General features: G+C 36.1%; 37 protein-coding genes. 7 read left to right on the forward strand and 30 right to left on the reverse strand.

Going from position 1 to position 49,654, the window contains the following annotated elements; all coding sequences use genetic code 11:
- Positions 1-153 precede the first annotated feature (153 nt).
- On the forward strand, positions 154-756 hold the full coding sequence (locus BLP68_RS11740) for a TetR/AcrR family transcriptional regulator (RefSeq protein ID WP_091543721.1): 603 nt from the start codon (positions 154-156) through the stop codon (positions 754-756).
- 159 nt (positions 757-915) lie between these two features.
- On the opposite strand, the gene BLP68_RS11745 is transcribed toward BLP68_RS11740, so the two are convergent.
- The 8 genes from BLP68_RS11745 to BLP68_RS11780 form a co-directional block, all read right to left on the reverse strand.
- Positions 916-1,341 (reverse strand): ATP-binding cassette domain-containing protein, encoded by a 426-nt coding sequence (locus tag BLP68_RS11745; RefSeq protein WP_330389153.1) that lies wholly within the window; start codon positions 1,339-1,341, stop codon positions 916-918.
- 278 nt (positions 1,342-1,619) lie between these two features.
- Positions 1,620-1,907, reverse strand: coding sequence for a hypothetical protein (locus BLP68_RS11750; protein WP_091543727.1), 288 nt, complete (start codon positions 1,905-1,907; stop codon positions 1,620-1,622).
- A 13-nt stretch (positions 1,908-1,920) separates the two neighbouring features.
- Positions 1,921-3,507 carry an oleate hydratase gene (locus tag BLP68_RS11755; protein WP_091543731.1) on the reverse strand — a complete coding sequence of 529 codons (1,587 nt, stop codon included), beginning with the start codon at positions 3,505-3,507 and terminating at the stop codon, positions 1,921-1,923.
- A 191-nt stretch (positions 3,508-3,698) separates the two neighbouring features.
- The gene (locus BLP68_RS11760; RefSeq protein ID WP_091543733.1) at positions 3,699-4,253 is read right to left on the reverse strand and encodes a TetR/AcrR family transcriptional regulator; all 555 of its coding nucleotides are present in this window, start codon (positions 4,251-4,253) and stop codon (positions 3,699-3,701) included.
- A gap of 515 nt (positions 4,254-4,768) precedes the next feature.
- Positions 4,769-5,329, reverse strand: a complete 561-nt coding sequence (locus BLP68_RS11765; RefSeq protein WP_091543736.1) for a hypothetical protein — start codon at positions 5,327-5,329, stop codon at positions 4,769-4,771.
- Between the two features lie 64 nt (positions 5,330-5,393).
- The gene (locus BLP68_RS11770; RefSeq protein WP_091543739.1) at positions 5,394-6,524 is read right to left on the reverse strand and encodes an Ig-like domain-containing protein; all 1,131 of its coding nucleotides are present in this window, start codon (positions 6,522-6,524) and stop codon (positions 5,394-5,396) included.
- 162 nt (positions 6,525-6,686) lie between these two features.
- On the reverse strand, positions 6,687-7,181 hold the full coding sequence (locus tag BLP68_RS11775) for a hypothetical protein (protein ID WP_091543742.1): 495 nt from the start codon (positions 7,179-7,181) through the stop codon (positions 6,687-6,689).
- A 456-nt stretch (positions 7,182-7,637) separates the two neighbouring features.
- Positions 7,638-8,564 carry a helix-turn-helix transcriptional regulator gene (locus tag BLP68_RS11780; RefSeq protein ID WP_091543746.1) on the reverse strand — a complete coding sequence of 309 codons (927 nt, stop codon included), beginning with the start codon at positions 8,562-8,564 and terminating at the stop codon, positions 7,638-7,640.
- A gap of 227 nt (positions 8,565-8,791) precedes the next feature.
- On the opposite strand from BLP68_RS11780, the gene uvrA reads away from it, so the two are divergent.
- Complete coding sequence (gene uvrA, locus BLP68_RS11785) at positions 8,792-12,232, forward strand: excinuclease ABC subunit UvrA (protein ID WP_091543819.1); 3,441 nt, start codon at positions 8,792-8,794, stop codon at positions 12,230-12,232.
- 59 nt (positions 12,233-12,291) lie between these two features.
- Positions 12,292-13,458 (forward strand): MFS transporter, encoded by a 1,167-nt coding sequence (locus BLP68_RS11790; protein WP_278278225.1) that lies wholly within the window; start codon positions 12,292-12,294, stop codon positions 13,456-13,458.
- Between the two features lie 150 nt (positions 13,459-13,608).
- Here the strand turns inward: BLP68_RS11790 and BLP68_RS11795 are convergent, their stop codons facing one another.
- From BLP68_RS11795 to BLP68_RS11815, 5 genes are all read right to left on the reverse strand, one after another.
- Entirely contained in the window at positions 13,609-14,652 is a 1,044-nt protein-coding gene (locus BLP68_RS11795) for a BtrH N-terminal domain-containing protein (protein WP_091543751.1), read from the reverse strand.
- Positions 14,653-14,834: 182 nt separating this feature from the next.
- Complete coding sequence (locus BLP68_RS11800) at positions 14,835-15,737, reverse strand: helix-turn-helix transcriptional regulator (RefSeq protein WP_091543754.1); 903 nt, start codon at positions 15,735-15,737, stop codon at positions 14,835-14,837.
- A 32-nt stretch (positions 15,738-15,769) separates the two neighbouring features.
- Positions 15,770-16,606, reverse strand: a complete 837-nt coding sequence (locus tag BLP68_RS11805; RefSeq protein WP_091543758.1) for a MerR family transcriptional regulator — start codon at positions 16,604-16,606, stop codon at positions 15,770-15,772.
- 300 nt (positions 16,607-16,906) lie between these two features.
- Positions 16,907-18,052, reverse strand: a complete 1,146-nt coding sequence (locus BLP68_RS11810; protein WP_176758992.1) for a Ger(x)C family spore germination protein — start codon at positions 18,050-18,052, stop codon at positions 16,907-16,909.
- A 16-nt stretch (positions 18,053-18,068) separates the two neighbouring features.
- Positions 18,069-19,625, reverse strand: a complete 1,557-nt coding sequence (locus BLP68_RS11815; RefSeq protein WP_091543762.1) for a spore germination protein — start codon at positions 19,623-19,625, stop codon at positions 18,069-18,071.
- 246 nt (positions 19,626-19,871) lie between these two features.
- On the opposite strand from BLP68_RS11815, the gene BLP68_RS11820 reads away from it, so the two are divergent.
- Positions 19,872-20,966 carry a GerAB/ArcD/ProY family transporter gene (locus BLP68_RS11820; protein WP_091543765.1) on the forward strand — a complete coding sequence of 365 codons (1,095 nt, stop codon included), beginning with the start codon at positions 19,872-19,874 and terminating at the stop codon, positions 20,964-20,966.
- Positions 20,967-21,497: 531 nt separating this feature from the next.
- Here BLP68_RS11820 and BLP68_RS11830 read toward each other — a convergent pair.
- From BLP68_RS11830 to BLP68_RS11855, 6 genes are all read right to left on the reverse strand, one after another.
- Positions 21,498-21,857: a bacterial Ig-like domain-containing protein gene (locus BLP68_RS11830; protein WP_091543768.1), complete on the reverse strand. Its 360-nt coding sequence runs from the start codon at positions 21,855-21,857 to the stop codon at positions 21,498-21,500.
- Between the two features lie 170 nt (positions 21,858-22,027).
- Entirely contained in the window at positions 22,028-22,810 is a 783-nt protein-coding gene (locus BLP68_RS11835; protein WP_091543771.1) for a MurR/RpiR family transcriptional regulator, read from the reverse strand.
- Between the two features lie 239 nt (positions 22,811-23,049).
- Complete coding sequence (nagA, locus tag BLP68_RS11840) at positions 23,050-24,240, reverse strand: N-acetylglucosamine-6-phosphate deacetylase (protein ID WP_091543773.1); 1,191 nt, start codon at positions 24,238-24,240, stop codon at positions 23,050-23,052.
- 13 nt (positions 24,241-24,253) lie between these two features.
- Positions 24,254-25,582, reverse strand: a complete 1,329-nt coding sequence (locus BLP68_RS11845) for a family 4 glycosyl hydrolase (protein ID WP_091543775.1) — start codon at positions 25,580-25,582, stop codon at positions 24,254-24,256.
- 203 nt (positions 25,583-25,785) lie between these two features.
- A complete protein-coding gene (locus BLP68_RS11850) occupies positions 25,786-27,372 on the reverse strand; it encodes a PTS transporter subunit EIIC (protein WP_091543778.1) in 1,587 nt (528 codons plus the stop codon).
- 226 nt (positions 27,373-27,598) lie between these two features.
- A complete protein-coding gene (locus BLP68_RS11855) occupies positions 27,599-28,087 on the reverse strand; it encodes a PTS sugar transporter subunit IIA (RefSeq protein ID WP_091543781.1) in 489 nt (162 codons plus the stop codon).
- A gap of 207 nt (positions 28,088-28,294) precedes the next feature.
- Between BLP68_RS11855 and nagB the strand changes: the two genes are divergently transcribed.
- A complete protein-coding gene (gene nagB / locus BLP68_RS11860) occupies positions 28,295-29,080 on the forward strand; it encodes a glucosamine-6-phosphate deaminase (protein WP_091543783.1) in 786 nt (261 codons plus the stop codon).
- A gap of 180 nt (positions 29,081-29,260) precedes the next feature.
- Here the strand turns inward: nagB and BLP68_RS11865 are convergent, their stop codons facing one another.
- The 10 genes from BLP68_RS11865 to BLP68_RS11910 all read right to left on the reverse strand — a co-directional run bounded on the left by BLP68_RS11865 (position 29,261) and on the right by BLP68_RS11910 (position 46,078).
- Positions 29,261-30,115: an alpha/beta hydrolase family protein gene (locus tag BLP68_RS11865; RefSeq protein ID WP_091543784.1), complete on the reverse strand. Its 855-nt coding sequence runs from the start codon at positions 30,113-30,115 to the stop codon at positions 29,261-29,263.
- A 16-nt stretch (positions 30,116-30,131) separates the two neighbouring features.
- On the reverse strand, positions 30,132-30,710 hold the full coding sequence (locus tag BLP68_RS11870) for a TetR/AcrR family transcriptional regulator (RefSeq protein ID WP_176758994.1): 579 nt from the start codon (positions 30,708-30,710) through the stop codon (positions 30,132-30,134).
- Positions 30,711-31,262: 552 nt separating this feature from the next.
- Positions 31,263-34,079, reverse strand: coding sequence for a stalk domain-containing protein (locus BLP68_RS22275; RefSeq protein ID WP_091543789.1), 2,817 nt, complete (start codon positions 34,077-34,079; stop codon positions 31,263-31,265).
- 338 nt (positions 34,080-34,417) lie between these two features.
- On the reverse strand, positions 34,418-35,302 hold the full coding sequence (locus BLP68_RS11880) for a zf-HC2 domain-containing protein (RefSeq protein ID WP_091543791.1): 885 nt from the start codon (positions 35,300-35,302) through the stop codon (positions 34,418-34,420).
- The gene (locus BLP68_RS11885) at positions 35,302-35,784 is read right to left on the reverse strand and encodes an RNA polymerase sigma factor (RefSeq protein WP_091543794.1); all 483 of its coding nucleotides are present in this window, start codon (positions 35,782-35,784) and stop codon (positions 35,302-35,304) included. Before BLP68_RS11885 ends, BLP68_RS11880 begins: the two co-directional genes overlap by 1 nt.
- 239 nt (positions 35,785-36,023) lie before the next feature.
- On the reverse strand, positions 36,024-39,125 hold the full coding sequence (locus tag BLP68_RS11890) for a leucine-rich repeat protein (protein WP_091543797.1): 3,102 nt from the start codon (positions 39,123-39,125) through the stop codon (positions 36,024-36,026).
- 278 nt (positions 39,126-39,403) lie between these two features.
- A complete protein-coding gene (megL, locus tag BLP68_RS11895; RefSeq protein WP_091543799.1) occupies positions 39,404-40,600 on the reverse strand; it encodes a methionine gamma-lyase in 1,197 nt (398 codons plus the stop codon).
- 30 nt (positions 40,601-40,630) lie between these two features.
- Complete coding sequence (locus BLP68_RS11900) at positions 40,631-42,181, reverse strand: sigma-54 interaction domain-containing protein (protein WP_091543802.1); 1,551 nt, start codon at positions 42,179-42,181, stop codon at positions 40,631-40,633.
- A gap of 226 nt (positions 42,182-42,407) precedes the next feature.
- The gene (locus BLP68_RS11905) at positions 42,408-45,065 is read right to left on the reverse strand and encodes a translation factor GTPase family protein (protein ID WP_091543805.1); all 2,658 of its coding nucleotides are present in this window, start codon (positions 45,063-45,065) and stop codon (positions 42,408-42,410) included.
- A 464-nt stretch (positions 45,066-45,529) separates the two neighbouring features.
- Positions 45,530-46,078 carry a manganese efflux pump MntP gene (locus BLP68_RS11910; RefSeq protein ID WP_091543806.1) on the reverse strand — a complete coding sequence of 183 codons (549 nt, stop codon included), beginning with the start codon at positions 46,076-46,078 and terminating at the stop codon, positions 45,530-45,532.
- Positions 46,079-46,465: 387 nt separating this feature from the next.
- Between BLP68_RS11910 and BLP68_RS11915 the strand changes: the two genes are divergently transcribed.
- A complete protein-coding gene (locus tag BLP68_RS11915; RefSeq protein ID WP_176758995.1) occupies positions 46,466-47,419 on the forward strand; it encodes a DUF3829 domain-containing protein in 954 nt (317 codons plus the stop codon).
- A gap of 308 nt (positions 47,420-47,727) precedes the next feature.
- Here BLP68_RS11915 and BLP68_RS11920 read toward each other — a convergent pair whose 3' ends face one another.
- On the reverse strand, positions 47,728-48,597 hold the full coding sequence (locus BLP68_RS11920) for an ATP-grasp domain-containing protein (RefSeq protein WP_091543811.1): 870 nt from the start codon (positions 48,595-48,597) through the stop codon (positions 47,728-47,730).
- 835 nt (positions 48,598-49,432) lie between these two features.
- Here BLP68_RS11920 and BLP68_RS11925 point away from each other — a divergent pair.
- Positions 49,433-49,654, forward strand: a 222-nt coding sequence (locus BLP68_RS11925; protein WP_143003094.1) for a transposase, incomplete at its 3' end; no start/stop codon positions are given.

The raw sequence follows: 49,654 nt of genomic DNA on the forward strand, positions 1-49,654 counted from the left end.
TTTCCAATTTTTTTTTTCAATTTTACAACAGAATTTTTCCTTCTACCCTTTAAAGAGCCTCTGTATCCAACCTGTAAACGTTGCCAAAAACTTATTTGTATGATATTATTTTTAAGTAGTTAATTTTTCCATTTAGAGGAGTATATAAAAAATATGGATATTATTGATATTAAACAAAAACCTAGTGTAAAGGAAAAAATCATTGATGCAGCCTGGAAATTGTTTTTAGAACAGGGCTATAAGGATACTACGGTTAATCAGATTATTGAAACTTCCAAAACATCTCGAGGTGCTTTTTATCATCATTTTCACGGAAAAGAAGAAATACTTTTCTACATTGCCTATTATTTTGACGCTGACTATGTAAATTGGTTAAGTTCAATTAAACCTAACTTAAAAGCATTGGATAAATTATTAGAGTTTAATTTATTTGTTATGAAAAATCTAGAAGACTCTCCCTATAGGCCACTTTTAGCCACCTTATATGGTATGCAGGTTATAACAACTGGCAAACGTCATATAATGAATCCAGAAAGAGAATATTATAAGATTGTTTCATCTATCATGAAGGAAGGTATAGAAAATGGAGAGATTACAAGTCATCTTTCATATTTAGAGTTAACAGAATGGTATTCAATTATAGAGCGGGGACTTACATATGATTGGTGTCTAAGTCAAGGGCGCTATTCACTTGTTCAATATGGACAGCGAATGATTAAGTCTTTTATATATAGCATTAGTAATAAAGATCTATAGTGTGGTTTTAAATAAAATAGGGTAAGCAGGATGTGTTTTCCAAGAAAATTATATGGGGTGGGATTGCCATTTGCGGCCATCCCACTCCTTTTTAAAAATTATTCAGATATTGCTCCCTATGGTACAGAAAAAATATACTCGAAAAAATACCACAGATAGTCAGATGCAGAGTGCAGACTGATTATCTACAATTTCTTGATTATACTTAATAAAGAAGGCAAAAAGCTTCTTTTCCCCCTCATCATCAATGGGATAATTATCTGAAATAGTACCTTTTTCAATATGCAGAGCATGACTACAGCTTTCAAGAATTAATTCAAGATCATGTGAAATAATAAATTGTGTTTTACCCATCCCTTGAAGCTTCTTTAAATTATGGGCTACTCCCTTCATATGACGCAGATCTAACCCACTGGTGGGTTCATCGAGTATGATAATCTCCCGCTCAGATGCAATAGCACTTCCTATTGCCACCCTCTGCTTCTGACCACCTGATAAGGACATGGGGTGGAACTCCTTCATTTCCAATAAATTAAGGCTATCTAAAATCCCTTCAGCTTTAACAATATCTGGAACATTTGATATTGATTTTCAAAATCATGTGATAATAACAGGATACTCCATTTCCTTATCCTTCTTCTACGCAAAACAGTATAAGTTTTATGCCAAAAGGGATTTGTAATTAATATAAGTTGAAAGCACAAAAAAAGTGATGATGTATCAACACTTTCTCTGACCTAAGCTCATTCTTGACTTGCTTTGCAATGGATTTATGTAATAATAGGCTTCTTTGTTCTTTTTCTATCTTTTAATATAGAAAAACGGCGGAGTCAAAGAATAAACTCACACCGTTTTTGTAATGATTAAGCTTTTTTTCCAATGATTTTAATTTCACCAAATTGAGAATCAATATAACCTTCCAATGTATCACCATTTACCGTACACTTTGCGGTAAATGGAATCTTCTTAACGAGCTTCTTTAGTTCGCTGGTGAACTCAATGCTATTTCCTTTTACTACCCCTGTAAATTCTTTTTCATTTCCTAAAATCTTTAATATGCCACTAAGCTTTTCCCCTTCAGTATTAAGAAATATAGTTCCCTTTTCCGGCCCTATAGGTGTGAGCAATGTAATATTATAGCTTCCCTTCATGATATTTCCTCCTTTATCTATAGCTTGTATTCAGTGCTTTAATCAAGGTGCGTATATCATAGCGATGGGGTGTAACAGGACAGATCTTTTTATCCAATCCCATCAGGGTATACACAGCAATACGAGCTGCACGAACGGAAAATTCCTCCGTAAATACCATATCTTCAGGTATTTCAACGTATTGGCTAATCAAGGCAAAGTTAGTGGATCCTTCTGGTACAACCTCTGGTCTGTCTGTCATGGCCCTTGGCTGGAACTGAGAAATTATATATGGCATCATGCAAGGAATGACATTAATAACGTCCTTCATAATTTCATCAATATCCTCATCAAAATGAAGTTGATGCAGCAGCTCAATGAGAATTTCCTCTCCAGTGCAATCACGCATAGGTTTCTTCACATAATCACCAACCTTGTTTGTATGTAAACCGTAGCCCCAGAATATAGTCTCATCGGCAGTTTGTGCCTTGAAGTGGGGCTGTGCTGCTACAACCATGGACATAAGCCAGCTTGAATCCTTAAAAGTCATCAGTGCACCACTACCAGGAACATTACGTGAATATTTCTCAATCATCTTTAGTAGTTTGTTACCCTTCATGGTTACGGTAAAAGATTCCCAATTGGTTTCATCCACATTACCAAAGAAAGGTTTAGGGTCACCGAGTCCCTCTTTCTTCATGGCGATATTAGCCCACAGGTCTCCAGAAATCGGATTCTGTGGTTTAAAGGGTGCTGGAGTATGTAAGTCACCTAATGTTGCACAGTCGGTCATGCAGCCGTTGGTGACTATGCAAAGATCTCCTTCCCGAAGCTGTATGATACCGTCGCCTTTTCCATCCTTATAATGAATAGCGGTAACTGTAATATCGTTACTTTCCTCAAAGTCAAGATCAGTAACCGTGCACTTGATAGTAAAGTCAACGCCGTGATTATCTAGATAAGCTTTCAGCGGCAAAATTACTGATTCATATTGGTTATATGGTGTTCTGGTGACTCCTTCCAATGTGTGAATACGAGAGTATTCAAATATCATCCGGAACATATATCGTTGAAATTCAAACAAACTAGACCATTTTTGAAAAGCAAAGGTAGTTTGCCACATATACCAGAAGTTTGTCTCAAAAAAGTGAGGACTGAACCAATCTGATATTTTTAGGTAATCTAACTTCTCTTCTGGTGTCAAAAGTAGTTTTCCCATTGCAATCTGGTCTTCCTTATCAAATCCCATACTCATAACATCCAGAACTTCACCGTCTTTATTGATAAGACGTGCATTAGCATGGGTGGGATGTGCATGGTCAAATGCAAGGATTTCATCAGTTACGCTCATACCCTCATGTTCTATGGAAGGTATTGAAGCGAAAAGCTCCCAGAAGTTTTCGTATGTTTCTTCATTGAGCATCCTGCCTCCTCGGCATACGAATCCCTTCTCTGGGGTACCAATTCCGTCATTAGATCCTCCCAAGATATTCATTCCTTCCAGAATGTGAATGTTTTCACCTTTGAAGTGGCAGTCCCGAATAAGGTAAGCGGCTCCTGCTAATGAGGCTAGACCTCCGCCAACAAAATAAACCTGTTTGCTTCCATAATCCTTTTTCATGGTTATTACCTCCAATAGAATATTATTTTACAAGCTTTTCTTGTAACTCTATTGTAAGCAACTCTTACGATACGCGCTATAGACACAGGCAGCTCATTGTTTAAAATTCCAACACTTTATCTTTATTGTAAGGTTTTTTGACAGTTCAATTTGTTTGTAAAAAAAACAATCTAAATCAATAACACAATACTTTATTTCTGATAATTGAGCAGAGACTTATGAATATCGCCTGTAACAAGCTTACTTAGCTTATCCATAATATCCTCAGGACGCTCTTTCATACCTGTATTAATCCATTCCAGCATTAATCCTACAAATGCATACTTATAAAAATTAGCAATAAACTCCTTGTCTTCTTCAGACACACACATCCCTTTAGCCTTTTCATTTATTACATCGATCATCAGCTTATATACCACTCTGTACAAATATTTTTCTACTTGCTCGCGATCCATTGAATAGTATGCATTTAATACCAGTTTTTTATTTTCTTCTACATATTGAAAAGCCTGTAAAAATCCTTGTTGCCAAGTGTTATAGGTTTTATTGTTGGAGATAGCTTTCGTAGCTTCGGTTAATATTGTCCATTCTAGTAATGTATAAATATCTTGAAAATGATAATAAAAAGTCTGTCGGTTTAACTGGCAATCTTTCACAATATCCTTCACGGTAATTTTTTGTAGAGTTGTTTTTCTCAAGCGCTTTTTTAGGGATGCTGCCAATGCCTCTTTTGTTATTTGTGTCATTGTCACTCACCTCCAGTTTTGATAAGAAAATCATAGTAGTCCTTACCGGTTGGTATGAATTTTAAATTGTTAAACGATACCCATATTATGTAAAGCAATAAGATAATATTATTATTGTTTCTATACAATAATTATTTTTGTTTTGTCTTCAGTCTATTCTTCTATGATTATATTCTATAGCGTTAATGTGAATTCACTGTGAACTATTATAGTCTTTTTAGTAACCAAAGGTTTTACGCTTGCAAAAGAGTGGCAGCCGACAACGGGGCATTGAAAGCAGTATTCACGTTGTCCACCCTTGGATCCACTTTTATGAAGAACTCAATTGGAATTGTTGATTTGATTAGCCTTATAAGTTGATGCTGCAAAGAATACAATTTATATCACTAAAATAAATATAGCCTCCTTTTTTTAAAGAGGCTATCAGTAATTATTTGAGGAAATTGCATAATTATCTTTGCTTGTTTCTTTAACATAATATATTGAATTCTAAGCATTTTCCAAATATTTTATTTTTAGTTAGTAAATGCTATATTGAACATGACATTACATTTCAAATCGCTATCGTCAGTCTCCATAATAATTGCCATTATCTTATATTTGTCTTTTGTGCCAGTTAAAATATAATTGTTATTATCTTTTTCATCGCTAAAATTGCGGGCATCCTGCATTAGCTCTTTGTAAAACTCATAAACTTCATCTACACTTTTATTACAGATGAACATAATCCCAAGTGAGTTGTTGCTGCTGTTTTCCTTCACATTGATAATGTTTGCTCCATCTATAATAGGTAATATGTTATGTGGGTATGAATCAGGAAGGCTTAATCCAACTCCTATTGAACCTAGGCTACCGGTCATTTCTCCTCCACTTATGTTTGATATCTGTTTTTCTGAATCTTCAATAGAACTGACGCTATTTTCTTCCTGCTCTTTATCTTCTATTGATTCCACCTGGTCAACAGCCTCTTCTACTTTATCTGCATTTTTTCCGCAGCCTGGCACAAAGGCCATAATGAGCAAAATAGTCATCAATAGTATTATCAGTTTCTTTATGGATATTATCCTCACTTTCATGTCTAGCTCCTCCCTATATATTAAAATTGGATTTTAGTAAAATTTTACTTCAAAATATTTAACTCTAGTTGCCGCCACTGATCTGGATTTTGAATAGTGTCTTCTTATAAATTCTTCCCTTGAAGGCCTTATCTGTTTTTAGATCCAGAAGATGGAGCTCTATCCATCCGTGTGGGTTCACCTTCATTTTATAAGCAGCATCCTGTATATCTGCCATTTGACCCCCTGCTCCTACACTCATACCGTCTTGAGACTTCATTGATACATTAAAGTAGCCAGCTCCCTCTATGGGAGTATAGCCATAGGCCATTCCAAACAATGATAAAACAGGTTTGGGAGTAAGTTCAGCCAACATGACATTCAATCCGTCAAAGTAATCAAAATCCTTCTGATTATATGCAATAATGTTGGGTGAAAAGCTGTTACTTTTAAAACTTCCTCCTATCTCGTTATAAAAGCTGATTATAGAATTGGAAGAACTGTTTACTTTAGCCATCGTTTCTCCAGTATTAACAATTACTTCAAGTTCGAGATTCCCATTGTATTTACCTCTTGAATACTGTGGCCATTCTCTCTTCTCCCCATAGGCAGTAATCTTGTAAATCATTTCTATTGGTGCTAAGGTAGTTTCAATATTAACCTTTACCGTGTCCTTGATATCCATAACCCAGAGATACTCTTGTTGAATTTTGTATTGCTCCACTGGTATATCCAGTTCATGATCATATTCAACTGGAATAGCCTCTTCAGATACTATATCTTGATTTTCCTGATGTTCATTGGGATTAAAATCATTAGGTTTGAGTGGATTTTGTCCAGTATCTTTTCCATATAGAAGAGTAGGTCCATCCTGCACAACAAAAATACGGCAAGTGGCCTTTTGTTTTTTGTCCTTTATTAGTACTGCCTCAATTACCGCTTCTCCTTCAGATATACCTTTAACTGTACCATCTTGAGATACTGCTACGACCCCAGTATTGGTGCTTCTCCATTCAATTTCGTTACCCTCAGCCTTTATGGATGACTGAAAAAATGCAAGCTTCACACTCTTTCCAAGGGTCAATTCCATTGCTGCTGGATAAAGCTGATTGGATGGATTTGATACCTTCACCGTTGTCTGACTACATCCACTAAGTGTCAGCAGTAATAGCATTATAGAAATCACCAGGCTGATGAAATGAAATTGTTTTTTCATACTTACACCTCCTCGTCACATATTCCATCTCAAATGTTATAATAAAAAATATATATCCTTTTAAATGACAGGGCAGAGAAAGGGTATTCCTCTGCCCAAAGCTATTGCTGCACCAAGCCCTATTGCTAAACCCATTTTATGAAGCTAGTAAATAATAAGGCATCATTGTGTGATCTCGAAGATAATAAACCCTTCTTTGCTTATTGGATTATAATTGTAATTGACACCCGTTCCATTTTCTCTGCTTCCAGAAAACATAAGAATGTCGTCAGTATTAAGATAGGTACCGCCTTTAAAGCCCATTTCTACCAATATATCAAAATATGCCCTTCCGTCGTCTTCATCTAAGTCTTTAAAGGTTACAGTACAGCTTTTGTTCTCATCATTTTTCATTATGAAATCAAACCTTGCCTTTGGAACTGGTAGATCGCCCATTGCCTCCACTGGCCATTCTAGCTCATCGCCGACTTCCATTTCGGTATCTCCCGTTTCCAGTTTCAGTCCGTCTTTTTTTATATCAATCTTGCCTCCTGTTGCACTCCCTATAATCTCTTCTACGACCTTCTCTGATATTTTTTCATCAACCTTTTGACATCCCGCAAGGGATAACACCATGATAAAAACCAACAAAATTGCTTGTAATTTTCTATATTTCATAACCCAATTACTCCCTTTCTATTCTATTTACCCACACCTCATATTTCTCATGAATTCACCAAATCAAATCCCTCTGGTTAAACTAATGTAATTATTCCTTAGGATGATTAGAGGGGAACACCAGTGGGATTAGGACATCACAGAAATAATGTTCTATTTTTTTTAAGCATAGTTATTTTAACATTTTATAAGGTTAATTTTTATTAAATAAATCTCATCTTTTTTATAAATTATTATCATCCTTTTTGCTTTACCAAAGCCATCTTGTAATTTTACCCAAAATCCTTAATATAGCTATGTATAGAAAGGTCCTATATTTAGTAGTTATAACATCTTTTGCCATGGCACTTTATTGTCAAAAAGTATACCCCCAAAAATAAAAAAAGCTCTCAAGTATTACTCGAAAGCCTTTGTTTAAATGGTGATTCTGACATATTTAAATAAATAGTGGGAGTTTCACAAAGATTCTAAAGCATCTCCTGATTTATTTGAAATGCTTCTTTCGGAAGATAAGTTAATCACAGTCAGTCTTTTATAGTTTAAGGGTGCCACTCCACATCTTTGCTTAAAAACTGCTGAAAAATGTGCTTGGTTTATAAAGCCACAGAGGCTTGCTATTTCAGATAGAGAATGATTATTTTTCAATAATAAATCCTTCGCCCTCTTTATTCGAATATCTATTAAGTACTGGTAGGGTGTAACTCCCATTTGGCATTTGAAGATTCTTTGAAAATGACTGGGACTAATATAAAAAATGCTACAGATTTCATTAAGTGTGATATTACAATTGTGAAAATCATGCATATATTCAATAATTTTATTTATTAATGCAGCTTCATCACCTGTTTTCTTAAACAGTTGTGCCGATTTTACCTGCATATCCCTAAGCAACTGGTAAGTTATTTGGATCCCCAGACTGTAAAGCATCATGGGGTGGCTACTGCCATAATTTAAAAGTTCATACTTGTACCTTTCAATAGCATCTATGAGATGCCAGCTATATCGTTTCATTTTTCCATTATGTTTTACGTGTTCTTTGTCAGTAACCTCCAACAAGATTTGTTCAAAGAGATCCTTTTTAACCAAAAGAGTTGTAAAATTTCCTGCAGGGGGTTTTTCAACCTGTGGAACCATAATCTCTGTACCAGGCTCAATAAACAGGAAGCTTCCCTTCTTGCTGGCATATTCCTTTTTTCCTACCCTCACGTCAGGCGCATCTTCATGAAACAATGCAATATGGTATTCTTCAGGTACCACCTTTACATTAAATAAATATTTTTCAGGTTGAAAAAGGCCTATTCTGTCGCTGATAAAAGACTGTGTCCTTGATAGTTCATCTTTGGGAATGTTATTTAAAAAGCTCTCAAAATGATATCTGTTCAATCTTTTATCTCCTCCAGTTTGCTTGAATTTGAGGAATTAGTTTCCAATATATATTATATTATCTATTATATATTAGGGAAATTTAAACTCAAGAAAAAATTTATCTAAAATCCCCAAACTATCAGTCTATAGGAACGTAGATTTAAAGTCTCTTAAATCTATAAAACACCCTTGACTCTGACACCGTGTGAGGGTTTAGTATGGTTCCGAAGGGAGGAATGAATAAAATGATAAATCAAGATTTCTATATCAAACAAAGCATTATCACTGATCCTGGACAGTACACCAAGGAGTATGATACTCTACCTGACAGTCCAAAAGAGCTATTACACATTGTTCAGGGTTTGGTAATCCACGCTGATCAAGGCGACCTGTACGGCGTTGCTTTCAGCCAAAGACAAACGGATGAAGAATTACTGCGAACAGTGCCTCAAATGCTGGAAAAAATATTCCAGATTGACAAAAGTTCATTGACAGTAATGAGGTCGCCAAAGCAGCGGTTGGTAGGAATGTGCCGAGATTATTCACTGTTGCTCATATCTTTTTTGAGGCACAAAGGTATTCCGGCCAGGCTCCGAGTTGGATTTGCAGACTATTTTGACAGTGCCTTGATGTATGAAGATCATTGGCTAGTTGAGTATTACAATGTTGAACAAAATCGCTGGGTTCGCATGGACGCCCAACTGGATGATGCTCAGAAAAAGCACTTTGGCATTTCCTTTGATACAGAAGATATGCAGGGCAGTGAAGGCTATTTACTTGCGGGGCAGGCATGGACTAAAAGCAGACAGGGCGAACGGCATCAGGATGATTTCGGCTACAATAAGAATTGGAAAGGGTGGCATTCTGTAAAAGGGAACCTTCTTCATGATTTCAACAGCCTTCAAGGCTTGGAATTACTGCCTTGGGATTTATGGACGGAATTAAGCACAAAAAAATTTAATGAATTAAACAAGGATGAAAAGGCCCTCTTGGATGAAATTGCCGACCTTACAACCAGCCCCAATACAACTGTTAATGAACTGCAGAATCTGTCTGTTCGTTTGCCAGGCCAATATATGGAGGCAATCAAATCAAAGCTGGTGGTGCTGGATATAGTTGAGAATACAAGGACAATCGACCCTAACGATCTGGAGCCTAAATTCCAAATAACCGATACAAAAATAGACCCAAAGGCCATTTTCCCAAATGTGGGAAATGACAACGGCCAACAACTTATTTTGAAAGGTGGCCGGCAGAATAACCTGAAAAATGTTGACGTTACCATTCCTAAATCCAAATTGACAGTCATAACCGGTGTCAGCGGCAGCGGTAAATCTTCACTGGCCTTTGATACCATCTATGCTGAAGGAAAAAGACGATACCTTGATAATATGTCGAATGCAGCCAAAATGCAGGATCAGGTTGAAAAGCCGGATTTTGATTCCCTACAAGGACTAACCCCTACAATTGCAATTGAGCAGAAAAAAGGGAGCCAGAATCCCCGATCTACCGTTGGCACTCTAACAGGCATCCTTGACTATTTAAGAATGTTGTACGTAGCAATAGGTACACCCCATTGCCCATATTGCGGTAAACAGGTTGTAAAGGATAGCAAAAGCAAGAACAGATGTATAGATTGTGACATTTTGTTTCAAGCCCTCACATCCTCCACCTTTAATGCAAATGCACACGTTGGCGCTTGCCATTCCTGTAACGGTCTTGGCTATTTATATGAAGTTAATCCCGATGCAATTGTCATGAATGGGGATTTGTCTGTTTTGGATGGTGCCACCTATTGGTGGGGAAAATTGCGGGGTAAGAAGCCAACAGGCAATTGGATGGTGGGAGAACTATATGCAATAGCTGCAGATATGAAAGTAGAATTAAATCAGCCCTGGAAGCTGCTTCCAACCAGGTTTAAGGAAGCTGTTATTCATGGCACTGGAGACAGAATCTACAACTATACCTATAATTCAAACGGCAGAGATACGGTTATTTCACGGCCCGCTTCAGGCGCAGTCGCACATATCCATCGGCTTTTCAGGGAAGCAAAATCTGCCGATAACCCGTACAAGCAGTACATGAAGGAAATTCCGTGTCCTACCTGCAATCAAGAGTTATTATGCCCTGAAGCAAGGTATACAACCATTATGGGCTATCGACTACCGGAGTTGACCCATATGTCTGTAAGTCAACTGTGGAATTGGATTGGCTGCTTACAAAAGAAATTGCCAGTATCTAAAAAGGAAGTAGCTGCGGACATACTGCCGGAAATAGAAATGCGAACCGCCAATCTTATTCAGGTGGGCTTATCCTACCTTACCCTCAACCGTACAGCACCGACTTTATCCGGCGGGGAGCTTCAAAGGGTACGCCTTTCCAGTCAATTGGGAAGCGACTTGGTGGGGCTAACCTATATCCTGGACGAGCCTTCTATTGGTCTGCATCCGAGGGATCACCACTTGATGATTGACACCATGAAAAACCTCCGTGACAAAGGCAATACCGTTATCGTTGTTGAGCATGACAAGGATACAATGCTGGCAGCAGACTACATTATCGACGTTGGTCCCGGTGCTGGTGTAAAGGGCGGCGAAATCATAGCTGCAGGAAGTGTTGATGACATCATCAATCATCCCATTTCAGCAACAGGCAGATATTTGAAAGGTATCGAAAGGGGCGTGCTTTCCACCTGTCCACAGCCAATCAAATGGCTATCCTTGATGGGCTGCACAGGCAATAACTTGAAAAATATTGATGCACGTTTCCCTTTGCATTCCATGTGCTGTATTACTGGTATGAGTGGTTCCGGAAAAAGCACTTTGGTCTTTAATACGCTGGTTCCTGCTCTGAATGAAGCAATCAACGGAAAAAGGTTTATCAACAAGACCTATAAAGGATTGGAAGGATATGACGATATTAATGACTTTGTTCAGATGGATCAGACCCCTATCGGCAAATCATCTCGGTCTATTCCTGCAACCTATATCGGTGTTTTTGATGCAATCCGTATATTGTTCACACGGCAAGGGGATGCACAGCGGCTTGGCTATGGAGAGAGCCATTTCAGCTTTAACTCCAAAGACGGGCAATGCTCTGTCTGTGAGGGATTGGGGCAGATCAAGGTTGCGCTGCAATATATGGCAGATCATTGGTCCACCTGTCCTGAATGCAAGGGCAGCAGGTACAAAGAGCAGATATTAGATGTGACCTATCATGGCAAAACCATTGCTGACGTGCTTAAAATGGATGTGTCCACGGCGACGGCGTTCTTTGCTGGTGTGAAAGATATTGAAGTCAAGCTGTCCATTCTGGAGGAAGTCGGTCTATCCTACATCAAATTGGGCCAAAGCACCACTACCTTGAGCGGTGGTGAATCACAGCGCCTTAAACTTGCTAAAGAGCTTAGCAGCAAGCAGAAAAAGCACATGCTCTATATTTTGGATGAACCGACTACCGGGCTTCACTTTCAGGATATAGAAAAACTCATACTCATATTCAGAAAGTTGGTGGAGGCTAATCACACGATACTTGTTATCGAACACAACACGGATATTATCCGTGCCGCCGACTGGATTATCGACATAGGGCCTGATGGCGGCGAAGCGGGAGGATATATCGTTGCCACTGGTACGCCTAAGACCATTATGAATCATCCCTATAGCGTAACGGGAAAATATCTGTAAGGGGGCTGTATATGTATAAAAACACTCGTAGCAAGTGGCAATATAGTTTATTCGCATACATGGTAAGTCAGGGTATATCCTTACTTGGCTCAACCATCGTATCCTTTGCCGTGATGTGGTATATCACCCTGAAAACCGGGTCAGGTGTTGCGGTGGCTGGGGTCACAATTACCACATATCTACCCCAGGCACTGGTCATGCTGTTGGGCGGTGTCCTGGCTGACCGCTATCCACCCAAAAGGCTTGTGATACTAGCGGATTCCTTTATCGCCTTATCAACCCTTATATTAGCAATCCTTTTTCTGAAGGCGGTAGATAATATTAGCTGGATATTCTTCTTTAACTGCCTGCGTTCCCTTGGCACCGGGATACAAATGCCTGCAATTAAAAGTATGTTGCCCCTATTCGTTCCTGAAGGTGAATTGATGCGGGCAAACAGTATCTACACAAGTATATGGTGTGTGATTCATCTTGTTTCTCCGGGCCTTAGCGGTGTAATAATGAGTTTTGTGTCAATAGTAGGCGTGTTCTTTATTGATGTAATCACCGCTATAATCGGCGTTCTTCTACTGTCCACCATCATTATGCCTGCAAGAGAAATCCAGCAGACTAGAGGAAATCCGAAGGAGGAATTAAAGCAGGGCTTCAGGTACATCCTAAATTCTAAATCACTGAAATACAGTATCATCCTATATACTACTTTTCAGTTTTTAGTTGTCCCAGCATCACAACTTACACCACTATTAGCATCGCAAACCCTTGGTGATGAAGTGTGGATATTGAGTGTGATTGAAACGGCATTTTCTGTCGGGGCGCTGGCAGTAAGCCTGTATATGGCATACAAAAAGCCTTCAGTTCCTCATTTTAAGCTAATTGGCTTTTCAGCTATGTTGTTTGGGGCAGTTATGATATTATTGGTACCAAGCCACAATATTATATTGTTTACTGCCCTGATGCTAATTATGGGCATTGGAAGTCCTCTATACTATACCCCCTTAATGACCCACATTCAGGAAATCACTGACAATGCATATCTTGGTAGAACCTTCTCCTATGTTGACCTTTTTTCTTCCCTTGCCACACCCCTTGGTATGGTTGTGTTCGGGCCGTTGTCAAATGTCAGCATCCCACTACCCTTTGTAATACCAGGGGCTTTGTTGATCCTGCTGGGGGTACGAGTGAAAAATAGAAAGACAAGCTATTGTCATACAATGCAGATATATTGATTTATTATCATGGTGAATTACTTAGTCATTCTCAGTTATATAGATAGATTAATTTATTGTTATATATTATCAGTAAAATACCCAAAAATACTAAAAATGGCGGTTCGATTTTGAACCGCCATTTTAGATTATTAAAAAAAGTCTGGCTACCTATGATATTTCACGTTGCAGCCTTGTCATCAGATCAACTTCCATATGGTACAATTGAAGAATCCTTTTCGACATAACCTCCAATAGCTCCTGTTCACCGGTTTGTTGAAGCTGCCACATAGTATCCCCTACAATATCCCACTCACCTGATAATTCAATATACTGATTACCAATTTGATTTACTGTATCCTTTTGAAATATCCCGGCGGCTTCATTCAGGAAGACGCCGTACATTTTTCTGAAGATACCCCCGCCGGTGCCGCCATCAGCATTAATCATAAAATAGTTGGTTGTCCCGGCTCGTTTTAGCTTGTCGTCATCAAACTTAACCCATTTCTTTACATCTTTTGAGAACTTTTGAATACCGCTGACGCCCTTTAAGGTTGCGGGAGGATTTAGCATCTTTTGACATACATCAAGTATGGAGGCCGTAAGATTTTCTCTATTGATTCCTCGAAAGCCACTAAAGTCCAACTCGACATATTTATTGTTGGGAGGAAAGGGCCTGTAATTACTACTGCGGGCCGCCTGCATTTCTCTATAAGGTACAAGATGATAATCTTCATGGATGGGCCCATTAGGTGTTCTCATTGAATAGTCGGAATTGTCACGGTCGCTCACATAAAAGCATTCTTGTTCATCATCATAGCCAAACAGGACAATGGAGTGTCCGCCGAAATGACTGTTATCATCCAATCCAAGATAACTGATGAAGGGCATGTCTACATAAGCCATGACAGGATGTCCCCCCTCAATCATTTGTTTGGTTTTTTTTAAAACTTTACCATAATCCTTGCTTTGCTTAACCCGTATCGTTATTCCAAGGCCTTTAGCAAGATTTTCTTCAAATTCTATCACCTTTGACCGACCTGCCACCATAGGGGCCGCTGCAAGGTTAATATAGGTAAAATCCAGTCCTTCACCAATTCCAAAGAGCATTTCTTCAGACAAGGAGTAGCCGTAAAAATCAAATACCTGCTTCAATGAAGTAGTTATACAGTGTTTGCCGCCTTGGGGCTTGAAAGTCTCGATTACCTTTTTCATTGTACTTCACCCCTTCTCACCTGATACCGTAATATGAATTTCTGCCAGGTAACAGTTATAACAGATGGTTCCTTCTTTACACTGTACAATTCCTTCTCATGGTTTTTCCTCTCATGTTTCAAATCCAAAACCTCATTTCTAGTTTTGGTATTATTGTATCATATATAACTTGCAATCCTGTGTCAGGTTATATATTTATCTTGAATCTTTTTTAGTCGTATTTGCAGCTCGTCACGAATGCTTTGCGGTGAAATAACCTCGACTTTATCACCGAAGGAAAAGAGGTAGCTGAATAATCCTTCATTATGGGGCAAATGGGTTTTTACCAGAAAACTGTCATCATCATTGCAGGTAACCCCATCGGAAAATTCATCATAAACCCGAAACGACATTTCCTTATCAAAAGCAAGAGTCACCGGAATGGTCTTTTCAGAGATTTTTTCAACCCCCTCAAATATTTGTGGCGGTACAAAGCGTGTGAAATTCTCAGACGTCAACTCCAATTCTTTTATCCGTGTCAATTTAAACAGCCGGTTCTTCTCCCGTAAGCAGCAATAACCATACAGGAACCAGTCTTTGCTTTTGAAAACCAGCTTAAGAGGCTCAACCAACCTATTTATAGATTCACCTTTACCGCTAAAATATAGGAAGGAGATTTTTTTGTTTTGAAAAATGGCACTTTTTAGCGTGTTAAAAACACTTTCGTTAGCTTCCTTCTTAACCCAATCAGAAAAGTCCACCTCTATCCAATTTACATTTTTCTTCTGAAAAACGCTACTCAGCTTGGCTAGAAGCCCATTAGTGTTTTCAACATCAACAATACGGATTCCCTGTAATGCCATCAGTATTTGCTCTTGCTCCGCCTCGGAAATCAAAGATTTATTTAGTACAAAATTCTCTTGAAGGGAAATACCGCCGCCCTTGCCGGGTGTTGTATACACAGGAATACCGGCTGCGCTTAGTATATCAATATCTCTATATATGGTTCTCACAGAAACTTCAAAATAGTTTGCCAATTGAGGAGCGGTTATACTTCCTTTTTCCAGTAAAAGATAAACCATTTGGAACAATCTGTTTTCAGCCATTCTTCCTCACATTCCTTTCGCTTCCCTCGGCATTATGTACTACATTTATTCTCTATCAATGGTATTTGAATTTCCGTAAGGTATTCTTCCGGGTTATCTGTATCATGATAATCAATGATAGTCACCTGCCGGCAAGGATTATCCATCTGGTATTGCTGATGGTCGGTTAACCACTGAAGGAAAGAATGATAAGCAGCCGCCAAATTTTCATAAGGACCATAGACCATAGTACAGGCCATGGAATTGATACCCTCCAATTCACGGAAAACAAATCCATCCTTGTCTTTACCTAGTTTTTTTACAATATAGCAAACCTCAACATCAATATCGGTGTCCATGTGTTCTTCATCATGATATATGGCTATATTGTTGTAACTATGCTTTTCGATTTCAATATGTTCTAGTCTGATAAACTTGTTGAGTTCATCCCACAACTCTCCTTCACAAGAGTATTTGGGGATTTTCCTACGAAGTGATACGATTTTACAGCAGGGAATAGATTTTAGCGTTACATTATAATGAGTATCAATTTGTCGATTTTGGATGTGCCCTATAGCTGTTTTGATTTTAGCAAGTCTGTCTTGCTCTATGTCAATTATTTTTTCCGTTTCTTCAATTTTACTTTTCATTTGAGCAATAAGAAAATCATCACTCCAATTACTTAGCAAATTTATTATTTCAGCTACCCCAAAATTAAGATCCCGCAACAATACAATTTTTTGCAGCTCTGGCACTTGTTCAACGGAATACATACGATACCCTGTCATCTTATCAATATGGGATGGCTTTAACAATCCGTGGTTATCATAGTACCGCAGCATTCGTACAGAAACATGTGTCAGCTTTGAAAACTCTCCTATTTTCAGCACTTTATCATCTCCCCTCTCTCATGTCAGTATATATGTTCTTAAAAAATACATCAAGTTTTATCAAGTACATGTTAAACCCTATTGACATTATGTCAGAGTTTAGTGATAAGTCCTATTTGACTATTGTTAAATAGCGGTAGACTTATTTATAGATTCTACGAGCCGCAGGGCTGTTCTTGCAGTTTCTGGTAAAAAAGCACCTAGAAAATTTTCTAGGTGCTTTTTAAACTGTATATGAAAGTTTAGTCTGGTTAAGGTCGATTCAATATAGGCCAACTGGCATTAGTATTTCAATACTGCTTACTTTGGTGTAATAGGAGTCACTACCATCCCAAGATGCTTAATTTCTGTTTTTACAGATATATTTACTTCCATATTTGAAAATATTTCATCCCAGTCTTCTTTTATTTCATTCCACTTCGTATAGTCCTTACGGTGTAAAGCCTCACCAAAACCAAAAACATCTGTTTTATATTGCTGTGCTGCTCCAATAGCTGTTTCTACTTCTTCTTCTATGGCTTTTTTAAAATTCATGTTTAACTCCTGTAATTTTTCAGGTGTGCCAATTGATACAGGTGCCGTTTGCTCTTTTAAATTTCCATCTATCATAATTTCCACTGTTATTGTTGGTGAATTCTCTTTATAATCTGCTATGATTTTAGCATTATTATTAGCCAACTCTATACTGGCTTTTCCATCCTTCGAATTAGGTACTGGAACTATTATCACACGAGGGTTTTTTCTATTAACAATAAGCAAGTATCCACTGCTTGCTTTTTCATCTAGCCAGCCGACAAGCTTATCTTTTTTAAATACACCAAATTCTCCAATTCTGAATGTTTTCTTGCCCTCAATAGTAGCTATTTCAATTTTGGGCATTACTGCACTACCTCGACTTGCATATTCTCCTAAAAATGAATGTAATGTTACTTCTACCACATTTGTTATCTCATCAGATCTAACCGCTTCCTTCATTGCTCTTGCAGAATGCTGTTCAAATAAAGACTGGCATTCAAGTATCTTTTTAGCCTCACCTTTTGCAACTAAAAAAATCGTATGGGGCCTAAGTTCAGCTTGTCTTTCGAACCAGTTCAACGAAGAGACGATTCCACTTTTTGCAAACTCTTCTCCAAAAACAACAACCTCATTATGTCCATAAAAGAGTTTACGATTACTAAAATTCATAAATTTCTTTGAAGCTTCAAATAGTGTATTACACTCTTGGGTTAAAACAAAATCCATATGCAGCCCATTAGTATCTGTTTCTTCTTGAGGTGCTTTTTGGTTTTGATGCACTACTTGTGTACTTAATTTCAATTGATTCTCTGTCCCCAAATCAATCCCAATACCCATTACATATGCCCTTTCATCTAATTCCTTTTTATCCCAACAGCCGATGGATAAAATGATGCAGATTATAATAATCACAATAAAAATTTTTTTCAAAATATCACCTCATCTACTACTTCCTCTTCCGATTAAGCTCCTGGTCCTGTTTTTTAATATTATAGTTCTCTAATGAAGCTGGACGATTATTTAAAGCCCATAATGGAAATCTAGCAAAAAAGTCTTTCATATCCTGTAAAAAAAATGGGGCTACAGGAGCTAAATAAGGGATTCCAAAGGAACGTAAGGATACTGCATGGACTAAAACAAATAATGAACCAAGTACCAAAGAAAACAATCCAGTAATACCAGATAAAAGCAAAAAAGCAAAACGTAATAGTGTTGCTATATCAGCTACTGATGGTACTATAAATGAAGATATAGCCGTTAAAGCCGTAACAATAACCATTGGTGCTCCCACTATTCCAGCAGCTACAGCAGCCTCACCAATAACCAATGCTCCTACTATACTGACTGCCTGTCCTATTGGTCTAGGCATTCTAACACCTGCTTCTCTTAATATTTCGAATAAAGTAAGCATAACCAATGCTTCTATTAAAAGGGGAAAAGGAACACCTTCCCGTGTTTCTGCCATCGTCATTAATAAAGGGGATGGAATCATTTCAGGATGAAAGGTAGAAACTCCAACATAAAACCCAGGTAAATATATTGTAAGAATAAAAGCAATAAATCTTATTAATCTAGTTAAGGTAGCATAATATGGTCGAGAATAATAATCTTCAATATTTTGAAAGTTCTCTATGAATAAATGAGGAACAGATAGTACGACAGGGGTTCCGTCAGTAAGAATAATGACTTTTCCCTCTAGCATATACCCTACTGCTTTATCTGGTTTTTCTGTATTTCCTATTGTTGGAAAAGGAGAAAAAGGAGCATCTTCAATATAGGCTTCTATATAACCTGACTCTAGAATAGCTTCTGTATTTATTTGTTCTAATCTTTTTTTAACTTCACTAATAATTTCTTCTTTACAGATTCCTTTAATATAAGTTAGGCACACTTTTGTTTTAGTCTGTTTACCTATAACATATGTTTCAAATCTTAGATTTGGGTTAATAACTTTTCTTCGAATTAAGGAGGTATTTACACGAAGTGATTCAGTAAAACTTTCTCTAGGTCCTCTAATCACTGCTTCTGTTTCTGCTTCTTGTATTTCTCTGCTTTTATATTCTTTCGCCTTTATAATAATGGCAGTTTGAGTCTTATCAATAAATAAAGCAATGTACCCAGATAGTACATCTTCAATAGCAGTATTCATGCTACTTGTCTCTGTTAAATTATAAACTGTTAGAACGGATTCTTTTAATAAACTATTTAAACTTCCTTCTTTTGAAACAAGTGGTTCTGTTAATAGCATCAAAGGTTTCAAGATATCCATTACAATCAAGTTTTTGTCTACCAGGCCATCTATATAAAGTAAAAAAGCCTCTTTCTTATTCATTCCAATTTTAAATTCACGTATTATTATGTCATCACTATCTCCCAATATTTTCTGTATCTCCACTAAATTATATTTTAAACTTTTGCTTAAATTTTCCTTGTTATCTTTAAACTTTGCAGGCATGCTCTTATTTTTTATGTAGTGAATGTACAAATTCCTGAAGATTTTCATAAAGCCCTCCTTTTTAACCAGTACATGTAAATGATTGTATATTATTACCATATTATTGTTACACTAAAGTCAAATATATTTTAGTCTATTATAATCTCAAAATAAGTTTATTAAGATAATTAGATAAAAACACAATATTTATTTTATTTATCAAAGGTGAACTTGATTTTTTTAATACGCATTTTTGATCACTTATAACTATTTGAAGATCATTAAATTGAAAACCATCATAAGGAGCTATCATTAATGCATAATAAGTATAAGATTTCTGGCTATCAATTAATATTGTTAATCATATTAACAAACCTCTCAACAACTGTGCTTTATATCCCTGGAGGAGAAACAACTTCACTTGTTCGTCAAACTGCTTGGCTATCTTTCATATTAGCCACTTGTATTACTGCCCTTTTATGCTATTTACCTTTAGCAGATTTAGGTTCAAAGTATCCTAATATGTCATTTATAGGCTATAGTCAGTTGATTATGGGCAAATATATAGGAAAGTTTTTTAGTATCCTCTTTTTATATTATGTTTTCATATTACATAGCTGGGGGCTACTTGAACTAGGAAATTTCTTTCATATATTCTTGCCTGAAACTCCCCTCGCTTTTAACTTGATCCTATTTTCCCTGTTGGTTGCTTATTGTGTCAGAAAAGGACTAGAAGTCATTGGTAGATGTTCGGAATTTGTCTTTCCTATTGGATTATTGGCACTTCTAGTAATTATGTTTGCCAACTATCCTAATTATAATATTCAAAATCTACTACCTATTAACGAAAGTAGTCTCAATCACCATATTTTAGCAATCATCCCTGCTATGAGTTGGTTAACCATTGGTTATTTTTTTGCAGGGGTTACTTCCTCAGTAAATAACCCTGCTAAATTAAAGAAAAATACCATACTGGCAATTGGTTTAAGTGGATTAATATTATTAGCCTTTTCTTTTATTGCTCTTATGGTTTTTGGTCCAAAACCACTAGCCGATCTAAGTTACCCTCTCTTAACGATGTCTAGAACAGTTGTTTTTGAAGGGCTAGGAAGATTAGATATCATAATAATTGTTTTCTGGATTACCTGGATATTTATAAGAGTAGCATTTACTTCCTATGTACTTCTTGTAAATATCACTGAGCTTTTTGGACTTTCAAATTATCGTTATTTGATAATTCCAGAAGCTATTATTGCAATCTCATATGCAATGTTTCATTATGATAACTATTTAGAGCAAGTTTACTATTATAATGTTGGTCATCTTTTTTATAATGCTATTCCTATTGGTATTCCACTTATTGTTTGGGTGGTTCACTTTATCAAATCCAGATATGAAGGGGTAAAATAATATTTGCTGAATTTAAATTTTATAAGTTATTATTAATTAGATAATTTTTCAACATGATCCATCCTGATTCCGACAGAATTTCTAATCTCTTAGTAGGATTAGGTAACTCCCATTGATAAATTAAACCAAAACTATATATCATTCCTATACTGAATAATAAAATAGAAAATATTAGATCTTTGTATAGCTTTTTTCTAATTAAAATTAGTACGTGTATGCCAACAATTATTATAAAGAACACGATAAGTGAAAAAACCAATTTTATCCCTCTATTCCTCTTTTTTATATTAAGCCTAGAATTCTTTCAAGTTTCGTCTAACTATGGACACATATACTTTCATTTCTTCACTGATCACAGCAAGCTTTTTTCACAAGTGGTCTTCCCTGCTTACCCATCTTAAAGAAAAACCTTTGATTTACCAATAGGTCTTTGGCTTAAGATTAGAGATGATCTGCTTTGCTTACCTTCATGCTATACATCCTTCTTATTTTTAATTTCTATACTAAATATTATCTACTTCGTACTGTTTTCTATTCTATTTGATTAAGATTAATGATATAGCCAATTCTTGAAGGATTGATAGGTTCTGTAGCTGAGCTTCCTTCCTCAACTATTTCAGTTTTTAGAGTATCTCCATTCCAATCTATAAAGGTTACTGTATATGGAATAACGATATCTATTGTGAATGTGGGAAGCTTGCCTTCATAGGTGATTGTAATAACCTGTTTGTTTTCGACCCCACTGCTGTCAAAACCACTGATATGAGTTTCATTGATATCTAGGATTATAGTAGGATTATCATTGTAATTACCTACTACTACCAGACCTGCTAAACTCAATGTTTGGTTTAAGTAATAGATGAGCTTTGTTGGTGGAACTTTTAGTTCTATGCTTTCTAAGACTACTAATTCAGCTACCTACGTAGGTTTATAAAAACATAAAACACCAAACAAAAAAAGGGCCTAATTCCTCCCCCCTTTGATTTAATCTATTTCTTCTCTATTAATTACCCCACATTCAGTTGTAAAGTTATAACATAGTCATAGTCTTACTCTTTGTATCATAAGGTATTTTCATAGTTATCTCCCTGCCCTGTGTGACTAATCCTAATATTGGTTACTAATATCTGAACCAGTACATGTAAGCCAACTCTGGAAATTAAGTCATTATACTTTGTTGCTGTTTGATCTGCAAAACAAAACATTTTGTAATTAGCTATTTTCTGCAAGGTATTATTGGTAAATGAAGTCATTGCTATTACATCTATATTTCTTAGTCTAGCAGTTTTAGCTAGAGTTAGAATCTTTTCAGTCTCTCCAGATAAAGAAATTACCACAATAGCCTCATCTTCAGCCATAGAATCTCCTAGTACATCTACTATATTTGGGTCCTCTATAAGTATTGCTTTAATGTGTAACAAAGCAAGTCTTGAGCTCAACATACTTGCTATTGGGCCAGACGCCCCCCTACCAATTATGTACACTATTCTTGAATTTAGTAACTTGTTAACTATTTTGTTTATATTCTCAGGGTTTTGAAGGGATATAGTGTTGCTTACCTCACTATTTAGATTACTTAAAATATCTTCATAGGGTATGCTTTCCTTTTTGGATCTCTTTTCATCTAAATAACCTCTTACATAATACTTAAGTTCACTATACCCTTCAAAACCTACTCTTTTTGATAAGTTGATAATTGAGGTTTTTGATACAAATAAGACATCTGCCAGTTCACTTGCAGTTGAATCACGAACCTTTTTGGGATTCTTCAATATATATTCCACTATATTTTTTTCCATATCAGTAAGTTCGTTATATCTTTCTGTTAATTTATTTAAACTCAATTATCTCAGCTCCTCTAAAAAAGTAGTTACTATCCTACAATAATTTTAAACTTTATATATTTTAATCTATATCTATTTTACCATATGAGTAAAAAAAGAATGATCATATATTTGAAATAAATTCATAGGAATATTCTACTTATACCTGCCGAAATAAACTCAAATAAGTAGTATTTCATTAATTATAATTGAAACACCCAACTCAAAGTATCAAAATACTATGGACTGGGTGTTTAGCTTTAGTCTAACTCTTGCTTAATCCCTTGAAGAAAAACATCTTGAAGATTCCAGTCACTATCTATAACAAGTAAGTCTGCATCTTTTCCTACTTCTATTGAACCCTTTTTATCATAGACACCAATGTATTTTGCTGGGTTTTCCGATGCTATTTTAGCAATATCGCCTATAGAAGCATTTACGTTGTTAATTATATTTTTGACTGAATCTAAATAACTGAGCTCTAGATTTTTCACCTTTTCGTAATCGTACTTATTTATACGTTCTGAGATGCCCTCATCATAGACTAAGTTTACATATTCACCATCTGGTCTAAATGTACATTTACGAATATAGTGGTGGAAAGGTTCTTTGACATGGGCTAACCCAGTGGAGTCAGAAGACAGTAAAATGCCCTCGGGACCTTTTAGCTTAAACATTATTTTAAATGCTTCATGGGATACAGTTTTTCCTGTTTGTTTAGCAAACTCAGCATACATATCATCAAAATACATAGCTGCCCCTGCTACCCCTAATCTCCTGTGATGAAAGCCCCTCATCCCACTAAAGGTATGGGTAAATCCACCCAAGCCATAATCCTTTAAATCCCTAATGTCTTCGAACTCTGCGGCACTATGGCCTACGGAAACTTGTATGCCTTCTTTGTTTACATACTTGATAAATTCTAAAGACCCTTCCAGCTCTGGGGCTATGGTAATTAACTTAACATTCTCTTTACCTCCACTTTGAAAGAAATCTTCAAGTATTTCGATGGAAGGATTTATACAATGCTCCTCTTTTTGCATACCTTTAAATTCTTTATTTATGAATGGTCCTTCTAAGTGAAAACCTAGGACTTGTGATCCTTTTTCAGGCTTCCAATTATCAATAGCTGCTTTTCCGGAGACAAGATGGGATTTAATATAGTCCAAAGCATCGGTTCCTGTGGTTGCTAAATAAGATGTTACTCCTATTTTGACTAATTCTTTGGACATATTTTCTAGGGATTTTTCTGTGCCCTCGTACCAAAAGGATCCTGTAGCCCAACCATGAATGTGAATATCAATAAAGCCAGGAACTATAACTTTATCTTTGTAGTCTATAAATTTACCTTCAGTATCTTCATATATACCATGAATTTTACCATCAACTATTTTTATATATCCTTTTACAAAACCTTGAGGTGTGTAAATCTTCTCTGAATACAGAAACATTTAAATCCCCCCTTTACTTTAAAATCCAGTACTCCTTGTTCACTTCCATTAAATCATCTAATATAGCCTTTGCCTTATTTGGATCTACAACTGTACGGTTAATAGTAAGAGCTTGAAGGGCTTTTCCATAATTCTCTTCCAAGCAAGCTTCCGCAGTTAGTCTTTCATATGCATACTGGCCTTCTAGTAAAGCTTTATAGAAAACATCTACTTCTCCACAAACGTAACCTTTTGCTCCCTTTGCCCCTAGTTCTCCAGGTGTTTCGACCATTGCATCTGCTGGTAAGTTTGGAATTATGTCTTTATTTTTCACCATCACAACAAAAACTTTATTTAGGTCATAAGCAATGGATTCTGCAACCTCAACCATCATATTTCCATGAACTTCACCTACGAGTAGTGGTAAACCTTCTAAAGAATTTTGCTCTGCAGCCTTTTTACATATATCAAGAATTTTAACTTCCCTACCAATAGCAGCTTCATCTACTCTTGTAAATTCAGGGTTACTTTCTGCTACTATTTCACTTGGGAAGAAATAATATTGTAGATAGGTGTTTGGCAAATGATCAGGAAAATATGATAACATCTTGTTGACTCTCTTGTATGTTTCTAGCCAAGAAGGATCTCTTTGTTCAGCATTGAAGGGCTTAAACTCATGGTTAGTTAGATAATCCTTTAACTGTGGCAGCATATCAACACCTGTCTTGGTATTATAAAGCTTAGTAAACCAACCAAAGTGGTTTAGCCCAAAATACCTCGGTTCTAAATCGTACATATCTACATCTAGTATTTTTGCGAAAGATTTAATCATTGAATAGGGCTGGTCACATATATTTAATATTTTCTTATCATCAGGGAAAGCTTTATCCAACGCAACTGAAACAATGGCAGCCGGATTTGTATAGTTTAATATCCAAGCATCTGGAGCCCATTGCCTGACTTTTTCAACCATATGAATCATTGGCCTAATTGATCTCATTCCATAGGCAAAGCCACCTGGACCACATGTCTCTTGGCCAACTAGTCCATGTTTTAGCGGAATCTTTTCATCATAACTACGCATTGGTGCTCCACCTACACGCATTTGAACAAATACATAGTCAGTTCCAATATATGCCTCATCTTCTTCAACTGTGAAGGTTAGTTCAACCCCAGGGTAATGCTCTTCCATAACCAGCCTAATATAATCTTTTTGGATATCTAATCTGCTTTTATCTATGTCAAATAACACTAATTTCTTTAGAGGAAATCTCTCTTTTAAATTCACTAAACTGCCTATTAATGCCGGAGTTCTGGTACTTCCAGCGCCAACGATTGTAACTGCTAATGGTTTACGGTTCAAGTATGTCACTCTCCTTAGTATCTAATGCTCATTCTAATCAATATCATTATTGGTGTAGCAAATTCATAGTTTTTAAACCTTAATTTCGAATTTTAATTTCTTTTTATTTTCGGTAAAAAATCCTTGATATCCATTTTAAAAGGGATATAGTGGCTAACCTTTTACCCACTATAACCCCTTATTAACTTTTGTTAATCCGTTTACTAAAGTGGTACTTGTTTGTCTACTGCCATTTGTTTATCTACTGCGTTTTTAACAAATTCAACATTTGGTCCAAATACTATGTGGATATGGTTTTTAGCTGGGAAGAATACTCCAGATGTTCCTGAATCTTTAAGTCTTTCCTTGTCAACAGCATGCATATCATTTAAATCAATTCTTAATCTAGTAACACAGTTTTCCACACTTAGAATGTTTGACTTACCCCCAATGGCTTCAATAACAATTCTAGCCACTTCGTCATAGTTTTTATCTCTAAGCAGTGTGTTATCAGCTAGTTCTTCATCTTCACGACCTGGGGTGGCGATATTCCACTTTACAATCGCCCAGGCAAATACATAGTAGGTTACTATTGCTAAAGGTATACCTACTATTAGCAAGTTGTACCACCTAGTATTTTCGTAAAGCAGTCCGAATATGGCAAAGTCAAAAATCGTTCCTCTAATATATCCAACAGCTGTACCCATTAAAGCAAGGGCAACTGCTCCTGTAGCTGCTAAAACTACATATGTAACATAAAGCAATGGCGCAATGAATAAGAATGAGAATTCCATTGGCTCCGTAATGTTACCTAAAAATGGCGTTAATACCATAGTGAAAATAATACCTTTTACTAGGGGTTTGTTTTTAGCATAGGATGTTCTGTACATTGCAAGACCAATTGCAGGAATCATAAATAGTGTAACAAGCATTTGATTTTGTGCCATAAATCTTGTTAAATCAGGTACCATAGCCCAAGCTTCATGCTCAGGTCCTAATTCAAACAGAATCTTGTTTAGTGCAGGTAATACTCCAACAAAGCTTTCTCCTTCGATTAAGTAAGTACCTCCTGCTGGTGTAAATCTTAGTAATGAACTCCATACATGGTGAAGTCCAAATGGAATCAGTAGTCGTACCATTACGATGTTAATAAACACGCCTATCGGTCCACTTAGAATTATTGAAGACATTGAGATTAGTGCTTTTGTAATGTATTGCCATAAAAATGGTATAACTAGACCAACACCCATTGTAGCTCCGATAGAAGCAATTGGTACAAATTTCTTTCCACTAAAGAATGCAAAAGCTACAGGTAGTTGAATCTCATGAAAACGATCAGTCATCTTAGCTGCTAATAATCCACTTATGATACCACCTAGTGCCTCAAGTCGTAAGGTTTGAATTCCAAGAACCATACCTTGACCTAATTGGGCCATTTCGCTTGCTGGGGCTAAGTTGCCTGTAGTTTTTAACCATACATTGATGGTTCCATTTAAAATAAGGTAAGATACAATGGAAGAAAAAACTGCAATACCCTTTTCTTTTCTTGATACACCATAAGCCACACCCATGGCAAAAAGTACAGGAATATTACTAAATATAACACTGGCAATATCCCTTAGACCTATAAGTATCTGTTGAAGAACTTCGTTTCCTAAAAATGGAAGCCTTGCAATCATATAGCCTTGCACTAGCGCACTGGCTAGTCCTAAGACCATTCCCACAGGAGCCATTACAGCGATGGGTAATAACAATGAGCGGCCAAATCTTTGAATCTCTTCACTAAACCTTTCTCTTTTTCCCTTTGACATACTAACACTCACTCCCCTAATAGTAATAAATTATTTCTCTTTCGTTTATTACTGTAATACAGGAACAAAAATTATACAACGCAATTTGGTCGTTTAAGTCTAAGTGCTGGTGTTTTTACTTCGGTCACTTCCAGTGACTTTGGTCCAGGATACTCAAATTAAAAACCCAGATATTCGCCTTTGAAGAATTCGCGAGTACTGGGCTTAATTTATATTGGTACTAATATTATTCTACTTCCATGATAACAGAGTCAAGGGACTCCACAGTTCCAAGATTTTTTTTAATATTATACTGTTTTTCCTCAGAGTTTGTAATTACAACTGGGCTTATAAGGGACTTTACTCTACTTCCAATTAGCTCCATGTCAAACTCCAGCAATTTCTGACCCATCTTTACTAAATCCCCATTTTTAATGTGGCCAGTAAACCCATTTCCTTTAAGTTCAACTGTATCTAGTCCAACATGTATTAAAATTTCTACTCCATTATCACTTTTGATACCGATTGCATGCTTTGTCTCAAAGAAACATATTATTTCACCATTAACTGGTGAGTAAATGACACCTTCTGTTGGCTCTATAGCAACACCATCTCCAAGTAGTTTCTGAGAAAAAACAGGATCTGGCACCTGTTCAATTGGAATTACTTCACCCCTTAGGGGTGCAAATATCTTTACTGGCTTTTCGTCAGTTTTTTTCTTAAAAATGCTAAGCAATTAAATCTCCCCTTTTAGTATTCTTTTTTCCATTATACTTTGTATTATATGATAGTCAATACATAGCCCGGATTAATAAACTGTCAATGGTCACAACTTATGATTTTGGTAAGTTTAATTGAGTTGACCGTCTTCTAACTGGTATGATATTATCCTTTTTAATAAAACTATTGAACATACTAATTGGCAGAAATGAGGTCATGAATTATGAAAATTATTTGTACAAAAGACTATCAGTCCATGTGTAGAGTCGGGGCAAATATACTTTCTGCTCAAATTATACTAAATCCCAAAAGCGTCTTGGGATTAGCAACTGGTTCCACACCTTTAGGTGTATACAATCAACTGGTAGATTGGTATAAAAAAGGCGACTTGGACTTTTCCCAGATTAAATCTGTGAATTTAGATGAATATTGTGGTCTATCAAAAAATAATAAGCAAAGCTATTATTGCTACATGTATGAGAACTTCTTTAAGCACATAAATATTGATTCAAATAGTACCTTTATTCCTAATGGCATGGAAAAAAACGTAGACAGCGAGTGTCAAAGATATGACAGTATAGTTAGAAAACTCGGGGGTGTTGACTATCAACTACTGGGGGTAGGACATAATGGGCATATAGGATTCAATGAACCACATACATCCTTTGAAAAAGAGACTCATTGTGTAAAACTAGCCGATAAAACCATAGAAGCCAATTCTAGGTTTTTCAATTCTATAAAGGAAGTACCAACACACGCGTATACCATGGGTATCAAGAGTATTATGAAAGCAAAAAAAATTCTCCTTCTAGTTAGTGGCGAAAGCAAGGCGGAAATTCTGTATGAGGTGCTTTTTGGTCCTATAGTTCCAACAGTTCCAGCCTCTATACTTCAGCTTCATAACGATCTGACAATAATAGCTGACAAGCCGGCTCTAACTGTAATATCCGAAAAATTTTCAGGTTGTAAAAATCCACCATCGGATGCGCAAAATCTGTTGCCTACGTAAGTTAGATTTGTCAAAATTTCTTGCGACTTAACGAAAAAAAGGACCAGTTTTTCACTGGTCCCAAAAGCATCCCTTAGCAATGGAAAGCATCAATAGGGAGCTAATTGTCAATGATCAAGTTTTATTTATACTTCACATAACTCCAATCAAGTCAATAACCTCTAATATACCTTTTCCAGATTAAATACTGACATTTCTCGAATGAATCCAACTATTCACCTCATCAGCTAATTGTTGAGCTCCCCAAGCAAAGACACAGTGGCTGTCATCAATCCAGTGAAGCCTCTTATTAGAGCCTAATTTTTCATAATACTTAATGACATATTCATAGGTGAAGTACCTGTCATGTTTAGCAGCCATAACTAATGTTGGAATCTGTGGCACAGCTTTTATTGGGCTATCCTTTGATATTAAAAGCCATAATAAAGTATAAACAACATCAAGTGGTAGATCAAATATTCCTGGATGTTTTTTCATCATGTTTTGGTACCAAATGTTTTCTTTTTCAGCATTAAAACCGTTATACTTTGGAACTTTAAATTTTATCCTGCGTTTTGGAAAAAACGTTGCAGTCATTTTTACTAATGGATATAGAAACTTTAATACTGCGCTATTTCCAATAACAGATAGGTCGTTATGGTTTGCTACCCCAAATTGACTGAAGGTTTTAAAACAAGGGAAATCTTTATCTGATGCTATGGCCTGTGCTACTATTCCTCCTGTACCAGTACCACCATATAAATGTATAGAGTCAGAGAAGTTCTCTAGAATATACTCAATAGTATCATTAATAGCCATTTTAATTTTATCATAAGAAAATTTATCATCTACACTGTTTCCTATACTAGGTAAATCTATAGCAAATACATTAAAACCCTTATCAAATAATGGACGGTAATTCTTTACAGCTATTTCGTTTTCAATGGATCCTATTGGTGTCATTAAAAAAATAACATTTGGTGCATTTTTATCATGGACCAAACATTTTAAATAAATGTTCTCCTTTTGCCCTACCCATTTTTCGAATATTTTCATAGTATCCTCCTTCTTTCTACTTTAATAATTTGAGGATTAAAATTTTCAACTCATCGCCAACTTCGTCTATAGAAAGTGGTAACTCATTCATGATCACACGATCAAATAATTCATGCATTGTTATAATAAGATAGTGGGCCATGAATTCTGAGTCATTGATTTTTAGAATACCTTCAAGACGTCCCTTCTCAAGCCAAAGTGAAAAAGGTTTAACCCATCTCTTCATGTATTTTTCCTCCATACGCTTAATTCCTAAAAAGCTATGGAATCTCACATTGTGCATCATTTTTAGAACAGTTATATTCTTCTTTACAAAAGAGACAATGTACTTTACAATTTCACAAATATCTTCATCACTATAACCTTTTAGCAGTATTTCTTTCATCCATTTATCTGCATGCCCAAATTTATGATCCATAAAGTTCCATACCAATTCATCTTTAGACTCAAAGTATAGATAGAAGGTGCCTTTAGCTACACCAGCACGCTGTACAATCTCACTTATCGTCACTTTGCTAACGCTTTTTTCCATAAAAAGCTGTTCAGCTGCTTGGATAATATGATTACGTGTTACCTCGCCTTTTTTAGTTTTCATAAAGCCTCCTATTATGCGCATAATAGTTTTTTAAAAACCCTCAGTCAAATATGACCGATGTTCATAAATTAAGTATAACAACAACTTTTACAGATTGATATGATCAATTTTATAATTTTGGTCAGTTTTATAGCAATCGAGAGTCAAATCGATTAGCTTTGGTATCGTTATTTATATATTTTGTAGAAAGATGGCCTGTTCTACCACTTTTCATATTATGATACTGTGCATAACCTACAGTTAGTCTTTTAACTATATCTCCTATTTTATCAGTTTCGGTTTTTAGTAACATATGTACATGATTTGTCGTTAATAAATATTCATATTCTTTAGATTCTGCCTTTTCCTTTGATTTCTAATACTCAGGAAATTTTTCGTGATTGTAGTCTTTCAAGAGAATATTTCTTTCGTCTTTTCCTCTAAGCATTATATTACAATAAAACATCCCCTTGGCTTTTCGAGTGTGCCACTGTATGTCACTCAATAAAGACCTCAGAAATAATTCTGAGGTCTGAGGTTGTTTAAAAGTCAACAATATCTAACCTAAATGTCTTATTTAATTATACTAATCTCTCTAATCTCTGGATCATACTCCACTGTAGCTCCCAAGGTTTCACAAATAAACCGTAGGGGTGCATAGGTGCGTCCTGGAGGCAAGATAGCTGCTTCGCAATCAATCATGATGGCTTCTCCATTTACCAGTACTTCCTTTGAGTCTATAGTCAGAAGGATTTCTTTCTCTCCATCCTTTATTAAGACTTGCCTTGTTTCTGGTAGCCAGATTACATCTGCTCCTAAGGCTTCGCTGATGAATCTGATGGGTACCAATGTCCTGTTGGAGGCTCCATCAATAAAGGGTATTGCATCCAGCCAATAGGTTTCATTATCTATTTGTATTTCACTTTCTCCTATGGTTAGTAGAATGTGTATTTTAGGTGTAATTGTTTCTTGATCTTTTATTGGTTCTTCTGTTGTTTCTTCCTGTTGTACTGTTTCTATATTCTCTTCAATTATTTGTCTGAAGCTTTGCTTTGAAACTCTACCATTTTTATCTGTTACTGTAATGGTGTATTGGTATGTTCCTGCTTTTGTTGGTATTCCGCTAATTACTCCATCCTTTGAAAGGGTTAATCCTTCTGGTAGTGTACCACTGGTGACTTCAAAGCTATAACCTCCACTTCCTCCTGTGACGGTTATCCTAAAGGAGTATGCTTCACCTACATATGATTTTTCAGGCGTTTTATCTGTAATCTTTAAATTTGGAATACTACTTCCTCCTGAAGCACCTCCACCTGAGCTGCCTCCTCCTGAGTCTCCATCACTGGAACCACCTGAACTTGTTATGGTTACGGTACTTACTTCTGATATATTGCCTGGGTCTATGCTGTCTCTTGCTTTTACTCTATATGTTCCTGCAGTTAAACCCCTAAATATATTTGAATCTTGCCATGTTGATCCATTATCGTTGCTATACTCATATGTGCCACTTCCACCATATGCTGTTATGGTTATGCTTCCGTTATTTCCTCCGGTGGTTACATCTGTTTTTGCTATGGTAATGGTTACTTTTGTAATAGGTACATCCTCTATATATTGTGCTGTTACAATTAAGTTAGCGGTTACGTTATCAAAGGTTTTATCCCACCCTTTAAAAATATAGCCGGGCCTTGATGGATTGTCAGGTGGTGTAGCTGAACTTCCTTCAGTTACTATTTCAGTTTTTAGAATTTTTCCATTCCAATCTACGAAGGTTACTGTATATGGAGCGATAACATCTATTGTGAAGGTGGCAAGATTGCCTTCATAAGTGATTGTAATAACCTGTTTATTCTCCACCCCACTGCTGTCAAAACCACTGATATGAGTTTCATTTATATCTAGGATTATAGTAGTATTATCGCTGTAATTTCCTACTACTACCAGGCCTTCTAAATTCAATGTTTGGTTTAAGTAATAGGTGTACTTTGTTGGTGGTACCTTTACTTCTATGCTTTCTAAGACTACTAATTCTGTTACTGTAATATTATCGATAATGGCAGAAGCCTGGCTAAAATATTTATCACCCTCTTTAATTACTGTAATGGTCGCTGTTCCTGCCTGTTCAGCAGTAACAATTCCCTCCTTAGTAACTGTTACTCCATTACCACTGGCACTATAGGTGATAACCCCTAAACTACTTCCACCACTGACCAGGTTACTAAGGTCAAAGGTTTCACCCACCTTCATACTGGAAGGCACATTGGTAGTAATAAGGGGTACCTGCTCTTTTCCCTCGTGTCCGTATACACCAGCAATATTTACATTATTATTATCTTTTGCTCCTGCACCCTGAATAGTACAGTCGGTATAGGGTTTTTCAACCCCTGCGGGTACAAGTGTGTCTGTGCCGTATTTATTGAAAATTACAGTGGGATTTTCACTACCGTCTCCTTGAATTCTAAGGCTTCCGTTACTGGAATTGTCGCTTCCAGAACCAATATCCCATCCATATTGACGATGCTGTATTGGGTCACCTCCAGTTGCTGAAACCTGAGCATTGCCTGAGATGTTAATGGTACCACTTGCCCCATTCAGTCCACCACCAATGCCTGCTCCAGCACTTCCACCTGTTGCTGTAATATTCCCTCCTGTGATATTGATTGTGCCACCGCTGCTGCCGCCAGCGCCGCCACCGATACCAGCTCCATAATCACCACCAGCTGCAATGATTATTCCTCCAGAAATATTGATTGTACCTCCATATCCACCGCTATTGACTCCACGACCACCACCACCAATACCTGCTCCACTGTTGGCTCCACGAGCAGTTACTTCACCGCCTACAATATTGATAATACCGCCGTCCTGACCCCAGCTTCCTCCGATACCTGCAGCAGAAATACCCCCATTTGAAGTCAACTGGCCAGGCCCATCGATGGTCAAGACTGCTCCTGCTGGCACCTTCAAACCTGCCTGCATTAATCCGCTTTTTAAAGAATTGGTTCCAGTTAGGGTTAGATTGACAGTAGCACCAGTCATATCAAAAGCACAACCGCTACCTACAGTAATATTTGCATTAGACAATTCCATATTAGCCGTTACACCACTTTTAGCCACAAGTCTATTGGATGTGGTTGTACCGTTGATGGTAATTGTATCCTTTGCATAAACATGCTGTGTCACACTCGGTGTTCCATAAGTTACTGCAATCATACCAGCAAAATCTCCTGTACCTGAAGTTAGGGTTATATTTCCCTCATTTATGGAAAAGGTATGCTTGCTAGAAGTAACTCCTTCAGTATCTCCATACACTGGCAGTCCTGCTGGTGCTATCACTGATAGAACCAGTGTCAATATCATAACCAATCCCAGTCTCTTCTTCTTTTTCATGTTTCATCTCCTCCCTTGAAATCTTTAAACCCTTCTTTGGTGCTATATGTTAGGTACTTTTTATAGTTTATCAAAGTCCTCTAACAGGATTCTTACAAATTACGCAATCAATGTCGATGATTTAAAGGGAGTATATAATGCAGCATAAAGATATAATCTTAGTCTTTCCTTGCTTGTAATGTTTCTCCCATACTGTATCTAATTTGTTATCGGAATATTGTCAAAGTTGTTCCGATAATGATATAACGAAAAATTTATCATCTCTATAATATCTTCTGTGCATTATATAAATAATGTGATTCAGTACTATTTGTCGTCAATCTAACAGTACTCTTTCTCTACTTATTTTCTTTAATTATTCTAACAGCGGTTATAGAAGCAATATACAAGGGAACCATAACTAACAATATTGCATAAAAATCCCGTGTCGCAGTATATGATGAAGTTGAAAATCCTTTAATCATCAAGAGTCCTAAAAGGTATGATACTGGCAGTAACAATATTTTCATTGTCAAATTAACCGCTTTTTTATGACGACGGAACAAAGCCATAAAAAATCCACATATTGCAACCAAAATCAAAGCAATAAGTGCATAATATGTTAAAAATAATCTTGGTAATGTAACTATTCCTCCATTTGGATTAATATCTTTACCATAAATCAAAATATCTTCGCTTCCATCTGTTTGATAATAATACACAGCGGCAACATTTTCATCATTTAGATTTAAGATAGTATTATTAGCACGAGATTTATTAATATATCTATTCCATATGCTATCCCATGTTGTTATGTGATAGACATAACCGGTGTTGTCATCTTCATTATAACTACTGATATCATATCCAGATACTGTATCCTCAAATATAGCGATTACAGACCCGTTACCGATTTCGTTTATTGTCACACTGTCTTCACTATATGGAATATAGTCAGGAGCAGTCAAAAAAGCAATTGTTATAACAAGGATCATAACCGAAAGCATCATTGAGAATATTACTGTCTGAATTTTTTTCTTGTGTAATTTTGATTTTATCTTTAGTAAAGGCGAAGTATTAGTATCTACTGGGATTTTATTAAAAGTCTTCATTTCATCAAGATAGATCTTGCATTCCTGACACTGTTCAGTATGTTCTTCAATCATAGCACAAGAGTCATCACTGATCATATTTTCTAAATATAAAGGTAAAATATCTCTTATAACATTACATTTAACTTTCATTAATTATCCCTCATTTCTTCTCTGATCTTACTTTTTGCTCGGTGAAAAGTGACACAAGCCCAGTTATCTGTTTTTCCAAACAAATTGCCGATTTGTTTAAAACTTAGTTCTCCAAAAACGCGCAGAGTAAAAACTTCCTTGTATGTTTCAGATAAATTGTGGATTACTTCATGAATTTTAATTGATTCTTCATATGAATACACTAATTTCTCTACATCAATATCATCTTTTGATTCAGGTACTGAGTCTAAACCTACCAAATCCTTATTTTTTCTAACATATGAATAATATGTGTTTTTTGCTATTTGAAATATCCACACCTTGATATCACAGTTTCCTTTAAAGCTATCGATGGATTTTATTGCCTTCAAAAACGTTTCAGATGTTAAATCCTCAGCTATATGTTTGTCTTTAGATAGACTATACAAAAATAAGTAAACATCCTTAAAATAACTATTATAAATCTCCTCGAGCTCTGCCACTTTTTCACCTCCTATCTATAAGACGCACGGGACTTGATAATCTTACAATAAATTTTTAAAAAATCTCAAAGCTTAATAAAACCTTGAGATATTTAATATCTACCATTTTTTTATTATGCCACAGGTGGTGGCAAACAAAACGTCCCCTTGGCTTCTTGGCTTCCTTAAGAGTGTGTCCATGCTGGGCACACCACAATAAATACCTCAGAAGTAATTCTGAGGTATTATAGATTGAATGTTTATTTAATTATACTAATCTCTCTAGTCTCTGGATCATACTCCACCGTAGCTCCTAAGGCTTCACAAATAAACCGTAGGGGTGCATAGGTGCGTCCTGGAGGCAAGATAGCTGCTTCGCAATCAATTATGATGGCTTCTCCATTTACCAGTACTTCCTTTGAGCCAATAGTCAGAAGGATTTCTTTTTCTCCATCCTTGATTAAAACCTGCCTTGTTTCTGGTAGCCAGATTACCTCTGCTCCTAAGGCTTCGCTGATGAATCTGATGGGTACCAGTGTCCTGTTGGAGGCTCCATCAATAAAAGGTATTGCATCCAGCAAATAGGCTTCATCATCTATTTTTATTTGGCTTTCTCCTATTGTTAGGAGAATGTGCACTTTAGGTGTAATTGTTTCTTGTTCTTTTTTTGGTTCTTCTGTTGGTTCTGCCTGTTGTATAGCTTCTGTCTTCTCTTCAATTATTTGTGTGAAGCTTTCCTTTGAAACTCTACCATTTTTATCTGTTACTGTAATGGTGTATTGGTATGTTCCTGCTTTTGTTGGTATTCCGCTAATTACTCCATCCTTTGAAAGGGTTAATCCTTCTGGTAGTGTACCACTGGTGACTTCAAAGCTATAACCTCCACTTCCTCCTGTGACGGTTATCCTAAAGGAATATGATTCACCTATATTAGATTTTTCAGGTGTTTTATCTGTAATCTTTAAATTTGGAATACTACTTCCTCCTGAAGCACCTCCCCCTGAGCTGCCTCCTCCTGAGTCTCCATCACTGGAACCACCTGAACTTGTTATGGTTACGGTACTTACTTCTGATATATTGCCTGGGTCTATGCTGTCTCTTGCTTTTACTCTATATGTTCCTGCAGTTAAACCCCTAAATATATTTGAATCTTGCCATGTTGATCCATTATCATTACTATACTCATATGTGCCGCTTCCACCATATGCAGTTATGGTTATGCTTCCGTTATTTCCTCCGGTGGTTACATCTGTTTTTGTTATACTTATGGTTACTTTTTGGGATGCTGGCGGCTGAAGCTGTAATACTATAAGATTGAAATCCCTTGTACCATTTGCTCCATTATTATAAACTGCAGCTGTTACTGTTACGTGTGCATCTCCACTTCCAGATGTTGGTCGTGTTACTAATCCAATATCTCCACCTGTACTAATCTTGATTATGTTTTCATTATTTGATGTCCAGCTGATGTCTGAGCCATACCCAGCTCCTATCCTTGTGAGACTTATATCTTCTGTTACCGAGTTTGCACTGTCTCCCACTGCAAAGCCTATGCTTAAAACTGATTTATCTACCGCTACCTTTTCTTCATCTGTAATTGGTCCACCACCATTGTCGGGGCTTTCTGAAGCTAGGGTTGTCACGGTTACCTCAGGTCCATCGGTGGTCCAATTACCATCTCCATCCCCGGCCTGTATCCGGAAGCTATAGGTTGTGGAGGGCTCAAGTCCGGTGATTTCGCTACTTAAGACGGTTCCTTCTACATTAGTTCGTATCGTCCCATCCATGTATATCCTATAGCCTGCTACGCCTAAATCATCTTGGGCTTGTGTCCAGCTTAGCATGGTTCTTGTGCTTGTAGTGCCACTAGCTGTCATAGTACTGCCTGAAGGCCACGAGATAGGTATAGTCTCAATTATGCTAATGGTCAGAACTGCTTCATCCCCAGTGTCAAACTCCAGAGTCAATTCAAGATCTCCCAAATCTTTTGCTGCAAGATACTCTTTTTTGATTGTCAGTATGTTCCCCTTTATGCTGTAATGTCCTGTTCCAATGGATGTATCGGAGACTTTGATATCACTTAACAGAGCAGCCGGATTTTTACATATGATTTCGGTACTGATATCGGTCTGCCTTGAAGGGTTTTTATCAAAGATTGCAATGTCAGGGATAATAGTGGCATTGGGCAAAATATTAAAAGCAATGTTATTTGCATTAGCATAGTTGTAAGCATATGAATCTTGATAGCAATATATTGATATTTCAGGGGATGCCCAAAATACATCGTTCCCCATATTAGTGACACTGTCTGGTATGATTATCCTTTGTAAAGCGCTACAATTTGAAAAAGCATATGCACCTATGCTTGTAACACTATGTGGTATTGTTATACTTTCTAAAGCACTACAAATAGAAAATGTAAATGCACCTATACTTTCGACTGCTTTACCTATTGTGATGCTTTTTAATTTATGACAGTACGAAAAAGCACTGCTTTCTATACTTGTTACACTATCTGGTATTATAATGCTTTCTAAAACTGAACAGTTTGAAAAACCATCTTCACCAATGGTTTTAACACCATTGCCTATTATGACGCTTTCTAGACTTGTACAGTTAGCAAACGCTCCATTACCTATAATTTCACAACTATCCGGTATAATGACACTCTTCATAGATGTGCAACTCGAAAAAGCACGTTTATCAATGCTTTTAACACTGGCACCTATGGTTACATTCTCCAATGCACTACAAGAGGCAAATGCCTGAACACCTATACTTTCGACTTTGTCCGGGATTGTGATACTCTGCAACTTAATGCAGTTATAGAATAATTGATTCTCTATACTGACAAGATCTGTCGGCAGTGTTGCATTCTTGAGTGCCACACAGAATGAAAAAGCCCCCTGGCCGATACTTGTGACATTATCGGGGATTGTGATGCTTTGTAGAGCACTGCACCTAAAAAATGCATATTCCCCGATACTTGTGACACTGTCTGGGATTGTGATGCTAATTAAATTTTCACATTTTTCAAAGGCTTCTTTGCCTATAGTTGTAACGCTGTCCGGGATTGTTACATGCACCAATAGGCTACACTCGCGGAACGCCCCCTGCCCTATACTGACCACACTTTTACCGTCAATGGCAGCGGGTATGTCCAGAATCCCATCAAAGCCATCTGGGGTCACAAAACCTGTTATGGTCACCTTATCATCAGTCACTGTATATATAAGCCCTGTCGCCTCATCCTGCTCCGCATGGACCTTTAACCCATGATAACCCGGTATGACTATTACTATTAGCGCAATGATCAATATCCTTAAGATAATTACTCCTACCTTTAATCTCATTGATTTCATTTTTATTCCACCTTCGTTTTAATTTCGACTTATGTGTGCTTGGCTTTAATTCAGCCTTTAGTCGAGGTTGTTATCCAGAGTTTAAGCAAACCCCGATTCCAAGTATGTACATATTTTTTATTATAACAAAGAGCTCTAACAGGATTCTAACAAAAGGAACATAAATATACAAGCAAAACATCCCCATGGTTTGGGTTATATTCATGCAAAAAGTCTAAAAGAAAACCTAGATATTAGCATCTAGGTCTTTAAACTGATTAAATTTACTTGTGTTTATTCTATAACTGATCCAAGGCCATTTTTAAATCCGCTATGATATCTTCTGGGTTCTCCAGACCAACAGATATTCTAACCAATCCTTCCGATATATCACATACTGCCCTCTCTTCTGGTGTATAGGGTGAATGGGTCATAGAAGCAGGATGTTGAATTAAGGTTTCAGTGTCTCCTAGGCTAACTGCTAATGTACACAGTTCCACTGTATTCATCAGTTTTTTACCAGCTTCTAAACCTCCCTTCACCTCAAAGGCGATCATAGCCCCGGGCAACTTCATCATTTTCTTAGCCAATTCATATTGAGGGAAGCTCTTTAATCCTGGATAGGCGATGCTTTCTACAGCAGGATGGGACTCTAAGAACTCAGCAACTATTTGAGCACTAGAGCAATGTCTCTCCATTCTAAGGTCTAGTGTCTTCATTCCTCGGTTAATTAAGAATGCATCAAAAGGACTAAGAGATGCACCTGTCATATCCTTTATACCTACCAACCTTACCTGATTAATAAACTCCTGCTTTCCTACAGCAAACCCAGCAATTACATCTCCGTGTCCGTTTAAATATTTGGTAGCAGAGTGAATCACCACATCTGCACCCATGTCAAGGGGTCTTTGCAGGTATGGAGTACAATAGGTATTATCTACTACAACGATACACCCTTCTACTTCATGGGCAATTTTTGAAACCGCCTCTATATCTGTCATTACCATGTTAGGATTTGCAGGACTCTCAAGATATACAACCTTGGTGTTATCTTTCATAGCCCTTCTAACATTTTCTGGATCTGTTGTATCTACAAATGTAACATCTACGCCAAACCTTGTTAATCCATGGCTTAAATATGCAAAGGTACACCCATATAGTGTTTTAGCTGCTACAATGTGGTCTCCCGCCTTAACTGCAGTCCATAAAACAGAGGTGATTGCTCCAATTCCCGATGCCATTGATACAGCTGCTTCACCATTTTCCAAGTTGGCAAGCTTTTCTTCAACCTGGGTATTGGTTGGGTTTCCTAATCTAGAATAGATATAGCCCTCTTCCTCTAAGGCAAATCTTCTTCCTCCCTGCTCTGCCGAATCAAATATAAATGTAGAGGTTTGATAGATTGGTGTTGCCAATGCTCCAAACTCATTTTTTTGATACCCAGCATGTACCGCTCTTGTTGAAAAACCCATTTTGTTTAAATTTTCTTTATTCATCTTATAGCCTCCCATTGAGTTAATATTTTATTAATCTTTAAGATTTTCCTTACATAAGCCATACTTCTTCATTCTATTTATGAATAACGTATGGGTAACCTTAAGACTTCTCGCTGCTTCTCTTATACTTTTTGTCGATTTCAAGCTATCAATAATCATTTTCTTTTCTAGGGTTTCTAAGCTATCCTTTAGTGAATTATCTACTGATATGTCTTCTGTTGTTAAATTATAATTGAGGATGATATCCTTAGCTTGAATAGTTTTTGTAGTAGATAAGGCAGCTGCCCTTTCCAGCACATTTTGAAATTCCCTTACATTACCTGGCCAATTATAGTTGATTAGCTTCCGCATAGCTTCTGGTTCAATGCCAGTGATGGTTTTGTTATATCTTTCAGAATGTATCTTAGAAAAATACTCAAACAATATTGGGATTTCCTCTTTCCTCTCCCTAAGAGGTGGAATATTGATATTGAATATATTGATTCTAAATAATAAATCAAGCCTAAACTCTTTATTTCTTACCATTTGATCTAAATTTTGATTGGTAGCTGATATTAACCTGGCATCAATGGAAATCTCTTTATGACCCCCTACTCTTCTGACCTTTCTTTCCTGCAATACCCTTAACAGCTTTGCTTGTATATGCGGTGCCATCTCTCCTATTTCATCAAGGAAAACCGTTCCACTGCTGGCCACTTCAAAGATTCCTGCTTTACCTTCCTTAGTTCCTCCTGTAAAGGTTCCAGGCTCATAGCCAAATAACTCGCTTTCTAATAATTGATCTGGAATGGCTGCACAATTAATTGCAATAAAGGGTTTATTTCTTCTGTTACTGTTATTATGAATAGCCCTTGCAAATAGCTCTTTCCCAGTACCACTTTCTCCAGTAATAAGCACCGGTGAATGGGATTTTGAGTATTGCTTCCCTTCGCTTATTACAGTAATCATTATATTACTTTCGCCTATAATATCATCAAAAGTAATTGGGTTATCATAGCGACTGAATACACTTGATTTATCTATATCATATAGTGATATTAAGTGTCCCGTTGAAACCTCTGCTTCATTCTTAATGAGCTGTAGATTTACTTGATATAGTTGATTTCCTATCTCAATCCTTTCTGTTACGTTGCTTTTTATGCCTTTCACATTTGATAAAGAAGAGATAAACCTATCATAATCTATATATTTTCTAATATTAACTCCAGTAATATCTTTGCCCTTACAGCGAAAAATATTTTCTGCAGCATAGTTATTAATGTATTTTATATCACCATTCTTGTTTACAAGAGTGACTCCATGGGGTATGAGATCTAAAACATTTTTCATCTGGGTATCCTTTTCCTCAAAAGGAAACAGGTCTATTTCTTCGATACTCTCCCATTCACTAAGGTTTTCAAATTCTTTTTTAATAAGCTCCCAAATAGGCTCTTCCACAGGCATCAGCTTGATATACGCTACATACGCATAAACCTCCATCCATATTAACCCTACTCCATATTTGTATAGTACTGATAAAGCCTTGTAGGTGAGATGGGGTTTATCCTCTACAGATGTGAGTTTGATTTTCTTTGTCTCCATATTTTCACCCTCTTATGATTTTTTATTGCAATTATTATGCCACTTACAATACTGGCAAAAAGCTAGATGAGTCCTACCTATATAAAATTCCACATCTTAGAAACGGAACATTTTCATTCCACTTCTAAGGGCACGTCTAGTTTGAACATATAGAAAATGGTTTAATTTTAATCCAGCTGTCTTAAAATTAAACCATTTTTTATATTTAGTCAATACTATAATTTCTTTACTCATCATCTTCTTTGTTAACCAGTTCTTCCATCTGCTGTTTAGTTTCAAACGACAATGTATCTACTAGATAATTACGTCCTCTTCCTTTCATTTCCTCAAAAGATTGCTTTATTACTTCATTAACCCTTTTTATATCTTCAATCAGTTCTCTGGCAGATAATAATCTACACCCTGCCCCTCTAATAATGATCTGCTGTAAGGCATCTGATGTTGCAACTATTATACTATATTTTTTCTGTTTTTCATGGGCAAATCTTTCAATATACTGGTCTGCAGTCTGTGCTTCCTTAGTATAAACTACATGGATATTACGATATTTGATTTCTTCCTGAAGATGCCCCTGTAGGCGATAGGCATCAAAAACAACGATAATCTGGCATTTTTGAATCCCCTGATAATTACTAAGGTAATCCAGCAACTTCATTCTAGCGCTTTCCATATTTTCATCTGTAAGCTCTTTCAACTCAGGCCATGCAAAGATTATATTATAACCATCCACAAGGAGATATTTTTCTTTGGTTTCTTGATGTGTGGGTACATAAACATCAGATTTGTAATATGTTTCATGGGCTGTTTTGTATTTTTTCCAAGATGACTTCTTTCCTTTATTTGCATAGAAGGTTTTGTTGAAAATTTCATCTATCTCTTCTAAATCAATCCACTTCTCCTCTGTAGATGGTACCTGATTTTGATTTTGAGTTACTTCTCCCAATGAATCATCTATCTCTTGAAGGTAGCTTTCAACATGCATATAGTCTTTCACTTTATCCCAATTCACCAAAAATCCTGTACCATTTCCGCAAAATACAGAAGCTGTCGGGTTTTCTATATCTCTCTCAGAGTCGTATGCGATTCTCTCTATAACTTCTTCTGCATTATGACATGCCTCATACCCTTTTAAACTGCAGAATAGCCTTCCTTGACCCTTGCTATAGGCAGCAACCTCCTTCTGATAATTCCTCATTGTAACAACTGGGGCACTCCCCACAAGAATTACTATTTCTCCATATCTCTTGGAAATTTCATATGTTCCATGCATTTTCTCAATATCAGTCATTGCTCTTCCTACCATTTTCTCAGGCAGCTCCAACTGAAAGGTATAATAAGGCTCTAATAATATGGATTCTGCTTCCTTTAATCCCTGACGTACTGCTCGGTATGTGGCCTCTCTGAAATCTCCACCTTCTGTATGCTCATTGTGGGCACGACCTGAGACTAAGGTTATCTTCATATCTGTAATTGGAGACCCTGTTAAAACTCCTTTATGGGTCTTTTCTTTTAGATGGGATAAAATAAGTCTCTGCCAGTTTTTTGTCAGTATATCCTCACTGCATTCTACCCCAAACACCAGACCACTTCCACCCTCACCAGGCTCTAATAATAGGTGGACCTCTGCATAATGGCGCAACGGCTCAAAATGTCCTACTCCTTCTACTATATTTCCAATTGTCTCTTTATATAAAATTCTTCCAGCATCTAATGTCACCTGGACACCATAACGGCTATCTATTAGACTCTGTAGAATCTCAATCTGCACCTCTCCCATGAACTGGGCCTGAATTTCCTGAAGCTCTTCATCCCAGACAATACGAAGTTCTGGCACCTCCTCTTCAATCTCATGTAATTTGGGAAGCATCATTCTTGGAGTACAGTCGGGGGGAAGAATAATTTGGTAGGACAGGACGGGTTCCAGTATAGCTTCTTCTGAGGCTTCCTCTATACCTAACCCTTCTCCCGGTTTAGTTTTACTGAGTCCTATTACTGCAAATACAGAACCTGCCTCTATCTCATTCACTGCCTCAAATTTCTGTCCGGAATAGATACGGATCTGATTGATTTTCTCTTGCCATACACCATTGGTTAAAACATCCTTCACCTTTAGGCTTCCACCAGTAAGCTTCATAAAGGTAAGGCGGGTGCCCTGCTGATCTCTTGCTATTTTGAATATTTTTGCTCCGAATTCATTTGGGTAGTAAGGTACACTGGCATACTTCACAATACCTTTCATAAATTCCTCAATGCCTTCCAATTTTAAAGCAGATCCAAAAAAGGATGGAAATACTTTACGCTCCTTGATAGCTCTTTTAATCTGTACGATCTCTATATGTTCTACTTCTAGATAGGCTTCCATCATTATTTCATCACACATTGCTAACTGATCGTAAAAATCTGCTGTCTCACCTTGTCCAAACTCAATGCATCTATCATCCAGTTGCTTTCTCAGTTCTTTCATTAGCTTATCTTTATCTGTCCCATTCTGATCCATCTTGTTGACGAATAAAAAGGTAGGTATTTGATATAGTTCAAGCATCCGCCATAATGTTTTGGTATGTCCCTGCACCCCATCTGCACCGCTTATAACTAAAATGGCATAGTCCAGAACCTGAAGTGTTCTCTCCATTTCAGCTGAAAAATCAACGTGTCCTGGGGTATCTATTAAGGTTATCTGCCTTTCCTCTATTTCAAATATCGCCTGCTTAGAGAAAATGGTGATTCCCCGTTCCTTTTCTAGTTCATAGGTATCTAAATAGGCATCCTTATTATCTACCCTTCCCAAATTTCTAATTTTACCGCTGAGATAGAGCATACTCTCTGACAATGTTGTCTTGCCCGCATCCACATGTGCTAATATTCCAATAACTAGTTTTTTCATTATCTATGTCAAATCCTTTACTTTTGTCTTTTCGTTAAATAATCATAAAACATAAATAAAAGCATATCACCAATCTACCTTCCATTATCCAAATACTAATGCTATTATATAATGGGTTTATGGATTTATCTTTAACTTTAATTAAATTTATACTATACATTTTATCACTTTCTACAAGGTTAAAGCTATTAAATTATCCCCTAAACTTATGGTCTAGGGGATGGCAAATACCTTTCCTTCCTAAATGCTCATTATAACTACTTCATGGATACTTAACTATATCTTTTGACTGCCTTAGTTGGTTTTAATATAGATTTTATAGCAGTTAAAAATATCATCTGTAATGCTCCATCTAATGAAGGATAAAATACACAAGAAATAAACTAACATATTTATTACAGAGTACAAATCTACAGTCACCACATGGATTTTGATAGAATGGCGATAAATTAATAATCGATTTCTTACCAAAGTTGAAAAATCCCAAGAAAGAATAATAATATTGCAGCAATAAAGTCTGCTTTTTCTCTAATAAATCCTATGGATATTTTATTTCCAAATTTAGAACCTGCCCAAATAAACAGGAAGCTGGTTATGCCTGCGAACAAGGTAGTCATAAGTATTGGGTAATAAACAAGTCCTGCGGATACTCCTAATGTAATAGAATCGATTCCTAAAGCTATTCCTAAAATTATTGCACTTTTCATAGTGCTCTTTTTTATGGCTACTTCAGTATTATATTCTTTACTTTGTGATTTTAATCCCTGCAATACAAACCAAGCACCTAATAATATAAAAACTGAAGCGCTAATATAGGATGCTGTTTTATGTGTTAAAAATCTAGATACTTGCTGTCCCACTAGCAAGCCAACCAGCATTGTAATAGCGGATATCAGGGCAATCACAGAGATAAAACTATTACAAACTCGCTCTTTTAATCCTAACGAAAACCCTACACCCAAATCATCAAGATTTGAAGATACTGCTAATAAAATAATTTGTCCAAGATTCATAGTTTCGCACTCTCCGAAAAAATATTTTATTGCATATACTTGTAAATATATTCTATTTACAAATTACATACTTAAACTCCTTATAACATAAATCATAATTATAGAGCTAATGATAAATCAAACAAAAGCTCCTTTACTATTATATTATTAAAGATAAGATTTGTCACTTGATGGGTGTGGCTTTGATTCTAGTGCTTTAGGAATTATTATAAAAAAACGACAGGATAGGATGCCCGTAGTAAAATAGAACTATTTTCCATTTGCAACATTGAGTTTGTAAAACTTATATATTAAACTAAAAATAGTTTTTCTCTAGAAAATTCTAAGGATTTTATAGTGTTTATTTTTTTTAATGCCACATTTATGTATGTTATGGAGGAAATTATTATGTTTAAAAAAGAGATAAAAAGAGTTCTAATCATTATATTATTGGTAACATTGTGCTTTTTTTTCATTGCATGTGATTTTTATGAACTTATGACAGCAAACGATGTAGAAAAGTATGATGCTTATGTGGAATTAAACAACTATATGGTAGATTGGTTAGATAAAACTATAATAAATTACTGTAATGTCTTTGGTGATGATGAAGAAATCATTATGCCAAAAAAATTTTTTAGTTTTTCAACCTATCCTATTTTGCAAGTACATAAAGATATTGTTGAGAAAGCATTTGTTTTTTCCACAAAGAAGCCTTCTTATGGTGCAATTGATACCTCTGTAGATAACCTATATTCTCCACTTAAAGAGTTAATGTTGATTTTAGAAGAGATAGAAAATTACTACAGAGATGAAGCTTTTTTACAAGATGATTTTGTAAAAGGAAAAGAACTACATAAACAGTTTTATCATAAATATATTGAATACCTTCCATTAGCAAGTGATTTTCTTTATGATCTACGAATTATTGTGGAAGAAAGCAAGCAGGAAGATTTAGAAAGATTAAAAGAAGAAGATTATATGATAACCTATACTGCCCTAAAGATTATATATAGGGCACAAGAAATGCAAGAGATGCTGTATGATCTTTACTACGAAGAATCCACTATAGACTATAATCTCTTTAAAGAGCATTATAATTTATTATCAGAGGATATCGAAGATTACATTAATTATTCAAAAGACGAAAGCAGAAGAAAAAAAGAAAATCTTATTGATGATAGTGCTGGAATCTATATATTTACGAGGCATGTAAAAGATATGCATGATAACGCTACAAAGCTTATAGAAATTTTAAATGTGGAAAGCTTTTGGGAAGATGAAGAAGCATTATTTGATTATATAGAGGATTTTAATACCAGATTATCCTATGCAATTGATCTGTATAATACTATGTTGTAGATGAATCATTCTGCACAAAACAGTTCAGCCATAACAAAAAGTACACCTCCAAATATTAGTTTTTATTTTAACATTTGGGGTGCACTTCATTACAAAATTCACCTTATAAAGTAGACAGTCTTAAAGTCCACCTTATATGGAATTTTTAATTCACAGGGGGTCACTATATTATAAAAAATACCAAAATTTAGTTGCTATCTAGTGAATGGGTGTTTTAACTTCATTCTAGATTTACAGAAAGTTTAACTAAGAGCAATTCCCTCACATAATAATAGAGTCATTATTGATATTTAATTATTAGATGTTTTTCAACAGTTCTTTAGAATAGAGCATAATTTTTCGCTTAATATTTTCAGCCCTAATGTGTTTTGAGCTAAATAAAGGTTAGGTTCAATAAGCTCTAACTCAAGTAAGAGAGGTTTTTTATCCTTTCCGTACACATAATCCACACGTACATATAGAGGCTCTTCTTCCAATAAGCTAATAGTTTCCTTTAAAAATAGTAAATCTTGTTCTGTAGGAATAGTTTCCGTGTAGGTACCACCCCAATGCTTATGAACTAAATAGCTTCCTCTGGCTGGTTTTTTTTTCATAGTAAAGACAGATTGACCATCTATAACAACAGTTGATCGTTCACCTACTGTTTCAATTGATTCTATATAAGGTTGTATCATTGCAGTCTTAGTTTTTAGAATCTTTTTTACAGTTTCCTCAATTCCTTTAGTGTCATTTGAATTATATCTATAAGTATCTCTACCACTTGCACTGATAACAGGCTTAACAATAATCTGCTCCGAATTAAAATCTATCTTTTGCTTTTGAAAATCCAACTCCGAATGTATAAAGATAGTGGGAACAATTGGTGCCCCTTTTTCTTGTAAATACTTAAGATAAAGCTTGCTGCTATTTTCTTTTATCGTTTCATATGGATTCAGTAACAAACATTTACTTTGAATTACATAAAGGCGTTTTAAAAATTCAGTTAACCTCTGATCATAATCCCAACAAGACCTTATAATAGCAATTTTAAACAATGAAAAATCAATGTTTTCATCATTCCACGCTACTAATTTCGCTGTATGCCCGCATGCTATCAATTCATCTCTTAAGACAATATCATCAACATAAGGTTCATCGTAATATTTTTGACTAACTAAGATTGCAAAATCTGTCATCATGCTTTACCTCCCATACTTTAATCATTTTATTAATTTTGTAGATAAAATGAACTGAAATTATCTTGATGTTAATTTGGATAAATGATAAGAAATTAATATCAAGAAATCATTCTTTTATGTTCTATAGATCCAATTGGATCTTTCGCGTAACTTACTACGTGGATTAAATGATATACATTTAATTTGAAGTAAACTATCTATGATTTAAGCATTTTCATCATCAATAATTGTATTTGATATTGATAATCAATTTCATTTTATTCGCTTTATTAATTTTTGTCAATTGTTTTTGGCTCACTATGGTTATTTTGTAGTAATACCACCTTATAATCCTTTGATCCAAAAGCTGAAGGGGCTCAAGTACATGCACCACTTCCTCAACACCAAAACATTAGGGCCAAGGGGACGTTTTGTTTGCCACCAATATTGCCTAATTTACCTGATAGGGTATATTCCTATAAATAAACGTTTTAAAAAACAAAGAGACAACTGTATCAGCAATTGTTAAGTGATTCTTAATCACACACAAATATATTGATTCTATCTATTCTTCTCAACATAATAATTAGCGGATCCCTGTTTGGCTTCTTTCACTTACTCTTCTGTTCATATTTGTCACCTTTTTTATACTATAATACCTCTAATACATGGCAAACAAAACGTCCGGGATCAGTGAAAAAGTCCCCTGCAAACATCCAGTTTAACTTACACTATGTTTGTATATTAAGCGCAAAATATTTTTTAAATCATTGAAAACACTTGATTTTAGACAAAAAAAACCCCATTTATGGTATAATGTAAGTACGACCAAACAAAACCAAATGGGGGTTTTTTCATGCTTCGACATAAGCCAAAGCAAATATCTTTTCACTCATCATTATATAATAAAATACCAGAAAATCATATACTAAAAAGAATAGATTCAGTAGTAGATTTTAGCTTTATCAATGGATTACTAGAGAATAGCTATTGCAAGGAATTTGGACGACCTGCTAAAGAACCAGAATTAATGTGCAAGTTACTTTTTTTGCAGCATTTATATAATTTATCAGATGAA

Origin of the sequence: Alkaliphilus peptidifermentans DSM 18978 (assembly GCF_900101495.1) — a bacterium.
GTDB classification, from domain to species: Bacteria; Bacillota; Clostridia; order Peptostreptococcales; family Natronincolaceae; genus Alkaliphilus_C; species Alkaliphilus_C peptidifermentans.

Bases quoted from the DNA above. Each gene is read 5' to 3' on its own strand.
- BLP68_RS11815 (WP_091543762.1), bottom strand. From the start codon at position 19,625: ATGAAAATCTTCAGGAATTTGTACATTCACTACATAAAAAATAAGAGC.
- BLP68_RS11790 (WP_278278225.1), top strand. From the start codon at position 12,292: ATGGTAAGTCAGGGTATATCCTTACTTGGCTCAACCATCGTATCCTTT.
- BLP68_RS11905 (WP_091543805.1), bottom strand. From the start codon at position 45,065: ATGAAAAAACTAGTTATTGGAATATTAGCACATGTGGATGCGGGCAAG.
- BLP68_RS11870 (WP_176758994.1), bottom strand. From the start codon at position 30,710: ATGAAAACTAAAAAAGGCGAGGTAACACGTAATCATATTATCCAAGCA.
- BLP68_RS11850 (WP_091543778.1), bottom strand. From the start codon at position 27,372: ATGTCAAAGGGAAAAAGAGAAAGGTTTAGTGAAGAGATTCAAAGATTT.
- uvrA (WP_091543819.1), top strand. From the start codon at position 8,792: ATGATAAATCAAGATTTCTATATCAAACAAAGCATTATCACTGATCCT.
- BLP68_RS11770 (WP_091543739.1), bottom strand. From the start codon at position 6,524: ATGAAAAAACAATTTCATTTCATCAGCCTGGTGATTTCTATAATGCTA.
- BLP68_RS11890 (WP_091543797.1), bottom strand. From the start codon at position 39,125: ATGAAATCAATGAGATTAAAGGTAGGAGTAATTATCTTAAGGATATTG.
- BLP68_RS11900 (WP_091543802.1), bottom strand. From the start codon at position 42,181: ATGGAGACAAAGAAAATCAAACTCACATCTGTAGAGGATAAACCCCAT.
- BLP68_RS11865 (WP_091543784.1), bottom strand. From the start codon at position 30,115: ATGAAAATATTCGAAAAATGGGTAGGGCAAAAGGAGAACATTTATTTA.
- BLP68_RS11760 (WP_091543733.1), bottom strand. From the start codon at position 4,253: ATGACACAAATAACAAAAGAGGCATTGGCAGCATCCCTAAAAAAGCGC.
- BLP68_RS11910 (WP_091543806.1), bottom strand. From the start codon at position 46,078: ATGAATCTTGGACAAATTATTTTATTAGCAGTATCTTCAAATCTTGAT.
- BLP68_RS22275 (WP_091543789.1), bottom strand. From the start codon at position 34,079: ATGAAAAAGAAGAAGAGACTGGGATTGGTTATGATATTGACACTGGTT.
- BLP68_RS11775 (WP_091543742.1), bottom strand. From the start codon at position 7,181: ATGAAATATAGAAAATTACAAGCAATTTTGTTGGTTTTTATCATGGTG.
- BLP68_RS11800 (WP_091543754.1), bottom strand. From the start codon at position 15,737: ATGGCTGAAAACAGATTGTTCCAAATGGTTTATCTTTTACTGGAAAAA.
- BLP68_RS11755 (WP_091543731.1), bottom strand. From the start codon at position 3,507: ATGAAAAAGGATTATGGAAGCAAACAGGTTTATTTTGTTGGCGGAGGT.
- BLP68_RS11740 (WP_091543721.1), top strand. From the start codon at position 154: ATGGATATTATTGATATTAAACAAAAACCTAGTGTAAAGGAAAAAATC.
- BLP68_RS11915 (WP_176758995.1), top strand. From the start codon at position 46,466: ATGTTTAAAAAAGAGATAAAAAGAGTTCTAATCATTATATTATTGGTA.
- megL (WP_091543799.1), bottom strand. From the start codon at position 40,600: ATGAATAAAGAAAATTTAAACAAAATGGGTTTTTCAACAAGAGCGGTA.
- nagB (WP_091543783.1), top strand. From the start codon at position 28,295: ATGAAAATTATTTGTACAAAAGACTATCAGTCCATGTGTAGAGTCGGG.
- BLP68_RS11750 (WP_091543727.1), bottom strand. From the start codon at position 1,907: ATGAAGGGAAGCTATAATATTACATTGCTCACACCTATAGGGCCGGAA.
- nagA (WP_091543773.1), bottom strand. From the start codon at position 24,240: ATGTTTCTGTATTCAGAGAAGATTTACACACCTCAAGGTTTTGTAAAA.
- BLP68_RS11765 (WP_091543736.1), bottom strand. From the start codon at position 5,329: ATGAAAGTGAGGATAATATCCATAAAGAAACTGATAATACTATTGATG.
- BLP68_RS11795 (WP_091543751.1), bottom strand. From the start codon at position 14,652: ATGAAAAAGGTAATCGAGACTTTCAAGCCCCAAGGCGGCAAACACTGT.
- BLP68_RS11920 (WP_091543811.1), bottom strand. From the start codon at position 48,597: ATGATGACAGATTTTGCAATCTTAGTTAGTCAAAAATATTACGATGAA.
- BLP68_RS11880 (WP_091543791.1), bottom strand. From the start codon at position 35,302: ATGAAAGTTAAATGTAATGTTATAAGAGATATTTTACCTTTATATTTA.
- BLP68_RS11820 (WP_091543765.1), top strand. From the start codon at position 19,872: ATGCATAATAAGTATAAGATTTCTGGCTATCAATTAATATTGTTAATC.